Raw genomic sequence first — 56,568 nt, 5'->3', positions numbered from 1 at the left:
GAACTGACGCGTCAGCTGGCACAGCAGCATCGTAAAACACTGTCGGAACCTCTGGGCAAAGAGGTGATGGCGTTATGGAAAAATAAAGCAGAGATGTCACTGCAGCAGCAGGCGGATCTGGAAGCCAATGATGATGTGTCATTCGCAGAATATCTGAACGGCTATCTGCAACGCTGAGTATAAAAAAGGGCAGGGATATTTCCTTGCCCTTTGTCGTTTAAGTGCTTAGTTCTGCACGACATTCAATTCTGTACAAGCTCAGTTCTGAACTACAAAGTTACTGAAATACAAATCATCTACGGATGGCATCCCCTCCAGCTGTGTCATAACAGCACGCACCTCATCCAGGCAAACCTTGCGCAGTGATTCCCGCCCTTTGGAGCTATTCATGGTTTCAGGCTCCTGCGCCGACATTAACAACACCAGATTATTGCGAATGTATGGCTTATGTTGAGTGACCATGGCGGCAGCTTCACCGCTGCTGACTTTCAACGAGACTTCCGTTCGCAGGTATTTCATACGGCCACTACTGCCATAGTTCACCACAAACGCGGGCTCCAGATGAATGTATCGCGCAGACGACACAGGAGCTGCGGCTTCTTCACCTTCGGCATAACTGGCCGTCGCAATCAGCATCAATAATACGCTGCAAACAATGCGTAGCATGGATATCTCCTATTAAACAGTTCGGTTAAATTGGCCACTCAATCATGTGCAAAACTTTACGTCTGTATTGATCTTAGACCAGATAACGGAGTTCGCTGCCTGTGTTAGACTCGAATCGTCTTAATAACAATGATCATTCATGGAGCATGCTGTGTCTCTTACACCCAATGGTAATTGGTTTACGAATCCACAATGGTTGCACTGGGGTTACCTGGCGGGCTTTTTAACCTGTGTTGGTTTGATGGCTGCCGCGTTTTATTTTGAATATGTGCTGTACCTTGATCCTTGCCCGCTGTGTATGACTCAGCGCTTAGGCACCGTGATGATTGGTGTTGGATTTTTGCTGGCGTTCTTAAGCCGCAATACACGTTGGCCGCTGTTGTTCGCGCTGTTATTCACATTAGCAGCCGCTGTTTTTTCTACCTGGGTTGCTGATCACCAGATCTGGATGCAGGGCTTGCCCAAAGAGGAAGTCCCCGCCTGTGGACCGAGTATGAACTATCTGATCGAGACGTTACCGTTAACCGATCTGTTGAGTGTGATGCTGAATGGCGATGGTAACTGCGCAGAAATCGTCTGGAGTTTATGGGGCATGAGCATGCCGGAATGGACCCGCATTTGTTTTATTGGGTTTGTATTGGCTGCCGTGTATGCCATTTTTCACACCATCAAACAGCGTTTTATGGTACGCAACTAACGCGTGTATCCCGCCTTTTCTGGTGGACAGCAGGCAGTGCTTGTCCACCACTTTTCTTAAATTCTCCTGACAAGCACACCCGGCTGTTAATGCAAGTCAAAAAAGTGAAAAAAGCTGCTTGCTTCAGGCTTTTTATCGCGCATATAGTTTTCATCAAGCTATAAAAAACAGCCTGCCCGGCTGTGACAGGATCAGGAGAGAATCCGATGTTAGAGAACTGCAAAACAGCCCACGAACGTTGGGGCGGTGTTCATAAAATGATTGATAACTGGCTGAGTGAACGCCAGCAACTCATTGTGTTGTACTGCAACCTGTCGGCCAGTAAGCCGTTATCAGCCGACGACCCATTAGGCCCAAATATCAGTCGCTTTTGCCAGGTTATGATTGATTATTGTTCGGCGGGTCATTTTGAGATTTACGAGCAACTGATCAACGAAGCCAAAGAGTATGATGACGGTGGTGTTGAGCTGGCCAAAGAGTTGGTTCCACAGCTGGATAAGTTAACCGGACAGTGCGTCGACTTTAACGATACCTACGATCAGGATTGTGCGTTTGAGCAGCTGGCCAAATTACCAGCGGATTTATCGTCCATTGGTGAAGTCCTGGAAGAACGCTTTGAGCTGGAAGATCAGCTGATTGAGCGTTTGCATAATGTGCATAAAGATCTGGTTGCTGAAGAAGTCTGATCTCAGCTTTACCAATCCCTCCGCGAAGCCCTGATAAACGGTCTACACTAAGAGTAACTTTTGCTACCGCCATTTATCAGGGACGACATCTATGTCTTTGCTGACCCGCAGTTTGATTCTTGCCTCCGCCTTCCTTCTCAGCGCCTGCGATGATGCTAAAGCGCCTGAAAAAATCGAAGAGGTGGCCGTACAGGGATCCTATTCCATTCGTTTATCTCCCGACGGTAATCAGGCCATGGTAGGCAGCCTGCATCATGGTGGCAGCCTGTGGACACTGGCACCACTGGAACGCCGTTATGACTGGAACCATCAGGCCGAAGGCTACAGCAATATCCTCACCAGTGCGTTCTCTCCGGATGGCAACTTTATCGCCACGGCTGATAACCGCACTATTGTACTGTGGGATAACAACAGTGGTGAGGCGGTATGGTTCTGGAATGCACCGGGAGATATTGAAGATATTGCGCTGACTGCCGATGGCAACCTGGCTCTGCTGGCGATGCAGGATTACACTGCCACGTTATTTGATATCAAGAATGGTGGCATCCGTCAGCGCCTGGCACACGATGGCATTGTCTACGATGTCAGCATTGCTGAAGACGGTGTGTTAGCGGCTTCGGGCAGTGACGACTCCAGCGCCCGGATCTGGAATCTGGATACAGGTAAGTCGATACATACACTGGCACATAATAACCAGGTAAGAACGGTTCAGTTATCCGATGATGGACGTTTGTTGTTTACTTCGGCATTTGGTGAAAGCGGCAAAATCTGGGATGCCCGTTCGGGTCAGTTGCTGAAAGAAATTGCTCAGGTGCGCGGTCACTATAGTGCAGCACGTTTTGTAAACGGTGGTGGACAACTGATTACCGGCGGCAGCTCGGGAAAAATCGAGCTATGGAATGTGAACAACGGTGAGCGCCAACAGGTATGGCGAGCAGAACCCCGGGACAAATGGGTAAGCAATAATGTTCAGGTTGAGGATGTTGCCCGTTCAAACGGCAGCTGGGTCGCCGCCGGTTCAAACGGATTGGTGTATTACCTGAAATAAGGGATGTGACTGTTGGTCAGCGTATGCTGTCCAGTTGCTTGGTGCGATCATTCATCAGCTGCTGAACATTAGCGGCATCGTCCATCATCTGACTGAGTTGTTCTGGCTGAACGGTCATTGGCAGCGGAATGCCTGGGGTACTTTCTTTATCCGCCTTTGCTTTTTCTTCAGGTTCTTTTTTCGGCAACTTCACACTGCGGATAACATTCGCTGCGGTATCCACACTCACCACCTGAGCAACGACACCTTCGGGTACTTCATCACCAAAATGCCACAGACCATTTTCGTCTTGCCACTTCATGTATTGTTGTCGGGTTTTTTCAGAAGACAAAATATCAACCGGTTGTTCCGGCCCAAACGCCATCAGTGGCTTGCCATCGCGGCCTTTAATAAAATAGGGAGCCGCCATGGCAACGACCAAAATTACCAGCATCATGCCAATTTTTAACTTCATTTTTCAATCCTTGAGGCCTGTTTCTCAGCACTTGAGTATACCTTATGCTTTACTTAGAGAAAGTTGTTATCTCCACTGAATAACGAACATAAATGTTGGTATTCAGTTATCGACTTACGGACACAGAAAAAACGGAAGACCAGTGAGTAACGAAACATCAAACAACAACTCTGTCAGCCATAACCCTTTCCGGCCTCATGCTCGCGTGGTGGGTATGACGGCGCCTGTGCGGGTGATGATTGCTAATGCGAAAGGTGGCTGTGGTAAAACCACACTGGCAACCAATGTCGCCAGCCATTTTGCGCATGGTGGTGAGTTAACTGCCATGATTGATTATGACCCTCAAGGCTCATCAATGGATTGGCTGGCAGCGCGCGATGTTCACCTGCCAACCATCACTGGAGTGGCGGCCTACCAAAAACATGCGCCGCAAACCTCAACCAAAAGTTGGGCGCTGCGTGTACCAGCGAACACTTCCCGTGTGGTAATCGACACGCCAGCCGGGCTTGCGGGCAATGTCTTATCGGACCTGATTCAGCAGTCGGATATGTTGTTAATTCCGGTTATTCCTTCGGCGATTGATATCCGTGCGGCAACCGGGTTTATTCGTGATGTGTTGTTGTCACGCTCTTATCGTATGAACCCGAAGCCGATTGCTGTGATTGCTAATCGGGTTCGCAAAAATACACTGATATACGGCAAGCTGGAAAAGTTTTTAAACAGCTTACAGATCCCTTTTATTACTGCACTCCGTGATACTCAGTTTTATGTGCGTGCCAGCGAACACGGCTTAGGGATTGTGGATTTTGATCAGAAAGACAAAAAAGATATTGCTGAATGGCAACCTTTGATTGAGTGGATAGATCAAACCATTCATGAGTTGCGACAATCTCAACAAGCCAGCCAATAAATTCATCGAAAAGACATAGATGAATTTTTTCGAACTCGTATAATGCCGCTACCTGATTCTGTTTCTTCCTGAGGATATTCCTATGCCAGCACGTAAGACTGCCGCAAAAAAGCCTGTTGCTAAAAAAGCACCTGTCCGTAAAACAGCTGCTAAAACTGTCGCTAAGAAAACGGTCGCTAAAAAAGCGCCGGTAAAAAAAGTGGCTGCGAAGAAGCCAGCTGTTAAGCGTGTTGCACTGACTACTGTACAGCAGTTACAAAAAGACATTGCTGCGCTGCAGGTAAAACTGGAGAAGGCCCAAGCGAAAGAACTGACGGATGCAGAAAAAGCGGTTGCTAAAGCAACGACTGCTCAGGAACGTGCGAATACTAAAGTGGCTAAAGCAACAGAAGCCAAAGCAAAAGTAGCCGCGAAGGTTAAAGTGAAGAAAACTCCGGCAGCAGTTCGTCAGCTGGATAATGCCAAGGCCAAGCTTGAAGTTGCTAAAGAAGAAAAAGCAGCAGCTCGCGAAGTACTGGTCTCTGCAAAAGAAACGCTGAAAGTTCAGAAAGCAGCTGACAAGCAACGTACCGCTCTGGCGAAAATCGTAGCCAAGTTCGAAGCTGAGCAGGAAAAAGCACAAGCAAAAGCAGAAAAAGCTGCGGCGAAGAAAGCACCGGCTAAAAAGGTAGCCGCGAAGCCAACTACTGAAAAAGCTAAACCAGCAACTAAGAAAGCAGCAACCAAAACTGCAGCAAAAAAAGCTCCGGCTAAAGCAGCTGAAAAGAAAGCACCAGCTAAGAAAGCCGCAGCTAAGCCAGCGGCAAAAAAAGCTGTAACCAAAACTGCGGCTAAAAAAGCCCCAGCAAAAGCGGCCGAGAAAAAAGTAGCGGAAAAGAAAGCGCCGGCTAAAAAGCCAGCAGCCAAGAAAGCCGCAGAGAAACCAGCCGCTAAAAAAGCGGTTGCTAAGAAGCCTGCTGCTAAAAAGGTAGCACCCAAGAAGCCAGTAGCGAAAAAAGAAGCGGCACCAAAAACCGTTGAAGCGCCAGCAGCTGTGGAAGAAACCAAAGTAGTTGACGCGCCAGTAGCAGCAACTCCGGTTGAAGCACCTAAAGCCGAAGCTCCGGCAGTTGAAGCAGCACCTGCTGTTGAAGAGGTAAAAGCAGCCGTGGTTGAACCAGCGGTGGAAGCGGCTCCTCAAACTGAAGAAAAATCAGCTGAAGAGAAGCCAGCAGAAGAAAACGCTGAAGGTTCCAGCCTGTTTGGTGCTAACTAAGCAAAGCGGAAACGATCTACTGGCTGATTAATAAGTCGGCCAGTTGTTGAAAAAGAGGCCCCAAGGCCTCTTTTTTTATGTCTGCTGTTTGATCAGGCCCAGTTTGACGGCATGCGGTTTGACCCAGCCTGACCTGGCTAAACAGGTTCTCTAACACTTGTTGAGAACTAAAAGCCTGGCAGGTTAGCCCGGTGTGCAACAAGTACAGCTGATGCAGAGCAATCTGCTCGGCTCGTATTTCATCTTTCTGAATCTGTTGACGCAACGCCAGTTGCTCCGCAGAAGCATTATCTTTGCTGATGGCTTTTCGTGTTGCACGTAACGCCCAGACCACCTGCTGACGCCATGTAAAATAACCATCTAGCTGTGAATGGCTCAGTTGCCAGGGTTGTCCTTGCTGACCCAGCCACAACGCCGTCAGCACCAACAAGGTGTCCTGTTGATAATCATTTTGTAGCTTCAACAATAATTCCTGCACGTCTTTGCTGGCATAAAACGCCAGAGCAAAGCTCCACAGTGGGTTATCATCGACTTCTGTGGCACACTGCGCCGCCATTGTTGTGGTCCTTTCTTTAATTTGTAGCGTTATGATCGAATTTAATCAGGTTTCTCTCCAGCGCGGTACTCAGCCGCTGTTAAAACAAGCGGATCTGCGTGTCCACGACGGTCAGAAGTTGGCGTTGATTGGCCCCAATGGCGCGGGTAAATCCAGCCTGTTTGCATTGTTAAATGGCGAGCTGCAAATTGATGGCGGTGAGTTATACATTCCATCGAAGTGGCGTATCTCACACATGCGCCAGGAAGTGGAAGCCAGTGAACGTTCAGCGCTGGATTACGCGATGGATGGTGACAGTGAATACCGTCGTATCGAAGCCGGTATCAGCAACGCCAAAGACGATAACGACCTGGCGCATTGGCTCGATCAGATGGATCAGAACAAAGGTTATGAAGTGCCGGTTAAGGCGGAGCAGCTGTTACATGGCTTAGGCTTTTCCCAGGATGATTTAACACGCCCGGTGCAGGATTTCTCCGGTGGCTGGCGTATTCGTTTGAACCTAGCTCAGGCGCTGATGATGCCGTCTGACCTGATGTTACTCGACGAACCGACTAACCACTTAGATTTAGAAGCAACCTTGTGGTTGGAGCAGTGGCTGAAGAATTATCCCGGCACGCTGTTATTTATTTCCCACGATCGTGATTTTATCGACGGCGTTGCCGACCATATCGTTCACTTACACCAACAGCAGCTCACCGTGTATCCGGGTAACTATTCAGCGTATGAACGTATTCGTGCGGAAAAGCTGGCGCAACAACAAACCGTGTATGAAAAGCAGCAAACCCGGGTAAAAGAAATTGAAGCCTTTGTCACGCGCTTTAAGGCCAAGGCCAGTAAAGCCAAACAAGCACAAAGCCGCTTAAAAGAATTACAACGTATGGAGCTGATTGCTCCGGCGCATGTGGATTCGCCGTTCCGTTTTGAATTTCCCTGTTATGAAAAAATGTCGTCGCCGTTGTTGGCGATTGATCATGCTGACTTGGGTTATGTATCTGGTAATGAGAAGACCACCATTCTGCCACAGGTAAAAATATCTCTGGTACCGGGTCACCGTATTGGTTTGTTAGGCCCTAATGGCGCAGGTAAATCGACGCTGTTAAAAAACCTGTGTCGAGATATTGAGATGCTGAATGGCGAACGCAGCGAAGGTGAACACCTGCGTTTGGGTTACTTCGCTCAGCATCAGCTGGAATCACTCGATGTAAAAGCCTCCGGTGCACTGATCCTGCAACGTCTGAAACCACAAGCGTCTGAACAGGAGATCCGTAACTTTCTCGGTGGTTTTGGTTTCCACGGTGATAAAGCACTGGAAGTGATTGAACCGTTTTCCGGTGGGGAAAAAGCACGCCTGGCATTGGCCTGTGTTGCCTGGGAAAAACCCAACTTATTAATTCTCGATGAGCCAACCAACCACTTGGATATCGAGATGCGTGAAGCGTTAACCGTGGCGCTGCAAAACTTCGAAGGCGCAATTTTAATCGTCAGCCACGATCGTCACTTATTAAAAGCCACCGTGGATGAATACTGGCTGGTGGACCACGGTAAGGTACAAGAGTTTGATGGCGATTTGGATGACTATCACACGTACTTGCAGCAACGTGATGAGAAGATTGCTGCAAGTGACTCTGCCAGCTCTGAAGAAGAAAAGCCTGCTGAAGTAAAAGTTGATCGCAAAGAACAAAAACGTCTGGAAGCTGAGCGTCGTCAGCGTTTAGCGCCATTGCGTAAAAAACAACAAGCCGCCGAGAAGCAGATGGAAAAGCTGCAAACTCAGTTGGATACCATCGAAGAAAAAATGTCGGACACCGATTTATATTCCGACAGTCGCAAAGACGAACTGCAACAGCTGTTAACTCAGCAAGGCGATTTAAAATCTCAGCTGGAAGAGATTGAGATAGAGTGGATGGAGCTGACTGAACAGCTGGAGGAGGCGGAGTAAAGGTCGGAGTCCGAGGTTAAGATCATTTAACAAGCCTTAAATCTGAATTGGCATTTAATGATAGATTGATTGATAATGTTTTTTTGTTAGGAGTTGTACAGTAAAAACGTAAAGGAGCTATGTTTGCGATTTATATTTGTCGATGCAGAAAATATCGGCCTCAGGGCAGTTGAATCCATCACTGCATCTGTCTCTGACAAGGTCTTTGTTTTCTCAAAAAATGACGCTGTGAAGGCCGTTTGTGAGAGAAATTTATTTCTTTATATTTCCAGCTATCCATCAGGCTCTAACCAAGCCGATTTTTATATTATTGGCAATTTAGTTGGGATGATCGCATCGCTTACGGAGCAACAACGAGAGGCCAGCCAGTTCATTCTCTATTCGCAAGATAATTCACTGGTGACGGCTTTCGAGTTTCAATGCAAGCTCCGTAGCATTAAGCATGATATTGCACTAAAGCCAAAAACCCAGATTCAAGTGCAGCCTAAGTCGCAAAAAACAGATTCTTCAACGACTCCGAAAATATTAGAGCAAAGAGTTTATGAATGTTTCAAAACAGAGCAAACAACAGAGTCTGTTCGCAAAAAACTGAAACAACCAAAACCCGACTTTACCAGAGCGCTCAACTCTTTAATCAAAGCTAATAAAATTCAGCGTGGATCAAAAAGTAAGAAAACATGGGTTCATGCCAACGCCGTGTGAACACGCCTCCTGATGTTTGGAAACGGCCTCTTAACGAATAAAAAACTCAACCGGAACAGCCATGGTTAACGGATCTCCCGGGACTGCTTCAGGCGGTGGTGGCAGTGGTTCGGCACGTTTCACCAGCGCCACAACTTCCCGGTCGAGGGCGTTATAGCCGCTGGCACGATACAACTTAGCCTCCAGCACTTTTCCTTGTCGATCCATCGTGAACTGAACCCAGGGTACGCCTTGTTGTTGGCGCATTCGGGCCGCTCGAGGGTAACGTTTACGACGTTCGAGGTGAGCTTGCAGGCGATTCTGCCAACTCATTTCGGCTTGCACCTGCTGCTCGTTCAGGGCTCCTTGTTGCGGTGCAGATGCCACTTCAGCTTCGCGTGTTTCCATGGTCAGTGGCGCGCTGCTTTGTTCTACAAACTGTTCTCCACTGGCATCACCACTGTTGTTTTGTTGTTGTGCTGGTTGCTGATTTTCTTCCGGAGTTTCTTCCGCCTTTTCCGGTGTTTCCAGTTCTTCCTGATCCTGCGGTAATACAATTTCGGATTGGGTTGCTTCGACTTTTACCTGCTTTTCCTGGGTTTTCTGCACCTTGGCCTGGCTGCGCACTTGTGGCGGCGGCGATGACTGTTGCTGTTGTTGGTCTATCGGTAGTTCGGTAGCTGGAGCAACGGGGGCTGCCACCATACTGATTTCAAACACCTGTGGTGCAGCCGCAGGTGCCAATGTCCGTGACGATTCCGGTTGCCACCAGAAATAAAAGGCCAGCGCAGCATGGAGAAATACGGCTCCCGCTAAGGCGCTGATCCAGCCCAGGTGTCGTTTGTATGAAGCCTCATGCTGAAGCCCGGCCAATGGTGTCATGGTGTGGTGTTGTCCGTTTGTAGCTGCTCCAGACCGACCAGCGCCACCTTGTGGTATCCGGCTTTCCCAAGCAGATTCATCACTTCCATCAGCTCACCGTATTCCAGTTTACGATCAGCCCGCAGAAAAATGGTCTGATCCGGGCCACTAGTTTGCGCCTGCAATGCGGTAGCTAATTGCTCGTGGCTGACTTGCTGTTTTTCACCCAGCGTCAGGGTCAGATCTTTTTGTACCGTGAGATACAAAGGTTTATTTTCCGCAGGCTGTTTGGGGGCTTCGCTAGTGGGTAAATTGACCGGCACACTCACCGTCGCCAGTGGCGCCGCCACCATAAAGATGATCAGCAATACCAGCATCACATCAATAAAGGGGGTGACGTTGATATCGTGCTGTTCGAGTAATTCATCGCCAGCATTGTCGCTCAGATTAAATGCCATCAGCCAGCTTCCTGAAGGCTGTTTAATTCAGCATTAAGTGTTCTGGCCTGAGGGTGATCACGATCCAGGTCACGGCTGATCAGAATCAACACGGCTGTGACGATATCAGCTTGTTGAGCGCGGTAGACCGCAATCGCACGGGAAAAATGGTTATAAATAACAACCGCAGGAATGGCGGCAACCAGACCAATTGCGGTTGCCAACAGAGCTTCAGCAATACCCGGAGCAACCACCGCAAGATTGGTGGTCTGGGTTTGGGCAATACCAATAAAGCTGTTCATAATTCCCCATACGGTACCAAATAAACCCACAAACGGAGCCACCGAGCCAATGGTGGCAAGAATTCCGGTACCCTGATTCATAGCGCTGGTCAGCGACGCCTGTACCCGTTCCAGGCGAGCCGCTACGCGTTCTTTTAAACCGTCGTCAGAGGTTGGGCCTGCGGCGGACAGATTCAGCTCATGTTGTGTGGCCTGTACCAGCAGCAGGCTATTACCATACTGCTTGTCTGAACCGGTTGTTGTCAGCGCCTGGGCAAAACTGCCTGCCTGTGTCAGTTGTTGCAGTAGTCGCGTGCTTTTACGGCGTGCTGATTTCAGTTGCACGGTTTTGAATAACCACACCGCCCAGGTCAGCAGGGATGCCACTAACAAACCAATCATCACGGTTTTTACCACCACATCGGCAGCCTGATACATCCCCCAGGGTGATAAGTCGTGTCCGGCAAAGGCAGAGTCTTTGATGTTTGCCGTTGTTGATTCTGCGGCAGGGTCTGAGACCTCAGTATCAGGTTGCTCGGCTACAACAACTCCAGCTACAACAGCCCCTGAGGCTGGAGTTACCTCAGTCTCTGCTGCTGCGGACAAACACAGATTATTGAGAGTCAGCAGCCAGGTCAGCAACAGGGCGCGGGTTATCATGTATTTTCCTCAAATCAAATGGTTAGATCGCGGCTGCGGTGTCAGTAACCGGAGCCAATAATTGTTCAACGTTAGCGCGGGCAAAAGAGAATGCTTGTTTGGCGCCCTCTAACGCCTCAAGGCGTTGTGATTCGGACAGCTCAAGTGCGTCCAGCGCTTCTTTAAATTGCTTCCAGTACAAGCCGCGACCGCTGCTGTGTCCGGCTAAATGCCGGGCGCCAAATTCTTCAGATAAACCCAGGTCCTTTTTGGCCAGTCGCAGCAGAATAGCGGCACCCAGGTTTGAGCCTTCGACTGTGTATAGCCAGCCCAGCGCGATATACGGGTTGTCGATAACAATGGTGCTGGCTGCTGACTGGTCCTGACTCAGTTCATCGCTGGATATTTTAAAGTCCTGGCAGTCGCGGATAACATCATCAGAGCGGTCGCGTTGCTCAAGATCCGGCAACCAATCCTGAACATTTTCATCATGGAACCAGGGAGCAATAGCCTGGTGTAAACGCGACTGGGTGCGCAAAAAACGGGAATATCGACCGAGATCGGTAAAGGGATCCAGAGACATGATGCGTTTATCCAGGCTCTCATGGGTGCTGGTCGTGCCTTCCTTTAACCAGATTGATAAGGGTTGCTCAGCTAACCGCTGCTGTTCGTGTGACGGTTGCTGTTCGGCAGATTGTTTCTGGCTGGTCATTCGTTTTCTCTGATTCAGTGAGGTTAAAACTGATGCAGTTGAAAAAAGTATGCATCTGATACTAATGACGAATGAGATTCAGATTCACTCATCTGTTGTGATGAAAAAAATCCGCCGTTGACCTTTGACGGGTTAGTCAGGTAACTTGGCGCCCTATCTTACTATTAATGATAATGAATATCATTTAGAATCACTCGCCTTCTGAATTTATCTATGAGGTTCTGAACAGTGCCGAGTCCTTCATCCGGAGAGTCCGGATTTGACAAACTGTATCAGGAGCACCATGAATGGTTGGTGCGTTGGATAAGCCAACGTGCACCAAGCTCCGAACACGCTAGGGATTTGGCACAAGATACATTTCTGCGTTTGCTTAATCGTCCTGCTGTGCCGGATGTGCTGCACAGCCCGCGTGCCTGGCTGGCGAAAATTGCTGGTAATCTGGCGGTTGACCAGCTGCGCCGACAGCGGCTGGAAAAAAACTATCTCGAGTTGCTGGCCGCTCTTCCTGAGGCCGAGCATCCATCACCTGAATTTCAACTGGAGCTGCTGCAGATTCTGGATCAGATTGATCGTCTGTTGGATGGTTTGCGTCCGGTTGAGAAAACCGCATTTTTGATGGCACGTCTGGATGGTATGGCTTACAAGGCTATCGCTGCCGAACTGGATGTGAGTTTGTCATCCGTCGAAAAATACATCGCTAAAGCCATGTTGTGTTGTTATAACGCCACCTATGGTGAAGCTTAAGCTTGTTGGTGTGAAAGAAGTGGGCATTACATTGCTTCAGGCAAAACCGGAGAGTCGCCATGGTCAATGAAACACAGGCAACGGCTGTGCAAGCCGTACCGGAATCGGTTGTCCGTCAGGCCATTGCCTGGCGCATTCGTCTCGGGTCTGATGACGTGGATGAATCAGATGTACTGGCTTGTGATCATTGGCGCCGCTCCGATACAACGCACGAATTGGCCTGGCAACGGCTTGATCACATGGAAGCGCCATTGAAGCAAGTCAAAGCTCCTGGTCTGACAAAAACCCTGATGCAAACGGATGCTGATTGTCGTCGTTTGAGCCGTCGTCAGGCACTGCGCAATCTTGGCGGCGGTGTGCTCAGTGTGGTGGCTTTAGGGTTGATGGCACAGCATCAGGGGGTGTGGCAACGTTTGCGCGCAGATTTCAGCAGTGGCGCAGAGCGTAGTCAGTTTACGTTGAGTGATCGCAGTGAGTTGTGGTTAAACAATCATTCTGCTGTTGAGCTGGATTTCAACGATAAACATCGTCAGATCCGACTAACCCGAGGTGAGATGCATCTTGTCAGTGCCATTGACCCGCGTCCGCTGGAAATTGAGTTACCACAAGCGGTATTACAGGCCCAACATGGACAGTTTACGGTTCGGCGTGACGCAGAGCATAGTTTGCTGCAGGTGAACCAGGGGCAGGTTGCCATGCATCATAAATACACCGGGCAAAGTACACACATTCAGGCTGGTCAGGTGATGCGGCTGTTTGAACACAATGTGGAAGCGGTCGATGCCGGGCGGTTTGACTACGGTGCCTGGGTGAATGGTGTTCTTGCGGTTCGGGATATGCCGCTGTCGGAATTGCTCGGGGAATTGGCGCGTTACCGTAATGGTTATCTTCGTTGTGATCCGGCGTTAGCTGATTTCCTGGTGTCTGGCGTTTATCAGTTACGTGATACTGATCTGGTGCTGCAAACACTTGCTCGTTCGGCGGCGGCCGAAGTAACGTATCTGACTCCATGGTGGGTCAATATCACGCCACGACAAGTATCCTGATTTCGACGCTTTAAAATAAATAAAAAAAATTATCATTTCGTTTACGGGTTTTATTATTTCATTCGGCTAATAGGTTAAATCGATCAATCGAGGAAACCTGTTTCATGCCGACCCGAGTCGCCCCCCGCCTTCTGGCAGGATTATTGAGCTGTTGTTTAGCATGCTCAACCCTTGCCGTTGCTCACACAGCTGTCGCAGCGGATAACCGTGCTGCACCTGCTCTTAATCTTGAGTTGGCAGCAGGCAACCTGGCGGTGGCTCTGAATCAGCTGTCACGCCAGGCTGGTGTGACTTTGTCCTATCAGCAAAGGCAGGTGCAGGGGTTTTCCGTTGATTCCGTGTCAGGCTTGCTCAGCGTTGAGCAAGCGCTGACGACGCTGCTGAATGGCACGGGTTTGCATGCGGTACCTGTGGGTGAGATGGCCTGGTTAATCGAACCCCACGATCAGCAAGACCTTAAGGTTTTGGGTGCCATTCAGGTGCAGAGCCGTGACAGTGCGGTGACTGATCAGGTGTTCCGCGAAGCGGCATCGGTGAGCATCATCACCCGTGATCAGATCGAGCGTTTCCGTGGTACCAGCATTGGCGATATTTTCCAGGGAACTCCCGGAGTGCTGGTTAGCGAAAACCGCAATTCTGGTGGCCTGGATGTCAATATTCGCGGTATGCAGGGCCTGGGGCGAGTACCGGTGATCGTCGATGGCAGCCGCCAGGAGACCACCGTGTATCGTGGTTATTCCGGCGTTTCCAGCCGCAGTTATATCGACCCGGACCTGGTCGGCAAAATCCGAATCGATAAAGGCCCGGTGATGAGTGCTGATGGCACGGGCGCTACCGGTGGTGTGGTTAGTGTCAATACGCTGGCCGCTGAAGATGTGGTGCAACCGGGTGAGTTATCTGGACTGCGGCTGCGTATCAGCGGCATTGGTAATAATTCTGCTGCACCGGATCCTGGTACCTATGCTGGCTATTATGTTGCCCGCAGTACTTATCGTTCCGATTGCCGCTTCGCCGTTTATTGTGAAGACAAATACCTGATGCCAGAGCGCTTTGCGCCAGAGCATGGCATGGATCGACCCGGGCTGCTTGAGTTTGGTGGTTATGCTGCCAGCCTGGCCGGCGCTTACCGGTTTGATTGGGGTGATCTGGTGGCTGCGTATGCCCAACGTGACCAGGGAAACTATTACGCCGGTGCGCACGGTCCATCTCCGGAGGTTACCATCGGCGAAGCGACACAGCGAGCCTGGTACAAAGAAACCCCAGTCTCCTGGGATGGTGCTTCGCCTATTCGTGCGGGTGAGCGTGTACCCAATAGCAATCTCGCCAGTCAGTCACTGTTATTGAAAAGCCAGCTGGTATTGCCCAGTGATCAGAGCCTGGATCTGAGTTATCTGCGTTACGACAGTCAATATGGCGAAATGATGCCGTCACAAGCCACCGGCAAAGGGTTTGGCTGGACGCGTCAGTGGCTTGATAGTGAAGTACGCAACCATACTTATACTGCTCGTTATCGGTATCAGCCAGTGGATAACGACCTGATCGATGTTAAATGGAATACCTGGCACACCGACGGTGTCACCGAGCTCAACACCCCTGGTGTTTTCACGGTTGATCTGGCAAGCAATACGCATCGAATCGATGACTATCAACGTTGGGGGACCGACCTCAGTAACCGCATGCGGTTTTATCCTATGGGCGAGTTGCGGCTGGACTATGGCCTGGCTATTCAGCTGGAAGATATGGATACCGATACGCCACAACAGCAGGGAGGCTTTTATGGCGGTTCACGCAAAGGGTCGCGTGAAGAGTACAGCGCCTTTGTCGCTGCTGAATGGCAGCCACTACCGCAATGGACCTTGACCGCCGGAATACGCCATACCCGTTTCCACTCTAAAGATGATAATGCCCAACAACTGGACACCCTGGCTCCGGATTGCCGCCCGGATGGTAATGGCGGCTGTTTACCCATCAAGTTTGAAAATGATGATGCGGGTAACGCCCCTGTAATTGCACTCAGCTGGGAGCCATTGGCTGGCTTGCAGTTTTACCTGCGGCGTGCCGAAGCCCTACGTATGCCCAGTCTGTTTGAAGGTACCTCCGGGTGGTCGGTCAGCCCGGCGCTGGATGTTCCTCTTAAAGGTGAACATGCCACGAATAAAGAAGTGGGTTTCAATTACCTCAATCATAATGTCTTTGATTGGCAGCATCAGCTGCGTTTTAAGTTGGCCTATTTCCGTAATCATGTTGATGATTATCTGACCCGAACTCATATTAATGCCTTTGAAGAGAAGCGGCATGGTGATGATCGCTTCCGCTTGCGCAATATCGATAGCCTGGATCTGCATGGCTGGGAAATGAATATCGGCTACGATGCTCAATCGTGGTTGATTGAACTGAGTGGCACCCGCTATCGCCATATCGAGATCTGTAACCTTGCCAGTGACGTGCGTTATTACTGTACCGACTGGGGTCTGCGCGACAGTTATTTCAATAATATGATCCCGCCTAACTGGCACGCCTCGTTGCATCTGGGGAGTCGCTGGTTATCACAAAAGCTGGATTTGGGTGTGCGTGGCACCTTTATGGGTGAGCGTAATTCGCTACCAAAGCACAACGCTGACCCTGGTTTTCTGCGGCCCGTCCCCTGGCATGCCTACACCTTGTGGGATGTGTACGCCAACTACTCGTTTACTGACAACATCGCGATGGATTTCACCGTCGACAACATCACTGACCGTTATTACCTCGATGCCCTGGGTCTTGGCCTGGTACCGGCTCCCGGCCGCACAGCCAGGCTCAGCCTGACCTTACAGTTTTAAATAATAGAATTATCAACCATGGAGAAACACCGATGAATCAAACGCGCAGCCTGGTTGCTATGCTTGCTTTGTCATTAGTCGTGACCGCCTGTGGTGGCGGAGGCGGCGGAAGTAGCAGCCCTTCAGCACCCGAAACATCAGCACCAGATCCGGCTCCGAAGCCTGCTCCGGAACCACCCAAAGATTTGAAAGCCGCGATCAGCATTCTGAATCCGGCTCAAGACCGAATGATCGTTAAAGATCCTGTGGTGGTTAAGCTGGATGGCAGCAACAGCAAAGACGATGCTGGTTCGGCATTAACTTATAAATGGGAGTTGCTTGAAACACCCGACCAGAGTCTGGCGAAATTAAATACGTCTGACGCCCAGCAAGTTGAATTTACTGCCGACCAGGCTGGTAAATACGTCGCCAGCCTGATTGTGAATAACGGCACAGCTGACAGTGCTTCCACACGCGTTACCTTTACCGCGATCAGTCCGAAACCGATCGCCGGGGTTGAGCCAACCATCAACGTCGCACTGGGGACGACGTCGGTTGAACTGGATGGCAGCCAAAGTGCTTTACCGGAAACGGCATCTGGCGTACTGGAATATCAATGGACGTTAAAAACCAAGCCGGTAGACAGCCTGGCAACATTAGCCAATGCCAAAACCAGCAAGCCCAACCTGACGGTTGATCTGGCGGGCGATTACATCGCTGAGTTGGTTGTCACCTTTGATGGCGAAACCAGTGAAGCTAAAGAAGTTAAGGTGAATGTGGCCGAAGGAAACGTTCAGCCCGTTGCTTCAGCACAAGATGTTGAAGTGCTGATGGGACAAAAAGCGACCGTGGATGCTTCTGCCAGCACCGATTTTGAAGGCGCTGACTTGCAATACCGCTGGAGAATCTCCGATGCTCCGTTTGAACCGTACCCAGCACTGAACGGCGCTACCAATGCTCAGGCTGATTTTGTTCCGACGGCTGCTGGTGAATATGAGCTGAAGCTGTTTGTGTTTGATGGTCAGCGTGCCAGTGACGAACTGACCGTGACGGTAACAGCAAAAGCCGATCCGGCCGCCAGCGAAAACAAAGCCCCGGTGGGCGAACTGATAGCAACCGGTTATTTTCCAAATCGTAGCGTTGGTGAGCAGGAATTAGGGCGTCGCGCTGAGTTTAACTTTGTTGGTTATGACCCGGAAGGCGAAACCCTGCAAATTGTCAGTGCTGAGCTGATTGCTAAACCGGCGGGCAGCACTGTCGAGTTGGTGAATATCGGTTCTTGGAAGCCATTGGGTAAAAAGATCCAGAAACTGGATGTGGTTGGTACTTACCGAGTGCGTATGACGGTGAGTGATGGCGTGAATCGAGTCACCCAGGAAGCGACGATGGAAGCGAAAATTGGCAACGTCAACAATCGCCCATCAACCGGTTCTGTCGATGCGGATTCAAAAGCCGTATTGGTAGGGCAGCCGCTGATTTTTGAATCGGCCGATGCTAAGGACAAAGACGGCGATCCGATCACCTTTGAATGGTCATTAATTGATAAGCCTAATGGCAGCAACGCGACCATCACCCCAGTGACTCATCCGGATGAAGGTGACCTGCGTCGTGCCGAAGTGTTAACCGATGTGCCGGGTGTGTATCGTGTACGTTTGATCGCTAAAGATGACCGTGGTTTGTACTCGCACTACGCCAGTGAAGAATTTGGTTATGCCAAGACCGTCAACCATAAGCCAAAAATCCACTCTGTTGTATGGGCACGCAACTGGGGGCGTTTGGCTCCAGGTGAAAACTATTACCAGATTTTGCCATGCATGAGCTTGCTGCATCGCCCGATTGTGATTGATCCGGATGGTGATGAAGTGTTTACCCATAATGAGCTGGTGAGTGTTCCATCTAATGGTGGTCAGTTTACTTCTCGCCCGGATGATGCCGATTGTCCAAACGCTCGTGGCCAGGTATTCACCAAACCGGGTACTTATATTTTCCGTTATTACGCAACCGATATTATCAGCGATGCGGACAACTATGACTTTGTCGTGAAAGTCGACTCATTTGACGATGCGCGCGGCGTGCGTCTGAAGAGTGTCAGCAGTCGTGGTGATTTGTGGTATCCACTGCCATACGAAAATATCCCAGAGAATCGTTATGTATTTTCTCCATCGCTGGATCCGATTGAAGCTTCGGCCATTCAATGGGCATTGGTTGCCCAGGATGCGGACTACACCATCGAAAACGTGCAGGTCAAACACATCAATGGTGGTTTAGACAGTCTGACGCCAAGCTTTGATGGTTTGCAGAACGGTACGGTTATTAAGAAAGGCGAGACGCTGAACTTTAAAACCCAATTCCCTGCCATTCCATGTCAGCGTACGGACGAAGGTAAAGAAGGTTTCCACCTGTCGTTTAATATTAAAGAAATTCCTGAAATTTCGTTTGTGTATGAAAATTGGTATGGCTCTGATAACAAGTCGACCAGTCGTTGGGCACGTTGTGAGGCGGGTGAGTTAGAGTAAATTCGCGATTTACTTTACGCTGCTACCAGCGTTGTCGTTTGATAAACCCCGGGCTATCCGGGGTTTATTTTTTATGAAATAACAGGTTTCAGATGATGGTTTGGCTTTGTTATTCGTCATCAGTAGAAAGCCCCTGAAATTTAGGAACCTTTGCATGAAGTATGTGTATCTGGTGATTGCCTATCTGGCATTGGCCATCGCTTTTCTCGGCGTGGTATTACCCGGGTTACCAGCCACGGAATTTTTCCTGTTAGCGGCATGGGCGGCAGGCAAAGGATCACCACGGTTACACCGTTGGATGATCAATCACAAAAGGATTGGCCCGCCGTTAAAGAATTGGCAACAGCATGGAATTATCAGCGTAAAAACTAAATTACTGGCAAGCATCAGTATGCTGTTAGCCGCTGTTTTTTTATATCTGAAAGTGACTCATCTGCCGTCCCTGATCTTTTGTCTGGCGGGAATGTCATTAGGCATTTTCTGGCTTTGGAGCCGGCCATCGCAATCCGATAGTACAACGATTCATCTGTTGTTCGCTCACAAGGACTGATAACCTCAGCGGCTATTTGTATTCTGAGAAAAGTTCTATGGAATTTACCCGAACCTTTGTTGAGGTATTCTGGGCGGCAATCTGTTTGGTATCCCCCGTATTAATATTCTTGTCGCTGATTGTACTGGTGATGAGTCAGCTGGTGGGGGTAATGGAGCGCTGGAAGCCGTTTGAGGCTTTTTATTGGGGGATGGTGACAGCCACGACGGTTGGCTACGGAGATATCCGTCCAACCAAGGCGCTATCGCGCTTACTGGCCTTGTGCATTGCGATGATTGGCCTGACATTTACCGGGATATGGGTGGCACTGGCGATTGAAGCAACCACCAGCTCGTTTGAAAAGCACACCGACCCACAAGTTATTGAACAGTTAAAAGAGCATATTCATTAATGTTTTTGGTCAGCCAGCCTCCGCAGTCAGGAGGCTGATGTTTGCAAAGCGGCTATTTGGGGGCCGCAAGCGGACGGCCAATGGCGATAGACATGATCAGTGCGACTGCCAGCATCCAACAATAAATCACCGAGTCCATCAGTTGCAACGGTGATAATCCGGCAATGGAAGCCGCCAGTAACATTTGTGCGCCCCAGGGAATAATACCCTGTACCACACATGAGGTGATGTCCATCAGGCTGGCGCTACGGCGAGGGTCAACCTGATAACGGCCAGCGATATCTTTGGCTAAACCGCCGCTGATCAGAATCGCTACCGTGTTGTTGGCAGTACATAAGTTGGATACCGCAACGGCTAAGCTGAGGCTGGTTTCACCACTGCGTTGCTGGTCATCTTTAGCTTCTTTGCGACGGCTGAGTTTGTCGATTTGTTGCGCCAGCCATTCCAGCCCGCCAGCTTCTTTCATCATATATGCCAGACCACCAATCAGAAGCGACAGGATCATAATTTCCTGCATACCGGTGTAACCGGCGTAAATATCTTGGGCCCATTGCGCAATGTGATAGTCATCAACCAGTAACAGCCCGGTCAGGCCCGCCAGCACAATGCCCGCCAGCAACACCACCAGAACATTCAGGCCCGATACCGCCAATACCAACACCAACAAATAAGGCATCATTTTGACTGCGCTGTGCTCGGTGTTTTCGCTAACTTGTACTTCACTGCCTTGCAGGTACAACCACACCATGGTGATAAGCGCTGCCGGAATGGCAATCTTCAGGTTCATACGGAATTTATCCGCCATGGAGCAGCCCTGAGTCCGAGTGGCGGCAATGGTGGTATCAGAAATAATCGACAGGTTATCGCCAAACATAGCACCACCCACTACCGTGCCGACGGTGAGCGCCAGTGACAGGTCGGTGGCTTCGGTCAGGCCAACGGCAATCGGTGCAACGGCGGCGATGGTACCCATGGATGTTCCCATTGCGGTAGCCATAAAGGCGGTCATCAGGAATAAACCGGGCAACACCAATGACGGCGGAATAATGCTCAGGCCAAAATTAACCGTGGCATCAACACCACCAATAGCTTTGGCGACGCTGGCAAAGCCTCCGGCCAACAGGAAAATCAGTAGCATGGTGATCAGGGTTGGATCACTACAGCCCTTAATAAACTGCTCCACACGCTGATTCAGCGAACCACTGGCGAATAACACCGCCAGCACAATGGCAGGCAAAATCGCCACCGGCGCTGAAATTTCATAAAAGGCAAACTCGATGCCCTGAGCCTGATAAAACAGACCACTGCCAATAAATAAGGATAAGAACAGCACCATAGGTAACAGTGCCAGTGGGGAAGGTCTGGTCATAGCCGATTCCAAAAAAAGCGCGCTATTCTAATGAAACCTGACCAATTGGATAGTAATTTTTCGTTATGAGCTAATGCCAATGAACAGGGGGCGGTTCAGCCCCCTGAACAAGCTACTTATTCAGCGCCAGCGGCTTTCAGAATTTCCGCGTACTCAGAGCCCTGAGTATGGCTGGAGATGGTGGCGAACAGGCTGGTGCCGTCGAGGTTTTTGGCGTTCAGATTATGGCCTTCTGCCACAAACAGCTCGATGTACTGTTTGAAGGTCGCCGGTACCATATGACGATAGGCGCGAATCACGGCCAGGTAATCGGCTTCGGTGCCGTCGTGACTTTCAACATCAATAAACGCGCGTAACTGCTCTTCCGTCCAGTCACCACCAAATACCTTTTCTTTATCTTTTTTTAACATCTCTCAGCTCTGCTTTTTTGTTTATAAAACGTCTGATCGCTGCGCGATCAGCTGATTTTGCGGTACATAATATCCCAAACACCGTGGCCTTTGCGCTCACCGCGTTTTTCAAACTTGGTGTACGGGCGATGGTCCGGACGATCAACACATTGCCCTTGCCCTGCGATATTTTCATAGCCTTCGGCCACGTCCATCACTTCGAGCATGTGTTCGCTGTAGGGTTCCCAATCGGTTGCCATATGGAAGATACCACCCGGTTTCAGCACACGACGCAGTGTCTGGGCGAACTCACCATTTACGATACGGCGTTTGTGGTGCTTCTTCTTATGCCATGGATCGGGGAAGAACAGCTGCACGGTATCCAGGCTGTTATCCGGTATCAGCTTTAACACTTCAATCGCGTCATCTTTATAGGTACGCAGGTTGGTGACACCGGCTTCTTCGGCGTGATTCAGTAATGAACCAACGCCCGGCAGATGCACTTCCACACCAATAAAGTCTTTTTCCGGGGCGGCTTGTGCCATTTGTACTAACGACTGACCCATACCGTAACCAATCTCCAGTACCACATGACTGTCTCGACCGAACACCTGCTTCGGATCAATCGGGCCATCTTCCAGCTCCATGCCCATGATGGGCCACTGGCGCTCCAGTGCACCTTCCTGACCTTTGGTTAAACGGCCAGCACGAATAACAAAGCTTTTAATACCGCGGCGGTACTGTTTTTTCTCGGTGCTTGAGTGGGTATCAGCTTCCGAAGTGGCGGCAGCTTCACTATGCGCCGCTGAATCATGGTTCTGGTTTTCTTCAGTCACGGTGTTTCTCTGGTGATAAAAATATCAGGCCTAAGAATAGCTCTAAGCCTGTTTGGAATCGGGTAATTTTAGCGCAGCCACGGCCATCAGTCCCCAACCAATTAACCAGCTAACCCCACCAATCGGAGTAATCATGCCCAGAGGGCGAATATCGGTCAGGGCCATGGCATACAAACTGCCACTGAATAACAGCAGGCCAATCACCATCAGGGTGGCAGAACGCTGCAGCCAGGTTTTGCTCGCACCAGACGGCAACAGCAGCAAGACTACCGCCAGTGCCAGCAGCACAACGCTGTGTACTAAGTGATACTGCACCGCGGTTTGCCACACCGTTAGCATCTTCTCAGACAGCACCTGCTTTAAACCGTGGGCACCAAAAGCGCCAAGGGCAACTCCAGTGAATCCGGCGACGGCGGCAGACAGTAAGGTGGTTTTGGCTTGCATCTCAGGCATTTCCGCAATGGTTGGAGAAAATCGCGAATTATACAGCAGTTATACAGCTGAGCCAGCCGGAAGCTGTTAGAATGCTGCCCCACTTCTATACACCAAGCTGACAAACGAGGCAGGCGGTGAAATACAAAGATCTGCGTGACTTTATCAAAATGCTGGAAAAACGCGGTGAGCTGAAACGCATCAGTTACCCGGTTGATCCTCATCTGGAAATGACTGAAATCTCCGATCGGGTGCTGCGTGCCAAAGGCCCGGCCTTGTTGTTTGAGAATCCCAAAGGGTATGACATGCCGGTGCTGGCGAACCTGTTTGGTACACCGGAGCGGGTTGCCATGGGCATGGGGGAAGAAAGCATCGAAGCCCTGCGCGAAGTGGGTAAGTTGCTGGCGTTTCTGAAAGAGCCGGAACCACCGAAGGGCATGAAGGATGCCTGGTCGAAGCTACCTATCTTCAAGAAAGTCCTGAGCATGGGGCCAAAAGAAGTCAAAAAAGCCGACTGTCAGCAGGTAGTGTTGGAAGGTGATGAGGTCGATTTAAGCAAAATCCCGGTTCAGCATTGCTGGCCCGGCGACGGTGGGCCACTCATTACCTGGCCGTTGGTGATCACTAAAGGGCCGCATAAAGAGCGTCATAATCTGGGGATTTATCGCCAGCAGGTGATTGGTAAAAACCGGGTGATTATGCGCTGGTTAAGCCATCGTGGTGGCGCGTTAGATTTTCTGGAGTGGAAAAAAGCCCACCCGGGAGAACCTTTCCCGGTCACGGTGGCGTTGGGTGCTGACCCGGCCACCATTCTGGGGGCTGTTACTCCGGTGCCCGATACCTTAAGTGAATACGCGTTTGCTGGATTATTGCGCGACAGTCGTACCGAGCTGGTAAAAAGTATTGGCAATGATTTGTTGGTGCCCGCTTCGGCAGAGATTGTATTAGAGGGTGTGATTCACCCGGACGATATGGCACCGGAAGGCCCGTTTGGCGATCATACCGGTTATTACAACGAAGTGGATGACTTCCCGGTATTCACCGTGGAGCGCATTACCCATCGTAAGAAACCCATCTACCACAGCACCTACACCGGTCGTCCGCCGGATGAACCCGCGATTTTGGGGGTGGCATTAAACGAAGTGTTTGTGCCGATTTTGCAAAAGCAATTCCCGGAAATTGTCGATTTTTACCTGCCGCCGGAGGGCTGCTCTTACCGCATGGCGGTGGTGAGTATGAAGAAGCAATATCCTGGTCATGCTAAACGGGTGATGATGGGTGTGTGGTCGTTCCTGCGCCAGTTTATGTACACCAAGTTTGTGATTGTGGTGGACGACGATGTCGATACCCGTAATTGGGAAGATGTGATGTGGGCCATTACTACACGGATGGACCCAGCGCGCGATACCACGTTGATTGAGAACACACCGATTGATTACCTCGATTTTGCTTCGCCAGTCTCGGGCTTAGGTTCGAAGATGGGGATGGATGCCACCAATAAATGGCCGGGGGAAACCGACCGTGAATGGGGCACGCCGATTGTGATGGATCAGGATGTGAAAGATAAGATTGATGCTATTTGGGATGAGCTGGGACTCTGAGTTAACCCCGCTAAACAGTAAGTAATACTGATGTTTTTCAAAGCAGCAACAGGATGTTGCGGTAGGCTGGCAGGCACAAGGACGTGCCTTCCAGCCGGCGGCTGAAAAATATCAGTGTTGCTTACGGTGCTGTTTGAAGAGAGGCCTCTGCTCTGATGAAAACCCACAAAATAACCTTCCAGCCTAATGGCGTGACCATTCTCTGCCGAGAAGACGAAGCCATCGCCGAGGCGGCGTTGCGTCAGGGTGTGATTGTGCCTGTCAGTTGTGAAAACGGAATCTGCCAGATTTGCCAGGGGGATCGGATCAGCGGTGAGCTAAATTTTCGCAACTCGCTCGGAGAGTCCATACTTGAGCAGGATAATCAGGTATTATGCTGCGTCGCCCAACCCAAGACCGATATTGAGATTGTTATGAATGATGTGTATGCGCCAAACCATAAACCGGAAGTGACGCTGGCTTGCCAGATCCCCTCGGTCAGCTTGATGGCGGATAATATGTATCGGGTTGAACTGCTGGCTCCGGCCGGAAAAGCGTTCGATTACTGGCCGGGCCAGTATCTGATGCTGGATGTGGAAGATGAAAACGGCGAAGCCAAACAATTTCCGTATTCGATTGCCTCTGCGCCCGGTGATATGACCGGTGGCGATCGTCGTCGTCTTGAATTACATATCGCTGCTAACAGCCCAACGGCAGAAGCTGTGGTTAAGTTTTTGCAAAATGCCGTCGTGGTGCGTGCGACTTTACCGGGTGGCGACTGCCTGTTAAATCAGTCTTTCCTTAATGGCACTAATGGTCAGCCGCTATTGATGGTGGCGGCGGGCAGTGGCTTTTCGCAAATGAAAGCCCTGATTGAAGGTGCGCTGGCACTGAATCCAAATCAGGAAATTCACCTGTATTGGTCAAACCGCGCTGCCATTGGTTTTTATCTGAGTGAGCTGCCGCAGCAGTGGGCACACGATTACCCGAACTTCCATTATCATCCGATTATTGAGCAGCACGCCGATGACTGGAATGGTCGTGCAGGCTGGATTTATCAGGTAATTCACGAAGATTTCGACGATCTGAGCCAGGTTCAGATGTTTGCTTGTGGTTCTCCGAATATGGTGTACGGCACGCTCGATCAGTTGGAAAAACTGGGCCTGTCTCAAACCAATATGCACTCAGATGTGTTTGCTTACGCGCCACGCTCCTGATCAATAAATACCCGGCTAAAAGTCCGGGTATTTTCTGAAATCACTTCCCTGTCTTCCCCGCATTTTTTTCTACACTTATTTCTTGCGACTAATGGCTAGAAGTCAGACCTTCGGTTGTTAGGTCAACATACACTGGGCCTGCTAATACTATTTCGATCAAGCTGTTATGTGCTGAAAGTTTTTCAATCAAGGCGCGAAGAATGATGTTTAACGAGTTAAATGAATGATAAGCAACGCTGAGTGAAAGACTTTCAGCCATAACCCGAAGGGCTGAAGTCAATTTTTCCCTGAGCTGTGTTACTCGTTGCTGATTTAACTCGTTAAATGACGCTCCTCATGCCTTGCTCATGAAAAAGCTGACAGCCAGCAGCAAAGATCTAAATAGTCTTAACAGGCCCTAGTTCACTCAGATTATCCGGCAGTATCTGAGTCATTGGAAATGACCATTTCCAGAACCCAAAGAATTCGGAGAGAACGATGCGTGGATTAGTGAGCTGGCGTATTGTCAGTCGTTGGATAACCGCAAGCCTGATGATTGCAGCCCCATTCGTGCAGGCGGCAGAGACGATCAAACTGGGTCTCAATTACCCCTCTACCGGGCGTTACAAACAGCAGGGCATTATGCAGGCCCGTGGCGCATTACTGGCGATTGAAGAAATCAATGCCAACGGTGGTGTGCTCGGCAAACCGCTGGAACTGCTGACGGCCAATACCGCCTCAAAGCCGGATAAAGCCGTTGCCAATGTTAAGACCCTGGCCAAACAAGGAGCGGCCATGTTGTTTGGTGGTGTTTCCAGCTCCGTTGCCATCGCCGCCGGTAAAGAAGCCGCACAACAAAAGCGCATCTACTTTGGCACATTAACCTATGCCAATGGTACGACTGGTGTTGAAGGGCACCGGCATATGTTTCGTGAAAGCTACAACGCGTGGATGGCCTCTAAAGCGTTAGGTCGTTACCTCAGTGATGAGCTGCGAGGTAAAAAGCTGTTTTATATCACCGCAGATTATAGCTGGGGATGGAGTACCGAAGAGTCGCTACGTACGTTTACCGATACCATGGATGCAGCGCAGAACCCTGGAGTTAAGGTTCGCTTTCCTCGCCCGCGCGAATCGGATTTTGTGACAGCGTTGGAAGCTGCACAAGCGTCCGGGGCGGACGTGCTGATGTTGATTCAGTTTGGCGATGATATGGCGCATGCCTTACGTGTGGCTCAGCGGATGAACATCAAAGACAAGATGACGATTATTGTGCCAAACCTCACGCTGGGTATGGCCAAAGCCGCGGGTGCGGGCATCATGGAGGGTGTGATTGGTGCCGTGCCGTGGAGCTGGCAGGTGCCTTATCAGTATGATTACGCCAGTGGCAAAACCTTTGTTGAGGCATTCCTGAAAAAATTCGAAGCGCACCCTTCGAGTGCTGCCGCTTCAGCTTACAGCATCGTTTATCAGTTTAAAGACGCGGCGGAACGTGCCGGCTCAACCCAAACGAATAAACTGATTAAAGCACTGGAAGGCCATCGTTATATCGGCGTCAAAGACGAGCAGCAATGGCGGAAGCTGGATCACCAGAATATTCAGAGTGTGTACGTTGTCAAAAGTAAGCCGCGTCGTGAGATTCTGAAAAGTCATCTGCATGAAGACTTTTTTGAAGTGCTGATGAAGTTGCCAGCGGATGAAGCGGCAAGAACACAGGAAGAATGGTTGTTGGCACGAAAAACGGCGGGTAAACCCAGCAAGCTCCAGTAGCCCCGAGGCCTCAAGCCTATCTGCCGTAATCAAGCGTTAGCAGCCCATCACTTAACGCGAGGATGGGCTTGCTAAGCGGGATCAATTGCCCAGTGCCAGCTGGAAATGTTCACACGCGGCTACCTGGTCACCTTCAGCCATTAATAACTTACCCATTTCAGCATGCAGCTCCGGCATACCTTTAATGCGTAAGCCGGTTTGCAGGAATTCCCGGGCCTTAGCGAAATTCTCCTGGCGCAACGCCAGGCGGCCGAGGATCAGCAATAACATTGGATCGTTAGGACGTTCGGTTAATTGTTGCTCGGCAAATAACAGCTGTTTGTTGATATCGCCATTGAGCCGGCCATATAAACAAATCAGATCGTCATGCCAGACGCTGCTCAGAGCGTTGCGTAATTCCTGTTCGGCTAATCTTTCTTCGCCCTGTTCCAGCAGCAGTTCGGTGTAACGTTTCACCACGGGTTGAGACACACGGGCGGAACGAGGCATGTTGCTGTAGATGTCTTTTAACGACTGCACCTGGTTGCCGCCATAGCTGTGTGCCGCACGTTCCAATAACTGTAATTGAACGTTCTGCTCCAGTTTGGTGAGTTCTTCCGCCGGAATGCGCGCCAGCTTTTTCAGTGTTGGCAGTAACTCATTGAGTGCTACCCAGTCTTCCAGTTCCTGATAGGTTTTCACCAGTAATTTCAGTACATAGGCGTGTTTAGGGTGTTTGCCGCGCAGGCGTAACAGCACTGCCAGCGCTTGTTCAAACTGTTTGCGCGACTGTAATAACTGCACCTGAGTGATGCCAACGGCCAGTTCGGAGCCTTTGGTACTTTGACTAGCAGCTTTTAACAGCTCGTCGGTGGAATCGGTGTCGCCCTGTTCATAAGCGGCACGAGCGGCTGCCAGATAGTTAATCAGTGGCGTGTCGGAGTTTACGGCGGACGAGCGCAGCTGACGCTCAGCACGACGCCACTGACCTTGTGCCAGCGCCAGAAAGCCACGGGTGGTCATGCGACGTGCCCGGATACGGCCACGCTCTTTGCGCCATTCATTAAAGCGCCAGTCACTGCCCAGCAGCAGTAAGCTGGCACGAATAACGATGTACATCGAAAGGGTGGTTGCCGCCAGGATCAGCAGGAAAAACCATAAGCTGGTCTCCAGCGTATAAACATCCCAGCTCAACAGCACATAGCCTGCATCAATGCTGACCAGAGTGCCGAAGAACAAGCCTGCGATTAATGTAATGATTAAGCACAGCATCAGTATTTTCATGCTGCAGGCTCCTGTGTTGCGTCAGAAACCACGGTGCCGCGGCGTTGTTGCTCAACCAGTTTCTGCAGGGACAACAACGAGCTGCTGATGTCCGGTACCTGAGGATTCACATCCCAGCCTTGTAATTCGGTTAACGCTGCACGAGCAGCACGGGTGCGCTCGTCATCAATCATCAGATATTCATCCAGCCAGTCACTGATGCGTTTCAGGCTGTGCTGGTACAGGTCGGCTTGTTCGCGTAACAACGCGACTTGTGCCTGTTCCAGCATCAGGTGCATATTTTGTTGCAGATAATACTGCTGGTCGGGAGTCAGAGGGGCAGCAATTGGCTCGTTGCGGGTACGGATACGCACCATATTCGAAACACTGGTGCTGATGTGGTGCCACAACTGCCAGTACCAGGCTTGCTGCTCCAGCACTTCAACGGGTTGCTCGCCGGTCGGTTCCTCAATCAGTTTTTCCGGCATCCATGGCAAACTCGTCACTTGTTGTTGTAATGCCTGAAGGCGGGTGATTGCACCGACGTTGTCGATCGCGGGAACAGCACGTAAGGCTAACAATTCACGGGCAATGTCTGCGCGAACAACATTCATACGTGGGTTGCGTGTTTCCAGTAACACATTGTCTGCAGCGGTTAACATGCTCACTGCACCACTCCAGTCGCGCTCCAGCTGCAGACGCTGGTTGGCCAGGCGCAACAGGTATTCAGCTTCGGCCAGTAACCAGTCCTGGCGCTCGGCTCCCGGTAATTTACCCAGACGGTCGGTATTGTGAGCAACCTGCTGTTGCAAGCTGTCGGCGGATTCCGTTAACCGTTGAGCCTGAGCAATCATTTGCTGCTCGCGCTTGATCAGTTCTGCCGCGACCCCCTGAGCCTGTTCAAGGCGGTCACGTAATACCGCGATGTCTGCTTGGGCGGTTTGTTGTTGTGTCCAGCCGAGGTAGCCAGCGTAGGCAGCTACGGCAAACAGCCCCAGCATCAGCACCAGGTTGATCCAGGAAAGCGGGTGAGGGCCAGTGCGTTGAGGCTTCTCTGCAGGCGTTGATACTGATGCATCTGCAGGTTTTGATACATCTGTCGCTGTGTCTGAGGTATCGATATCAGTATCGATCGGCGTTTCGTTGCTCACACTGGTTTTCCTTTCGTGACTTTGCGAGTGACGTTAACGTTTTTATTGTTGCAGGCCAACCCAGTCTCGCAGCTGAGTCAGTACATCCTGATCACGGGCGCTGGCAGCAACCAGGACCTGTTGATAACCTTTTTTTCTGGCCTTTTCTGCTACCCGTTCACTGGGCACCAGAATGGCGCTCACCTGATCAGCAAGATTGTCCACCTGCTGTTCAATAATATCCAGACCCTGGCCACTGCTTAATAGCAATAATGACGGTGGTTGCAGCACCGCTTGCCATTGTTTTGTGCTGTATTCGATCTGACGACGTTCATACAATTCGGCGTAGTCGACCTGAGCACCACGTTGGCGCAGCACATTAGCCAGTGTTTCGCGGCCACCTTCGCCCCGCCATATCAGGATTTTTTCGTCCTGTACCTGTTGCAGTGATGCCAGCTCCAGCACCCCTTCGCTATCAAAACGTTGCTCTGGCATGTAAACCGGATGAAGCTCGCCGCTCAGTTCATCGGCCGTGGTTGGACCAACGGCGTACCAGCGAATCTCTTCCGGGGGCTGTGGCCAATACTTATCTAACCACTGCAAGCCGGTTTGAGCGGCATTTTTGCTGATCGCAATCACCGCCTGATAGTGATCAATATTGAGCATTCGCTGACGCAATAACACCGCATTGTTATCGTCCTCAATGGTGACAATCTCAATCAGCGGCTGGTGGAATAACTCCGCATCGGGAAAGTCAGCCGCGATGGCAGCCATTAATGACTGCTGCTGACCTTCTGGTCGGGTGACGATAATGCGCAAAGCGTCCGGCTTATGGGAGTCAGCCAAGGTTTATTTCACCTCGTGGCCGTAGACTTCCTCTAAAATCTTGCCTGCGCCTTGTTGCAGCAGGTCTTCGGCGGCACGGATGCCCATGGCTTCGGCATCACTCATGCTGGCGTTTTGTTCGGTGCGTAACAAGGTGGAGCCATCCACACTGCCCACCAGACCACGCAGGTGTAACTGATCACCTTCCAGTTCTGCATAAGCCGCAATCGGCACCTGACAGCCACCTTGCAGGCGACGATTCAAAGCACGCTCGGCCAGAACACAAGCCGCGGTTGCTTCATGGGCTAAGGGTTTGATCAGTGCATGAACGGCTTCATCATTGGTGCGCCATTCAATACCCAAGGCACCCTGGCCACCGGCTGGCAGAGATTGCTCAGATGGAATAAAGCTGGCAATACGGTCATCCATTTCCATACGTAGCAGGCCTGCTGCCGCAAGAATGATGGCATCGAATTCACCGGCATCGAGCTTACCCAGCCGAGTCTGAACGTTGCCGCGCAGGCTTTTGATTTTCAGGTCTGGGCGTTGTTGCTGAATCTGGCACTGACGACGCAGGCTGGAGGTTCCCACAACCGCACCTTGCGGCAGTTCATCGATTGATTTGTAGGTGTTGGAAACAAACGCATCCAGTGGATTCTCGCGCTCACAAATCACACCCAGTTCCAGGCCTTCCGGGAACTCCATCGGTACATCTTTCATGGAATGCACGGCAATATCCGCATCACCGGCCAGCATTGCCACTTCCAGCTCTTTCACGAACAGGCCTTTGCCACCAATTTTCGCCAGTGGCGTATCCAGAATTTTGTCGCCCTTGGTGGTGAAGGTCACCAGTTCAATGGTCAGGCCTGCGTGCAGGGCTTCAAGACGAGCTTTGATATGCTCCGCCTGCCACATAGCCAGCGGGCTTTTACGGGTCGCAATACGTAAGGTTTTACCGGGTGAGGTGGTCGAGGCAGACATACACATTCTTCGCTAATAAAAAATTATTCGCATGATACCAGCGTCAAGCCGGTATCAGAAATGATGTGGGTCGGCTTATGCGTTTTCAGAGTTCGCCTTGCAGAAAAGGTGTTGTGTCCAGTTCGTTAGCATAGGTGGCTCCTGCTTCTTTGCGATCCGGGTCGTCGAGAAACAACGCTGGCTGCAAGGTTGATTGCAGAGTCTCTTTTCTGACCAAACGGAATTGTTGGCGTTCGGACTCCGGAAATAGCGGGAAACATTGCTCGTAGTTGGAAACATTAACACGCTGTCCAATGGCCCAGTCTTTACGATCACAAATGCCGCCGCCAGTATCCGAGCCATTGCGGGCATCAACCAAGGATTGGCTGAGAGGCGTTGACCAGGCTTGTGTAAAAATCATTTCGACCTGAACCACGCTGTTGCCGTTGTTCAGCACCTGTGTGCCTTTGATTTCAAACTGACCTTCGTATTCGGCTAACTCAATCGGTTGAGCACAGTTGCGGCTCTGGTACGCCCGAATAGCCAGGCTGACTTTGTTGCCGTCATAAAAACGAAGTTGCTGGCGGCGAGCCAGATTATCGGTATTGGATGAGCAAGTCTGTTGACTAAACGTTGGCTCACTGACGGAAGTGTTATAACTGACCAGGCTGATATCGTTATTGGCACCAAAACCGGCTGGTGGCATTGGTAAACTGAAATCACTGCCGCCGCCTGAATCACCGCCGCAGGCAGTTAATAAGAATGTCGAAGCTAATGCGAGAACGATTTTATTATTCTGAATCATGATGATATCCGTACAAACTCTGTTTGAGATTGTACGGATAAACATGCGTTTTGTTGAGGCAATAAAGTGTCAGGGTTATTCAACTGTGACTGATTTGGCCAGATTGCGTGGCTGATCAACGTCGGTACCTTTGATTACCGCCACGTGGTAGCTCAACAACTGCAACGGTAAGGTGTAGAGAATCGGAGCAATGATGTCATCGCAGTGTGGCACGGCCATCACCTGCATATTGCTCTCAGGGCGAATATCCGCGGCTTCATCGGCGAACACAAACAGTTCACCGCCACGAGCGCGCACTTCTTCGATATTCGACTTCAGTTTTTCCACTAAGTCGTTATGAGGTGCAACCACAACAATGGGCATTTCTGCGTCGATCAATGCCAGTGGGCCGTGTTTGAGTTCGCCAGCGGCGTAAGCTTCCGCATGAATATAAGAAATTTCTTTCAGTTTCAGCGCCCCTTCCATGGCAATTGGGTATTGGTCGCCGCGGCCAAGGAATAAGGCGTGGTGTTTCTCAGCAAATTGTTCAGCCAGCTTTTCAATGTCGCTGTTCATTTGCAGCGATTTATCAATCAGGCCCGGTAAATGCGTTAAGGCGTCGGCAATGCGTTTTTCACCGGCAGCATCGAGTGCTCGACCTCGGCCAAGCGCAACGGTTAACAACAATAATCCAACCAGCTGAGTAGTGAAGGCTTTGGTCGAAGCGACGCCAATTTCCGCGCCAGCACGAGTCATCAGTGCCATATCGGATTCACGTACCAGCGACGACCCTGGCACATTACAAATGGTCAGGGACTTAGCGAAGCCCAGTTCTTTGGCTAAGCGTAAAGCGGCTAAGGTATCGGCGGTTTCACCACTTTGAGAAATGGTGACCAACAGAGAGTTTGGACGTACCACCGATTTGCGGTAGCGGAACTCAGAGGCAATTTCGATATTACAAGCCACGCCAGCCAGTTCTTCGATCCAGTAACGAGCAGTCATACCTGCATGGTAAGAGGTGCCACAAGCGATGATCTGTACCTGTTCTATATCACTCAGATCACCCAGTGCATCCAGATTTAACTGGTCACCTACTAAGCGGCCTTCCAGAGTGTTGGCAATGGCCTGCGGCTGTTCGTAAATTTCCTTCATCATGTAATGACGGAATTCACCTTTATCGCCAGCATCGTGCTCAACGGTACTTTCTTTGGCTTCACGTTCTACCGGCTGGTTGTTGAGGTCGTAAACATCAACGGTTTCACGGGTGATCTCCGCCACGTCACCTTCTTCTAAAAAGGCGAACTTGCGTGTCACAGGTAACAGCGCCAGTTGGTCAGAAGCGACAAAATGTTCGCCAATACCAAAACCAATCACCAAGGGTGAACCGGAGCGAGCGACGACCATCCGATTCGGGTCCTGGCGATTTACCACCACCATGCCATAGGCACCTTCCAACTGAGTTCGGGTGGCCATAACAGCTTCGCGAAGTGAGCGGGCGGTTTTTAATTCGCGCTCCACCAGATGGGCGATCACTTCTGTGTCGGTTTGAGAGGAGAACACATAACCCTGAGCTTTAAGCTCATCACGCAGGGTCTCGTGGTTTTCAATAATGCCGTTATGAACCACGGCAATATCGCCGGATACGTGTGGGTGGGCATTGGCTTCTGACGGTTCACCGTGGGTAGCCCAGCGAGTATGCGCAATACCGGTTCCGCCTGGTAATGGCTGCTCGGCTACTGCGTTAGCAAGTTCTTGTACCTTGCCCAAACGGCGCAAGCGACCCAATTGTTGATCGCTGTTAATAACGGCCACGCCCGCAGAGTCGTAACCACGGTATTCCAGACGCTTCAGGCCTTCTAATAAAATCTGTACTACGTCTCGCTGCGCAACTGCGCCCACAATGCCACACATTGCCCTGTTCCTTTCTAATTTTGTTCTGGCGTGACACAAATCACCTGCACGCCTTGCTGTTCTAAAAGTTGTTGATGCTCGTCAGACAGACGTTCATCAGTAATCAGTTTATCCACCTGCTGCCAGGGCAATTCCAGATTAGGAATTCGGCGGTTTACCTTGTCGGCTTCGGCCAACACAATCACTTCCCTGGCGGATGCAGCCATCACACGGCTGAGGCCTAATAATTCATTAAAAGTGGTGGTGCCGCGCTCCAAGTCGATGCCGTCACAGCCAATAAATAGCTGATCAAAGTCGTAAGACTGCAATACTTGCTCGGCAATTTGCCCCTGAAACGATTCGGAGTGGGCATCCCAGGTACCGCCTGTCATCAATAAGGTGGGTTCGTTTTCCAGCCCACGAATAGCATTGGCGACAATTAACGAGTTAGTCATCACAACTAACCCCTGCTTGCGATTCAGCTCCGGGATCAATGCCGCGGTTGTGCTACCAAAATCAATGATGATGCGGTTATGGTCACGGACACAGGTCGCTGCAGCAGCGGCAATTGCTTGTTTGCGTTGTGACAATTCTGGCTGTTGCGATGGTTTATCTTCGGGTAACAGCTCCTGAGGCAGTGGTATGGCCCCCCCATAACGGCGCAATAACATGCCGCTTTTTTCCAGCGTTGCCAGATCCTTACGAATCGTAACTTCAGACGTTTCAAAATCACGCGCTAACGATTCAACCTGAACTTCACCTTGCTCGGACAGGCGTTGAAGAATGCTTTGTCGGCGCTGAACGGTATTTCGTTTGGGCATGGGATCAGGTGAGTTTAAAAGTTTCGGTTCGGAAGTTTGTGGGCGAAACTTTAACAAACCGAAAGTATTCTGCAAATACTTTAATCACTCTGAATGGATTTACTTTTGCCGCCGCCCCGAAGGGCCATCCATGGCCCTGCCGGGCTACCGCAGCATCCTGCTGCTGCTCTCAAAGTAATTCCATTCAGAGCGTAGTGTCAGAGGGGACTATCCAATAATACAGCGATTACGGCCTTCAGCTTTGGCCTGATACAGCGCTTTATCGGCGCGTTCAAATACGGTTTCGCCATCCTCCAGCGGATGAAATTCACTGACCCCAAACGACATGGTGATGGGGACACGCTCTTTGCGGAAGTTAAACGGGCTGTTCTCTACTTTTGAACGCAGTTTCTCCATGGCGGCCAAAGCTTCTTCAGCATTGGTTTCTGGCATCAGCATGACAAACTCTTCACCGCCATAACGGCCAATAAAGTCGACGTCGCGAATTGATTTGCGCATGGCTTTGGCAAGCAGTTGCAAAACTTTATCGCCTGCCAGGTGGCCGTAATTGTCATTGATGCGTTTGAAGTGATCGACGTCAGCAACAACTAACGTGAGCGATCCACCATACCGGGATTTACGGGTCAGCTCTTCCTCAAGGCGTTGCTGATAGGCATCACGATTGGGCAACCCAGTTAAGCCATCGTGTGTTGCACGACGCTTGTGCTCCTCAATAATTTGTCGTGCCTGACTGGCTTCCTGTTCCATTTCATTCAGACGTGCCTGGAGCATTTCCAGCTTCTCGGCCAGGCGCTGCTCTCGTTTGGTTTCGTCTTCCTGATATTTTTCCATCGCTCGGACAATTAATGTCAGATGCTCACGAACGCTGGAGCCCAAGTCGCCCAGATCTTCCGAGCCGGTGACTACGGAGCGAATATCGGCGATTTGTTCACGCACCAGTGAATCAAGATCCTGACGGGCTTTTTCGCGTTCGGCCTGCCCGTTGGTAGCATCCGTAACCAGTACCTGAATGGCTTGCAGGCGCTGATCCAGGTTGTGTAAAAAGCGCTCAAACTCCTGTTGGCCACTGCCAAGGCAATCGATCAGGAATTCGGCTGTATCTTCCAACAGCGGGACTAGTTCATACCAATTAAGCCCTTTGCCCAAACGGGTTTGTAAGCTGGTAGCACTGCCCGCGAGGCGGTCGGGAATCACCAGTTGAGACAACAGATTGATCAGGGTGTCAGAGACTTCCTGAGCGATATGAGAAAACCCGGGCTCCTGTTCATCGCTTTGTTCGTCATCCTGTAAAGTGACTTCGTTGTCGTCCTGAAATTCTTCATTGTTGGGTTTAAACCAGCGGTGCCACCATTTGGATTTAGGCTCGTCGTAGCCTTCCAGCGTCGCCACTTCGCCAACAATCTGAATCCAGTTTTGCAGTTGTGTGGTATAGCCGGACCAGCTTTCCAGCTCTGAACTGGCTTGTTTACGGACTTGCTTAATGCGTTTTAACAGGGGGCGAGGCAGTGGGCAGAGCAGTAACTTACTGGCCACATCGTTCAATTGCCCAAGCAAAACCTCAGCCTGGGCGGAGTTTTGTGATTCGAATCGCTGAACGGCGCGTTCCAGTTCATCCATGGTTTTATTCATGCCACTGGCGCCGGGTTTTAGTGCTTCCCGCAGTGCTTTCAGTGGGGTATCTACGGTGGATGACTGACCTTCCGCCAACAAGGAAACCATCACCAGGCCGCGACGGTAGTTGTCCAGATCTTCCTCACTGGAGCGTTTCAGTTTTTCGTGATCTTCGATCAGGCCTAAATATTTCTCGCGCCAGCGTCGTGCCGAGTCAGAACCGGCTCCCTTAGCCATGTATGTTCACCATCAGGTTAATATCATTTGCCTCAAAGTATAGAAGAGCCGGGCTATTTTTCCTGTTGATGAGTGAAGTATTAAAGCTTGTTAGGCAGGAATATTTCTGCAGCTACCGGAAGGTGATCTGAGTGTGGGTGATCAATAACAGCAAGGCGGTTAACACTGAGATTGTCACTGATGAGAATATGATCGAGGCCCCGTTGAGGCCGCCAACTGGGAAAGGTGTGCATATTACTGTCGACGGGATGCAGGTTCAGGCGCTTGAGTGGGCTTTGTTTCAGCAGTACCTCGGCTTCCTGATTAAGGTCACCCATGATTACCAGGTGTTTGGCATCGGCGACTGCTTCGACCAGGTAGTCCAGTTGGCTGAACTGAGTGTTTTTGCCTAACGCCAGGTGGGTGACGGCAACCACCAGAGACTCACGACCAAACTGATATTTAACCACCATCAGTCCACGGCCGGGCAATAGTCCGGGTAAGTTATGGCGTTCGATTTGTTGCGCGGGCAGTCGTGATAAAACGCCGTTGCTGTGTTGCGCCAGTTTACCCAGGTTGCGGTTGACCTGCTGATACCAGTGTGGAAACGCGGCTTTTTCGGCCAGATGCTGGACTTGATTCAGGTGTTGACTACGCCAGCTCCCCCCATCGGCTTCCTGTAGGGCCACAACGTCGAATGGGTTCACCAGCTCGGCAATATGATTGAGAGAGAATTGCCGCTGCTTGCTGGGTAACAGGTGCTGCCAGCTTTTCAGCAGATAATGGTGGTAGGCGCCGGTTCGGATACCGACTTGCATATTAAACGAGAGAAGGCGCAGGCTGTTGGCGGCCTTTGGGGCCGCCACAAAATCCTGCAAAGAGGAATAAAGGCTCATGCCTGGAGTGATTACTGGTGCTGTTTATTTTGCTTTCAGTGCCTGACGTTCTTTTTCAATCAGGTAATCAACAACATTCAGCATTTCATTCTGACCACCGGCTGTGCTGGCAGTCACAACGTATTTGCCCTGAACAATCAGTGCTGGTACGCCAGTGATTTTGAAGGCACGGATACGTTGATCACCTTGCTTCATACGGCTTTTAACGGTGAAAGATTCATACGCTTTGTCGAAATCTTTTTCAGAAACACCGGCTTTCTCCACCAGAAAATCACGTTGGTCATCACGATCCAACAAACGTTGTTTTTCGATGTGCAACGCACGGAAGATGGATTCATGTACCTGAGGTAAAACACCCAGAACATCCGCAACATAATACAGTTGGGCATGAACAACCCAGGCACGACCGAACATCGCAGGAACACCGGTAAAGCTGACATCAGCAGCCAACTGCTTTTTCCAGGGTTTCAGGACACTTTCCAAGTGGAAGCAGTGTGGGCAACCATACCAGAAGGCTTCTTCTACATGGATTTTGCCATCGGCCAAGACCGGAACCGGCGTATCCAGCACCGTGTATTGTTTGCCTGCTTCATAAGGTGCAGCCTGAGACAAAGAAGCGGTGACTAACAGAACTGTCGCCAGCATCCATTTCTTAACCTGAGAATACATATATTGCTCCCGTTATTCCGGTCATTGTTATAAGTAAAAGAGTCCGCATTCTGGCACAAAAGAGGGAGTTGCGCCCACTAGCGGCTGTGAAAAGCTTGGTAAAGCCAGAGGTAAATCAAGCGTGCCTGATCAACAGGCACAAAAAAAGCGGCCGAAGCCGCTTTTTTCAGGTGACTGAGAATTAACGCAGACCCTGAATGTAAGATGCAACTGCTTCGATCTCAGTAGCATGCATACGGTTGGCAATGTTGCGCATGATGCGAGTGTCACCGTCGTTCTGACGCTGATCCATGCTGAACTTGTTCAGCTGAGCCTTGGTGTAGTCAGCGTGCTGACCAGCCAGGCGTGGGAAGCCAGCACTTTCGATGCCTGCACCAGCAGGACCGTGACATGCCAGACAAGCCGGGATGCCTTTTTCTTCAACGCCGGCACGGTAAATACGCTGACCCAGTTCAACCAGGTTTTCATCAGCACCGCCAGCGGTTGGAGCCTGAGAAGCATAATATGCAGACAAGTCGGCAATATCTTCATCGCTCAGACCGGTAACAAACGCAGTCATTTCCGGAACCTGACGAGCACCGTCGCGAATGTCTTTGATCTGTTTGATCAGGTAGCGTTCGCCCTGACCGGCCAGTTTCGGGAAGGTTGGAGCAAGGCTGTTACCGTCAGCACCGTGGCAGGCACCGCAAGTGGCAGCTTTGGCTTTACCAGCATCTGCGTCACCAGCGTGAGCAACAGACATCAATCCGGCAGAAACGATTAGGCTAATCAACAGGTTTTTCATCATCAGGTCCAGGTTATAAGTAAATTCGTTGTCTTACTTCGGCGCAGCCATATGGTTAATCAGTTGCTTATACTGATCAGCAGTACAATCCATGCACAGGCCACGTGGAGGCATAGCACCTTTACCATTGGTAACACTGGCTACCATGGCGTCCATACCGGTTGCCAGGCGTGGTTCCCATGCAGCCGCATCAAAGGCTTTAGGGGCACCGGCAACACCCGCAGCGTGACATGCTGCACAAGCTTGCTTGTACTTAGCGTCTACGTCGAAAGCGTTTACGTTTGCACTCATCGCTACAACTGCAGCGGCCATCACAGCTAATTTTTTCATCTTGTGAGTCTCTCTCTATTGCTCATTTTTAGAAGCTTAGCCTCGAACTCATCGCCCTGTGATAGAATGAGAGCGTCATCCAAAGGCGATGTATTATATAACATTAAATTCAGGGCGGTCATTACGTTTACCTTATGTTAGATCAAGAATCATTGACCTACACCAATACACACTTCGTTAAAAGTGCGGCAAAACTGAATCAATGCCCCATGGATGTGTTGCGGGAAGTCGCATTTGCCGGGCGTTCTAACGCTGGTAAGTCCAGTGCATTGAACACGTTGACCGGCAACAAAAAGCTGGCGCGAACCAGTAAAACACCAGGCCGAACTCAGCTGATTAACTACTTCCAGATCGCAGAAACACCGTTATGCCTGGTGGATTTGCCCGGATATGGCTTCGCCAAGGTGCCGGTTGCCAAGAAAAACGAGTGGCAAAAAGAGCTGGGCAACTACCTCGATAAGCGCGACGTGCTGGTCGGTTTGGTACTGCTGATGGATATCCGTCACCCGCTGAAAGAGTTTGATAACTCCATGCTGGACTGGGCACGGGAAAAGCAGATGCCTGTGCATATCCTGCTCACCAAGGCAGACAAACTGAAGCGTGGTCCGGCGCAGAATACCTTGCTACAGGTAAAAAAAGCGGTAAAAGACCTCGGTGATCTGGTCACGGTGCAAACGTTTTCTTCTCATAATGGTGATGGCCTGAAGATTCTGAAGAATCGTTTAAACAGCTGGTTATTGCCACCCGAAACAGATGCAGAAGAAGAGTTAGCCGTGGGTGTACCCGATCCGGAATAAACCGTTCACTGTTTATTGTCTGATCAGAAAGAGCCAATCATTCGATTGGCTCTTTTTTTATGTCTATCGCTATTGTTGCTGGGTACTTGATTGTAAAAAACAATCAACTTTTTTATCTGCGGAACCCAAAACCCAGATCAGCGTCTATAGTGAAAGTATTCCCGCTGGGAACAGAATGGTGAGAGGCCATTACTTCTCCATAGGTAGTTCTTTTTCTTCGGTACTTCCCCAATGATCCGAAGTTGACCCGGTAGTTTGCCCCCAATGACTACCGGGTCTTTTTTATCTCGAATGTCTCTTTTGGCCCCTAGTAAGTCATTAATGCCAATATTTGTTCACCGCTTTGCGTCCGATACTAAATAAAAAATAGTCATGTCGGAGTAATCAAATGTCTAAGCTGGTAAACCCAAAAGATCTCGAGTTTCTGTTGTATCAGGTGTTTAACGCCGAACAACTAACGGAACTGGAGCGCTTTCAAGATCACGATCGCACCACCTTTGACGGCATCCTGAAGACTTCCGAACAAATCGCGGAAAACTATTTTCTGCCACATAACGCCAAAGCCGATGAACACGAACCTCAGTTTGATGGCGAAAAAGTCACGACCATCCCGGAAGTAAAAGAGGCCTGGAAGCACTTTGCTGAATCCGGGCTTATGTCGGCGCGCCACCGCTTTGCCGATGGTGGTATGCAGTTGCCATCGCTGATTAGTGCCGCTTGTAACGCTTATTTTATGGCGGCGAACCCGTCGACCGCAGGTTATCCGTTTTTAACCAGCGCTGCCGCAAATGTGATTCATGCTTTTGGCAGTGAACAGCAAAAAGCAACGTTTTTACCACCGATGTTTGAAGGTCGCTTCTCCGGGACTATGGCGTTAACCGAGCCGGATGTCGGCTCATCGCTGGGTGATCTGACTACCAAAGCGATTCCTCAGGATGATGGCAGTTATCGTATTAAAGGTCAGAAGATGTATATCTCTGGTGGCGATCAGGACATCACGGAAAATATCGTGCATTTAGTGCTGGCACGAATTGAAGGAGCTCCAACCGGGGTAAAAGGTATTTCGCTGTTTATTGTGCCGAAGTTTTTAACCAATCCGGACGGCTCTCTGGCAGAACGTAACGACGTCAAGCTGGCTGGACTGTTACATAAGATGGGTTATCGCGGCACTACGTCGACTGTGCTGAACTTTGGCGAAGGAGATAGGGGTGAAGGCGATAACTGCCACGGCTATTTAATTGGCGAAGCCAATAAAGGCCTGTCGTATATGTTTAAGATGATGAACGAAGCGCGCATTGGTGTCGGCTTAGGTGGCGCCATGATTGGCTATCGTGGTTATCTTGAATCGCTGGATTACGCCCGTAATCGTCCACAGGGTCGTAGCGCAACGAATCGTGATCCAAACAGCAAGCCAATTAATATTGTTGAACATACCGATGTAAAACGTATGTTGCTGGCGCAAAAAAGTTATGTCGAAGGTGCTTTGGCGCTGTGTTTATTTGCTTCTCGTCTGGTAGACGAAATGGAAGGTGAAGCCGATGAAAACAAAGCACAAGACAGCGCCATTCTGCTCGATTTATTAACGCCAATCGTTAAATCGTTCCCATCGTATTACGGCCCGCGTGCTAACGACCTGGCCATTCAGGTATTGGCGGGTGCTGGTTATACCCGTGAATATCCGGTGGAGCAGTGCTACCGTGATAACCGCTTAAACCCAATTCATGAAGGTACCCATGGTATTCAGTCTCTGGATTTATTAGGTCGGAAATTGTGGCAACACAATGGCAAAGGCCAGCAGTTGTTAATGGCTCGGGTGCAGACAACACTGAAGTCAGCTCAACAAAAACAAGCGTTAAAACCGTTGGCAGACCTGTATCAGAAACATCTGAATACACTGATGCAAACCGTGATGACGTTAGGTCAGTCGTTACAAAAAGGTGAGGTGGAATTATCCCTGGCGAATTCGGCTGTTTTCCTCGATCTGATGAGCAAAATGGTGATTGGCTGGTTGTGGTTAGAAATGGCCGATAAAGCCATTGAGGCATTTGGTGATTCAGAAACGGACGAAGACAAGCAATTCCTCGCCGGTAAATTACAGGCGGCGCAATATTTTATTCGTTGGGAATTAGCGGAGATTGATCATCAGGCGAAGTTGTTAACTTCTTTTGATACTACCTGTCTGGATATGCAGGCAGATTGGTTCTGATTATTGATTAGTATTAAGGAAGCAGAGTGATGCCTGAAGACAATAAATTATTAATCGATATCAGCGAGCATATCGTTACCATTACCTTTAATCGCCCGGAAAAACTGAACGCACTAGATCCGGATTCTTATCATCTGTTGGCGCAGACTCTGTACAAGCTGCAACATGATAATGAATTACGGGTTGCCGTTATCCAGGCAAATGGCAAACACTTCACCGCCGGGCTAGAGCTGGATAAATGGGCGCCTATTTTTGCGGCGGGAAAAATGCCGGAGCTGGCAGAAAATGAAATCGACCCATATGGATTACAGGGCGAGCGTTTAACTAAGCCGGTAATTATGGCTACTCAGGGGATTTGTTATACCTCGGGACTGGAGCTGTTATTAAATGCCGATATTCGTATCGCCACAGCCGATGCGCGTTACGCTCAGTTAGAAGTGCAGCGTGGTATTTATCCCTGTGGTGGTGGCACCATTCGTTTACCGGAAGCCATTGGTTGGGGTAATGCCCAACGTTATCTGTTAACCGGTGATGAGTTCTCCGCAGAGCAGGCGTTGCAGTGGGGATTAATTCAGGAAATTGTTGATGTGGATAAGTTACATCAACGTGCCCGTGAATTGGCGACCAAGATTGTTAAAGCGGCACCGTTAGGCGTTCAGGCTGCGCTGAAATCATCCAAAGTATCGCGTTATCAGGACCAGCAAACGGCCATTGCTGATGTGTTTAAAGACATGCCTTCGGTGATGACCAGTGAAGATGCTAGAGAAGGTGTGACTTCGTTTCTGGAACGTCGTGAGGCGGTGTTTACCGGCAAGTAATTTCTGGGGAACAAGCTGACGCCCTGATTACCATTTCTTCAGTGCGTCTTTATCTTTCTGCAGTGCTTCTACCCAGCGGTCACCGGATTCAATGGTTTCTTTTTTCCAGAACGGAGCACGGTTTTTCAGGAAATCCATAATAAAATGGCAGGCTTCAAAAGCTGTTTCGCGATGGCTGCTACTAACGGCAACAAACACAATCTGATCGGAAATATGTAATTGGCCGACCCGATGAATCAGGCGAATACGGTTTAGCGCTGGCCAGCGCTCCCTGGCCTGCTCAACAATGCCCTGTAACGACTTTTCGGTCATCGCTGGGTAATGTTCCAGATATAACCCAGTGACTTCCGAGCCTTGATTCATTTCCCGCACTTGGCCGACAAAAAAGACGATGGCACCGTCTTCGCGATTGTCTTCGCGCATGGCCTGGTATTCGGCATTAATATCGAAGTCGGCTTCCTGTACGCGAATATGATCCATGATTTTATCCACCATCAACCGCCGGTAACCGGTGGAAAAAAAGCAACTTCATCAGCAGCGGTGATGGTCGCTTTTTCGTTGTTAATTAATTCCTGATTGATGGCAACCAGCGCTTTGCCATCTTTTAACAGATCAGCATGATCCGGGAACTGAGCGATTAACGCTTCGCGCACAGTGTTTATCAGAGTCGGTGATTCGATATCCAGTTCGGCACTGTCGCAGTTTAAACGTTCACGCAGTTGGGCAAAAAATAACACCTTCATAATTTTTAAACTCCCGTTAGTTACCAGCCTGCCAGTGACCCGTTTTTCCGCCCTGTTTTTCCAGCACTCTGACGCAAGAAATTTCCATACCCGGATCAACCGCTTTACACATATCGAACAGGGTTAATGCAGTAACGGAAACCGCTGTTAACGCTTCCATTTCGACACCGGTCTGGCCGGTTAATTTACATAGGGATTCGATACGCACACGGTTGTGTTCCGGCTCTGGCTGAAACTCTACCGCGACCTTGGATAACATCAGCGGGTGGCACAGCGGAATCAGGTTGCTGGTTTGTTTCGCTGCCTGAATGCCGGCGATACGGGCAACAGAAAAAACATCACCTTTGTGATGGTCTCCGGCGAGAATTTTCGCCAGAGTTTCTGCTCTCATATTCACATAACCTTCAGCACGGGCGACACGCACGCTGGCTTGTTTGTCGCTGACGTCGACCATATTGGCTTCGCCGTTGGAATTCACATGGGAAAATTCAGACATGGTATTTCACTGCTTTTGGTTCTGGTTTCAGTTAGTTGTCGAGCGCTTAACCGCGGGTTTTACAAGGTGCCAGTTCTGCTTGTTTCAGTTGCGGCACAAAGTTGCATGGGCGATGGGTGCTGTTCAGCTGACTTTCAATGATTTCATCCCAGGCTGTACGACATGCGTTGGTAGAGCCCGGCATACAGAAGATTACCGTGCCGTTCGATAGTCCGGCAATAGCCCGGCTTTGAACAGTAGAGGTACCTATTTGTTGGTAGGAGATCTGACGGAACAACTCTCCAAAGCCATCAATAGTCTTATCAAACAAGGGAGTGACGGCTTCTGGTGTGGAGTCGCGACCGGTGAAGCCGGTGCCGCCTGTTACCAGTATGGCTTGGGTGGTTTCGTCAGCGATCCAGTTGGCGATCTGAGCACGAATCTTATACACGTCGTCGATCACGATTTGTTTGTCGCTCAGGTGGTGACCTTGTTTGGTTAGCTCGGCAACCAGTAGCTGACCGCTGGTATCGGTTTCTTCCGTGCGGCTATCGGATACGGTTAGGACAGCAATGTTCAGTGCAATAAAGTTATCGGTAAATGTTTTGGCCATGGTTAGTCCTTGTTAAATTTCATTCTAAGAAGAGGATGATGAGGTTTGTTTCTAAGCAGCAACAGGATGTTGCGGTAGCGCGGCAGGCACATGGATGTGCCTTCGGCGCGGCGGAAGAAATAAACCTTGTTGTCGTCTTCTTTTTAAATCTGCTTGTGAATTGCCTGCCACTGTTCGGGGGTGTTGGCATTGGTCAGAAACTTCTCATCTTCGTTATACGGTATTGCCTGGCTGCCCAGCTCGGTTAATAAACCCCGGACACTCAGATTGCCATTCTCACAATTCAATTGCTGTTCAAGATATTGAGTCAACGAATCTGAAAGCGGTAAAAACAGCGGCAAAAAATGATTCTGATAAAAACAGGCTGACTGCTTTTTCAACCCCTGATCAATCAGGTTATTCAGATTTGATGACTGAATAAAAGGTAAATCCACCGGCAACAACAATAAATAATCACACTGATTTTTTAACGATTGAGCCAGAGAATAAATTGCTCCCAGCGGTCCTTTTTCCTCAACCAAATCAGGAATAAATTCACAGCCCAATAGTTGTTGCTCAGCAGGGTTTAATGCTCGGCTAACAACCATCTTCTGAATTACACCGTCAGCAACCAAAGGCTCAATAACAGCACAAGCTCGTTGCAGCTGACTGCGTTGCTGATTATCCAGCAACAAAGCTTTATCTGTGCCCATGCGACTGGATAAGCCGCCGGCGAGAACCGCAGCGACTATCCTGGGATTATCCAATTGCATGCCCATACCTCGTCTCTTTCAGCCGCCGATTTGAGCGAAATGCTGAATCGCACCGGTCTGACCGTCATGCAGGAAATGAGTCGCTTTTTTATCCTGCAATAATCCCTGAATAGCCGTTTCCAGTTCGGCTTGTTTTCCTTCAGTCATTAAATGGCGCAGGTCGTAACCTTGCTCGCCAAACAGACATAAATGCAGTTTGCCCAGTGCAGAAATGCGCAAACGATTACAGCTGGAACAGAAGTCTTTGCTGTACGGCATAATTAAACCGATGCTGCCCTGGTAATCCGGATGATCGAATTCCTGTGCCGGGCCTGCGTCTTTATTGCGTATCTTCTGCTGCCAGCCATTCTCCAATAATTGCTGTTTAATCTGCTCACCGCTAAGGTGATTTTTAGCGAAATAATCCGGGTTTTGACCGGTTTCCATCAGCTCGATAAAGCGCAAAGTGACTGGTGTAAATTTAATCCAGTTAAGGAAACTACTGAGCCCATTAGCATTGTGGCTCTTCAGCAGAACCGCATTCACTTTCACGTCTTTAAACCCCAGCTCAAACGCACGATCAATGCCGCGAAGAATTTCCTGTAGGCGATCATGGCCGGTAATGGTCTGAAAGACTTTAGGGTCTAAGCTGTCGATGCTGACATTCAGCTGATCCAGACCGGCGGCTTTCCAGCTGTCGATATGCTGGTTGATCTTATAGCCGTTGGTGGTTAGCGCAACGGTCTCAATACCGGGCGTTTGTTTCAGCGCGGCGATAATTTGCGGCAGATCTTTGCGTAATACCGGTTCACCGCCAGTAATGCGAACCTTACGAGTGCCATGGGCAGCAAAGGTTTTGGCGAGCTGACGGATCTCTTCCAGCGATAACGGCTCGGTTTTATCCGAACACTGGTAACCATCGGGCAGGCAATAGTTGCAACGGAAGTTGCAAACATCGGTGATCGACAAGCGCAGGTAGCTGAAACGCCGACCGTGCGTGTCTTTAAACTGTGAGTCTTTTAACTGGGAGCCTGCGCGTTGCTCAAAAGTACTCGGACTTAAGACCGACGCCACAGACCCATAGGGTTCCAGCTCGCACGAGTCTACCTCGGTGAGCGGAATCCGGGTATATGAATTCATCTCTCTACACCTTTCCAAATGCGGGAGGCCCGGTGGTTTCCCACAGAACCCTGGTGATGCAGCTGACAGACGGTATGCCTGGAGCCATCACGGCTGACGCGTCTTATTCAGGTTCACAACGTTGTGTGAAGGCCAAACTTAGACGGGAAAGCTTCGGCGTTAAGTCACCATTCTATGTGAGAGTGGCGCAGAAGGGAAAGGTTCACAATGGCCAGTGGTTTGACTCGAACGCTTTACAGCATCAGCCGAGTGGAACACTGCATTACCGGATATCACCTTGCCGATAATCCCCTGAGTCGTTAGCCTTCAGGCACTTATCCACACCATGATTCCTACAAGAAGACCCTTATGCTGCGCTGGCTCTGGCAATTTGTTCGCCCTTATAAACTCCGTTTAACCATTGCCATCGTGGCGCTGGTGATGACTGCAGGCCTGACGTTAGGTCTGGGCCAGGGCGTACGCCTGATGGTGGATAACGGTTTTGCTGCACAATCCACTGAAGGCCTGGCCGATGCGCTAAGCATGTTTGGCGTGTTGGTGGTGCTGGTTTCGATTGGTGCTTACTTCCGCTTCTTTATGATTTCCTGGTTGGGTGAACGGGTGGTGGCGGATATTCGCAAACAGCTGTATCAACATCTGGTCAGCCTGCCGCCCAGCTTCTTTGAGGAGAATCTCGCCGGAGAAATTCAGAGCCGGGTGACTACGGATACTACGCTGCTACAAACCGTGATTGGTTCTTCTTTCTCATTTGCACTGCGGAACGCGCTGACCTTTATGGGTGGCATCACGTTGATGTTTATCAGCAATTTAAAACTCAGTTTAATTGTTTTAATTGCCGTTCCCCTGATTGTTTTTCCGATGATTTATTTTGGCCGCAAGGTGAAAAAATTATCGCGCGACAGTCAGGATAAAATTGCCAGCGTGGGCGCCTGGGCGGGGGAAAGTCTGCAGCATATTAAAGTGGTTCAGGCTTTTACCCGTGAAGATATTGTGACCCAACAGTTCGGCGATGCCGCCGAAGGTGCATTCGATGTTGCTCTGCGTCGAATTCGCCAGCGTGCGTTTTTAATTATGTTGGTGATGATGCTGGTGATGGGTTCTGTCGCGGGCATGTTGTATATCGGCGGCAGTGATGTGATTGCCGGTAAACTGTCCGGCGGTGAATTAGCTGCCTTTGTGTTTTACGCCATTATGGTGGCAGGCTCATTAGCAGCTGTTACCGAAGTATATGGTGAAGTTCAACGGGCAGCCGGAGCCGCGGAACGCATTCGTGAGTTATTAGCCACCGAAGCTGAAATACAATCGCCCGAGCAGAATGAACCCGCGGCAGAACCTGCTCCAGCGGCTAACGCGTCCGATTCTTTATTAAGCTTTCAACAGGTGGGTTATCACTACCCATCACGTCCTGATCGTCAGGCCATTGCCGATTTAACATTAGATATTAAACCCGGTGAACGTATCGCTCTGGTTGGCCCTTCTGGTGCGGGTAAATCGACCTTGTTTGATTTATTACTGCGTTTTCGTGACCCGCAGCAAGGCGATATTTTATTACATGGCAAAAAAATCAAAGACTGGAATCTGCAGGAGCTGCGCAGCCAATTTGCGTTAGTGCCACAACAGCCAGTGTTATTCAGTGCTAACGTTGGGGATAACCTGAGATACGGTAAACCGGATGCCACTGAAGCAGAAATTCTGGCGGCAGCAAAAGCGGCTCATGCCGACGAGTTTATCGAGCAACTACCTGAACAATATCAGTCCTTCTTAGGTGAACAAGGCGTAAAATTATCCGGTGGTCAGAAGCAACGCCTGGCGATAGCCAGAGCGATATTACGAGATCCGGAAATCTTACTGCTAGACGAAGCCACCAGTGCATTGGATGCCCAAAGTGAACATCTGGTACAGCAGGCACTGGATGAGCTGATGAAAGATCGCACCACCTTTATTATTGCCCATCGCTTAGCCACCGTGGCACATGTCGATCGTATTGCCGTGTTTGATCATGGCAAGCTGGTGGCGATTGGGTCGCATCAGGAATTATTAAACAATTCACCGCTGTATAAGCGTTTAGCTGAGTTGCAGTTTAATTCCGAATCGCAGACAAAGGCCTGTTAACACTCCTCAAAATTAATGAGTGCCGGAATCATCAAACAACCCCGGCACCGGACTTTCTAAAATGGCTGCGATAGTGCGCACAATATCCAGCTCAATGCTGCGTAATTGATCATCGGCCTGCACACATGTTGCCAGTGATTTAATAATCCGGCCTTTTACATGAGGGTAAGCCTCGGTCAGTTTTGCCAGCGCCAGGTTTAACGGTTTTAATGAAGTATTATGTGGTTGCAAAGAAACCTTGGTGGAATCAAAGCCAGCCGCGTCAATTGCACTGTTAAATGCGGCTTCCGCAGCGGGCTGCGAGTCATGACCATAATGAGCCAGGTACGATAATACCGTGGCAATCTCTGAGCTGAGTTTTTCAGCTTTATTATATTTAGCCTTAATGGGTTTCACTTCACTGAATGTTGGTTCCAGGTAACGCAATACCAATCGGTATAAACACCATTCAAAAATATCAATTTCACCATCGGCTTTGGCAAGCTGAACAATGGTGGTACGGAACTCCTGGTATTGCACCGCAGACAACTGCTTTAATGCCGGGAAGGCTTTTTCAACCAGAGGTAAGCGTTCTTTGGTATTTAATTGTTCTGACAAAGGAATAAAGCGCAGTACGGTTTTAAATAAATCAGTACCGTGCGTCTGGCGGATCATATCCAGTTGTTGATCGTGTACCAATCGCTCTTTGGGCGCGAGTAATAAAACAAATAACAATGCACGCGCACTGTAAGTTTCATGGGCGGCATCGGTGAGTTTTTGCAATGCCTGATTTGATAGGGCTTGGGTTGAAATTTCTTCTGGGTCTGGTGCCTGTGTTTCTGGTGTTTGTGTTTCGGGTGCCTGATAGTCAATCGGGGCTTTTCCGGCTAATGACGCAGCAGCTGTAACCGTCGCAGCAACCGCAGCCAGTTTATCGGTGTCAGTATTAGTGTTGTCAGCTGAAACAAACTGTGGTGATTCCTGCTCTGCTTGCTGCCGGCTTTGGGGTGCCAGATATTGCCCGTTCCAGTGTTTGTCGACACGCTGAATACGCTCATCAATCGGTGGATGGGTCTGAAACCAGCCAAAGCGGAAGGGCAATGCCTGGCCAAAAAATAAATGGGACGTTTCGTCACGCTCTGGTGAGTCAATTTCGCTGCCAGCACCATAACCAATTACTTTTAATGCACCGCCAATGCTATCCGGGTTGCGGGTAAATTGCACGGCTGAAGCGTCGGCTAAAAACTCACGTTGACGTGATACCGCCGATTTAATGAGGTTGCCAAAAAACACCCCGCCGTAACCAATCACCATTAAACCACCACCAATCGCAAGCAGTGGCAGCGGGTTGTTTTTATCATTGCTGGAACGGTGTCGGCCACCATGCAGTGCCGCTTCAAATAAGAAACGGCCAATCATACCGATAAATAAAATACCGAACAAAATCGCCATCAAACGAATATTTAAGCGCATATCACCATTAAAAATATGGCTGAATTCATGGGCAATAACGCCCTGCAACTGGTCTCTGGTTAACTGTTCCATACAGCCTTTGGTCACGCCTACCACAGCGTCTGATGGCTGATATCCGGCCGCAAAGGCATTGATGCTGTTATCGGGTAATACATAGACTGGTGGTACTGGCATGCCGGAGGCAATGGCCATTTCTTCGACCACATTTAATAAACGTTTTTCGTAAAAGTTATTGCTATCTGGGTTGAGTAAGCGACCACCTAACGATTCCGCAACACTTTTTCCTCCGCCCTTTAACGCCAGCCATTTAAATAAACTGGCCGCTCCAATCACCACCAGAACGCCCAGAGTAATCAAAGACCACTGTTCGATAGTGACGTAATCCAAAATGGTCGGTGTTGTTGGCATGCCGGTAGTTGGGTCATCTGCCAGATTCACCACATCCTGATATTGGCCAATAAACTGTTCGTCGCCATACCAGAGTACAGTTGCCACCAACAGATTTAATAAGACAATCAGGGTTATGACGGCCAGGGAGAAGAGTGCAACCAGTTGGCCGGTACGTTTCCGGGCCTGGTCCTGATGGCTGAAGAAATCCATAGGTAAACCTTGAATTGATGGAGCGAAGAATCACTTCCCGGCAGGTGCCGGGAAGTGCAGAGGCTAGAAAGAAACTTTAGGTGCGGCCTGAATTTGGGCGCTGTCTTCAAACTCTAACAATTCTGCATCCGTAGAATGACCAAACGTATTGGCAAAAAAGACCGGTGGAAATGACTGGCGGTAGGTGTTGTAAGCGGTGACAGCGTCATTAAATGCCTGGCGAGCAAAGGCAATTTTATTTTCGGTGCTGCTCAGCTCTTCTGAAACCTGCATCATATTTTGATTGGCTTTCAGATCCGGGTAAGCTTCCATAGTTACGTTAAGGCGTCCCATGGCACCAGCTAATGCTCCTTCTGCCCCTGCCAGCTGTTTCATAGCATCGGCTGCCCCCGGATGTTGCGCCGCCGCTTTTAAACCCGCTGCTGCTTCATTTCGTGCAGCAACAACGGCTTCCAGTGTTTCACTCTCGTGTTTCAGGTACGCCTTGGCGGTTTCAACCAGATTGGGGATCAGGTCATAACGACGTTTTAACTGAACTTCAATTTGTGAAAAACCATTTTCGTAACGGTTTTTCAGCATCACCAATTTGTTATAGATGCCAATCACATAAATGATGATTAGCGCGATAATAACCAGTGTGACAATCGTGCTGATTTCCATGGCGTATTTCCTGATTGTATAAGTGAGTTATTTGACCCAGCTGCCGTTAGCGTCCTGATAAGCCTGACCTGCCGCTTTGGCTTTGGTGGTCAGTTTTTCTCCGGCAATTTTTTCTATGTTTGCCAGCTGGGTGTTTTGTTTGTTGGCTATCTGCTGGTATTTCGCTTTGCGCTTGTTATTGATTTCTGCAATGAGTGCCGCAGCATCGGTATTGCTGCTAACCAATAAACCCAGGTAACCATTATTTTTCTCGCCTACCAGCTTCTGGCTTTTAGCGGTGCCCAGATCCAGTGCCCAGGCCGACAGGGAAAACAGCATGGCGGTCAGTAATACAGTCAAATTTTTCATAGTGATATTCCTTATGCTGTGATCAGAACAAATCGTCTTCAGACTCAAACAAATTTTCCAGGTCTTTTTCGACCTTAACCCGTACCTCATGCTCGATTTTCACGTTGAGGTTGATGGTGATGGGTTTTTCCGGGGCCGCCACTTTCAGAGTGCAACCCGTGTGTAGCGATAACAAAGGCAGCATCAGTGCCAGGCCAATAACTTGAATGTAGGATTTCATAGATCTTTTCCTGTGATGAATACAATTACTCTAACGTGGTGCGGTCACTTCTAACAAGCCTCAGGGAAAATAGTTGGGCTTTTCCTCAATGTTTAATACCTCCCGCCGGATCAGATCCAGTGCGGCGTTGGCAACAAAATGCTGAAAGCGCTTTCTTTCAAACGGTAAAAACAGTTTCACCGTTTTAAGATTTTGGCTATGGCCCCAGGCCAGCCACACGGTGCCCACCGGCTTGTCGTCACTGCCGCCGCCTGGCCCGGCAATGCCACTCACCGCAACGGCCCAGTCACTGCCGCTTTTGGCCAGTGCGCCACGAGCCATTTCCGCAACAACGGCTTCAGATACTGCACCATGTTCAGCCAATGTAGACTCCTGCACTGCAATCATCTGTTGCTTCATTTCATTGGAGTAGGTGACAAAACCCGCACCAAATACTGCCGAAGAACCGGCGATGCCCGTGATACGCGAAGCAATTAAACCGCCAGTACAGGATTCGGCTGTAGTGAGGGTTTGACCTTGTGCTGCCAGTTGTTCAACCAATAGCTGAGCCAACTGAACCGAACCTTCACCGATCACATGAGCGCCTAATACCTGTTTGACCCGCTGTGCCAGATCATCGAGTTTGTTTTCGGCGGCTTGTGTGCGTGCGGTGAGTTTTACTTCAACCTGGGCACTGGCGGCACGAAAACCTAACTCCACATCCTCTGGCCAATCAGCAATGTGTTTGCGTAACTTCAATTGCAGCGAAGATTCTCCGATACCAAATACCTGCAGACGCTTGGTGGAGTGTGGCTCAATGGTTGTGAACTGTTGCTGAATGGCAGGCAAAATCGCCAGCTCGGTCATGGCTTTTAATTCGTGTGGCACGCCGGGAGTAAAAAACATCAGGCATTGATTGTGTTCACAATAAAAACCGGGGGCACTGCCACGGGTATTTTCAATGATGTTGACACCTTTGGGCAGCAGGGCTTGTTTCTGATTCGCCGGGTTCATTGGGTAATTACGTTGGGCACACCATTGTTCGATCTGTGCCAGAGCAATGGGATTTTCTTCCAGCTCAACACCCAATACTTCTGCCAATGCCTGTGCCGTTTTATCGTCTTCGGTTGGCCCAAGACCACCATTCATAATCAGAACATCGGCCGCTTCTGTCAGGGCGTTCATTTCAATGACTAAATCAGCCATGTCGTCACCGACAGTCACTTTTTTACCTGGCCGCAGCCCCAGTGTTGCCAACTGATCAGCCAGCATGGCGCTGTTGCTGTCGACAACATCACCGCTAAGCAGTTCGTCACCGGTGAGTAATAAAAAAACTTTGGGTTGCATGATTGTATCCCGATATGAAATCTATGCCTGATACGCGGGCATGGCCTGCGTCACTTTATAAATATAATTGCGCGCTTCTTCGTACTTTAAGTTTTGACGTAAATGCGCATACACCTGAGTGGGTGTCATGGCATTGATACGTTTGGCCGCAGCCGATACCGAGGTGTTGCCACTAAAGGCACGGGCGACATTGCCTGCCCCTGTGTTGTAGGCGGCAATGGTGCAGAACTGGCGGCTCCTGGGGTTAGTAATGGCTTTTAAATAACGGGTATCCAGCAGGTTCAGGTAGGCGCATCCCAGTTCAATATTGGTTTCTGGCTGAAACAGTTCGGAGCCGGATAATAAACGCTCACGGCCGTAGGCATGTTTGCTGGCATCACGACCGGCGCTGCCCGGGACAATCTGCATCAGGCCAAAGGCCGGAATATGGCTGCGTGCCATCGGGTTGAACGCCGATTCGGTTTGCATAATGGCGAGGACCAGCGGCACGGGGACATTCCATTTGCGGGCAGCGGCTTTTACCGCAGGCAGATAGCCTTGGGCGCGTTGTGGCACAGCATCGGCGTTCAGAGGAATGGTGACGGTAATCACATCCCCTTTACGGGTTGTTTCCTGCTGTTGTTTCGCCTGCTCTAATAAGCGATTGATATCGTCTGCCGCGATCTGGGTGACACTATCAGCCGATGTGGGTGCTTGCTTACCGGCGGCATCCCCTAATACCGGATCATGCTGATAGGACTTGCCAATGGTGGCGGCGATTACCTTTTCAAATTCAGCGCGGATGCGTTTTTCAGATAAGCGTGCACCATCAATATTGGTGAACGACAGCCGTACTTCATTGCGCTCAAAGTCGACCACACGTTTGGTTTTCAGGTCGTTGCCATATTCAACCCATTGGGTTTTTCCTGACAACTCAGGGGAGGCCCAAATCGCGCTGACTTTGCGCTGATAACTGCGATAGGCCTGGCGATAGTTGCTACGGTAGCGCTGCCAGTCACGTTTTAAGTTATCCACACCCGCTTGTTGCTGGCGTTTGTAGCGCTCAAACTCGGTTTCTGCGCGAGTGGCGTAGGCTGGCAATAACAAACCGCTGGGTACTAACAGGGCAGCGGGTAATAATGTGAGTAGATGGCGGCGTTTCATGGTGGTTTCCATAACAGGTGACGCTGATATCGTCGGCAATATGATGCCTGAAAGCTTAACCTTAGCTGACTGTAACATGAGTGACCATGCGTGAAAGCCAGTCATCAACAAGGCTCAGGGCAGGAAACCGCACGAAAAGTGACCAAGTTTTGAGTTTGATCAGTGCTTTATGGGCGATCAGAATTTAAACCCCCACAAAATGCCGTTATAATGCCCGCCGATTTTAACTTTTATTATTTTAATAAATGGATAAGCCATAGCGGCTTATGAGAGGACACTTCCGTGAAACAACTGAAAGCTTTGATTCTGGCTGCAGCTGCTCTGGTAGCGGCGCAAACCTTCGCTAACACAGACGCTCAGAACGACAAGATTCGTGAACGCATCAAGCCAGTTGGCGAAGTGTGTGTGGGTGCTGAATGTGGTGGTGCTGTTGTCGCAGCGTCTGGCCCTCGCTCGGGTGAAGAAGTTTACAACACCGCTTGTGCCGCTTGTCACGGTGCTGGCATCCTGGGTGCGCCAAAAAATGGCGACAAAGCTGCATGGGATGACCGCCTGAGCAAAGGTATGGATCAGACTCTGGCAAACGCCATCAACGGTATCAACGCTATGCCTCCAAAAGGTAACTGTGCGACCTGTTCAGATGACGAAATCCTGGGCGCGATCAACTACATGTCTGGCCGTTAATCGACAGCTGACATAATCGATACTAAAAAGCCGCTGCAAAGGATGAGTTTGCAGCGGCTTTTTTGTGTTTGCGAGTTTCAGAATTCTATGGCTAATCAGGCCCGATGTTTCTCCAGCTTGGCCTGATACTCGCCGGGATCTTTGATGGCTGTCATTTCCGCACCGGATTGCTGTTGCTTGCGACGGTTCGCCAGACGGCCTACCCACCAACGTAAGGCGCCAGCCCGCAGTGCTTGATTCCAGCCTGCCAGTTCTGCATCAGAGAGTGGCCGAACTGAGCAGTAGCCGTCGAGCAAAGATTGTTGTTTATTGCCCAGCCAGTTGCCTTGTTTATCGCAGCACCAGTCGTTGGCGACAATAGCAAGATCCATCAGTAATACACCGGAGCTGGCATGGTACAGATCAAGGATAGCACCCACCTGATCGGCGCTTTCGCTCCGAACAAACAGGGCGTTATCGTGAAACAAATCGCCATGAATCCAACCTGTTGGCAGTGATTGCCATTGAGCCTGATTGGCTTGCTGCCACTGTATTTCATCGGCCAGCAGGGATTTTTCTGCTGTGGATAAGTCATCGGCCAAATCACTTCGCATACTGCTGGCCCACTCCAGGCCGTGTTCATCCGGGCGGTTTTGTGACAGATCACGTGCAGCCTGATGCAGCTCAGCTAACGCGGCACCAATGGCGAAGCAGTGTGCTTCAGACGGCTGCTCAATATGGTTGCCAGGCAAGCGGTGGCATAAAATAGCAGGCTTATTTTCTAATGTGTGTAACCACTCACCTTGTTTATCATCCAGCGGGGCTGGAACCTGTAACCCAGCCTTGCCCAGATGATGTGCCAGCGTGACCAACTCTCGCACTTCGTCGTACTGATGCTGTTCAAACAACGTCAGGACAAACTCGCCC

Annotated in this window: 58 protein-coding genes and 1 riboswitch (2 of these 59 cut by a window edge); of the genes, 22 read left to right on the top strand and 36 right to left on the bottom strand. The window is 50.1% G+C overall.

Annotation, left to right across the window (positions count from 1 at the left end):
- Window positions 1–177, top strand: the 3' portion of a protein-coding gene (gshA, locus tag KFF03_RS17330; protein ID WP_255858176.1) for a glutamate--cysteine ligase. 1,416 nt of this gene lie to the left of the window's left edge; only the last 177 of its 1,593 coding nucleotides appear in the window; its start codon lies beyond the left edge, outside the window; its stop codon occupies window positions 175–177.
- Window positions 178–258: 81 nt separating this feature from the next.
- Here gshA and KFF03_RS17325 read toward each other — a convergent pair whose 3' ends face one another.
- Window positions 259–666: a flagellar basal body-associated FliL family protein gene (locus KFF03_RS17325; protein WP_255858175.1), complete on the bottom strand. Its 408-nt coding sequence runs from the start codon at window positions 664–666 to the stop codon at window positions 259–261.
- A 151-nt stretch (window positions 667–817) separates the two neighbouring features.
- Between KFF03_RS17325 and KFF03_RS17320 the strand changes: the two genes are divergently transcribed.
- The 3 genes from KFF03_RS17320 (at window position 818) to KFF03_RS17310 (ending at window position 3,097) form a co-directional block, all read left to right on the top strand.
- A complete protein-coding gene (locus KFF03_RS17320; RefSeq protein ID WP_255858174.1) occupies window positions 818–1,363 on the top strand; it encodes a disulfide bond formation protein B in 546 nt (181 codons plus the stop codon).
- A 206-nt stretch (window positions 1,364–1,569) separates the two neighbouring features.
- Window positions 1,570–2,049, top strand: coding sequence for a sigma D regulator (rsd, locus tag KFF03_RS17315; RefSeq protein ID WP_255858173.1), 480 nt, complete (start codon window positions 1,570–1,572; stop codon window positions 2,047–2,049).
- A 91-nt stretch (window positions 2,050–2,140) separates the two neighbouring features.
- Window positions 2,141–3,097, top strand: a complete 957-nt coding sequence (locus tag KFF03_RS17310; RefSeq protein ID WP_255858172.1) for a WD40 repeat domain-containing protein — start codon at window positions 2,141–2,143, stop codon at window positions 3,095–3,097.
- Between the two features lie 16 nt (window positions 3,098–3,113).
- Here KFF03_RS17310 and KFF03_RS17305 read toward each other — a convergent pair whose 3' ends face one another.
- Window positions 3,114–3,551 (bottom strand): hypothetical protein, encoded by a 438-nt coding sequence (locus KFF03_RS17305; RefSeq protein WP_255858171.1) that lies wholly within the window; start codon window positions 3,549–3,551, stop codon window positions 3,114–3,116.
- 142 nt (window positions 3,552–3,693) lie between these two features.
- Between KFF03_RS17305 and KFF03_RS17300 the strand changes: the two genes are divergently transcribed.
- Together KFF03_RS17300 and KFF03_RS17295 are read left to right on the top strand one after the other, a co-directional pair.
- Window positions 3,694–4,461 carry a ParA family protein gene (locus tag KFF03_RS17300; RefSeq protein WP_255858170.1) on the top strand — a complete coding sequence of 256 codons (768 nt, stop codon included), beginning with the start codon at window positions 3,694–3,696 and terminating at the stop codon, window positions 4,459–4,461.
- An 82-nt stretch (window positions 4,462–4,543) separates the two neighbouring features.
- Window positions 4,544–5,716 (top strand): hypothetical protein, encoded by a 1,173-nt coding sequence (locus KFF03_RS17295; protein ID WP_255858169.1) that lies wholly within the window; start codon window positions 4,544–4,546, stop codon window positions 5,714–5,716.
- 16 nt (window positions 5,717–5,732) lie between these two features.
- Here the strand turns inward: KFF03_RS17295 and KFF03_RS17290 are convergent, their stop codons facing one another.
- Window positions 5,733–6,272, bottom strand: a complete 540-nt coding sequence (locus KFF03_RS17290; protein WP_255858168.1) for a TIGR02444 family protein — start codon at window positions 6,270–6,272, stop codon at window positions 5,733–5,735.
- Window positions 6,273–6,303: 31 nt separating this feature from the next.
- On the opposite strand from KFF03_RS17290, the gene KFF03_RS17285 reads away from it, so the two are divergent.
- Window positions 6,304–8,211, top strand: a complete 1,908-nt coding sequence (locus KFF03_RS17285) for an ATP-binding cassette domain-containing protein (protein WP_255858167.1) — start codon at window positions 6,304–6,306, stop codon at window positions 8,209–8,211.
- 123 nt (window positions 8,212–8,334) lie between these two features.
- Window positions 8,335–8,913, top strand: coding sequence for a hypothetical protein (locus KFF03_RS17280; RefSeq protein ID WP_255858166.1), 579 nt, complete (start codon window positions 8,335–8,337; stop codon window positions 8,911–8,913).
- Window positions 8,914–8,943: 30 nt separating this feature from the next.
- On the opposite strand, the gene KFF03_RS17275 is transcribed toward KFF03_RS17280, so the two are convergent.
- From KFF03_RS17275 to KFF03_RS17260, 4 genes are read right to left on the bottom strand one after another with little or no spacing between them, the layout of a single operon-like run.
- A complete protein-coding gene (locus tag KFF03_RS17275) occupies window positions 8,944–9,774 on the bottom strand; it encodes an energy transducer TonB (protein ID WP_255858165.1) in 831 nt (276 codons plus the stop codon).
- Window positions 9,771–10,211, bottom strand: a complete 441-nt coding sequence (exbD, locus tag KFF03_RS17270; RefSeq protein ID WP_255858164.1) for a TonB system transport protein ExbD — start codon at window positions 10,209–10,211, stop codon at window positions 9,771–9,773. Before exbD ends, KFF03_RS17275 begins: the two co-directional genes overlap by 4 nt.
- A complete protein-coding gene (gene exbB, locus KFF03_RS17265) occupies window positions 10,211–11,131 on the bottom strand; it encodes a tonB-system energizer ExbB (RefSeq protein WP_255858163.1) in 921 nt (306 codons plus the stop codon). Before exbB ends, exbD begins: the two co-directional genes overlap by 1 nt.
- Before the next feature lie 22 nt (window positions 11,132–11,153).
- Entirely contained in the window at window positions 11,154–11,822 is a 669-nt protein-coding gene (locus tag KFF03_RS17260; RefSeq protein WP_255858162.1) for a biliverdin-producing heme oxygenase, read from the bottom strand.
- A 228-nt stretch (window positions 11,823–12,050) separates the two neighbouring features.
- Here KFF03_RS17260 and KFF03_RS17255 point away from each other — a divergent pair, with 228 nt between their 5' ends.
- The 6 genes from KFF03_RS17255 to KFF03_RS17230 all read left to right on the top strand — a co-directional run bounded on the left by KFF03_RS17255 (window position 12,051) and on the right by KFF03_RS17230 (window position 19,867).
- Window positions 12,051–12,566 carry a sigma-70 family RNA polymerase sigma factor gene (locus KFF03_RS17255; protein WP_255858161.1) on the top strand — a complete coding sequence of 172 codons (516 nt, stop codon included), beginning with the start codon at window positions 12,051–12,053 and terminating at the stop codon, window positions 12,564–12,566.
- 59 nt (window positions 12,567–12,625) lie between these two features.
- Window positions 12,626–13,612, top strand: a complete 987-nt coding sequence (locus KFF03_RS17250) for a FecR domain-containing protein (protein ID WP_255858160.1) — start codon at window positions 12,626–12,628, stop codon at window positions 13,610–13,612.
- A gap of 104 nt (window positions 13,613–13,716) precedes the next feature.
- A complete protein-coding gene (locus KFF03_RS17245) occupies window positions 13,717–16,431 on the top strand; it encodes a TonB-dependent receptor (RefSeq protein ID WP_255858159.1) in 2,715 nt (904 codons plus the stop codon).
- Between the two features lie 32 nt (window positions 16,432–16,463).
- Entirely contained in the window at window positions 16,464–18,926 is a 2,463-nt protein-coding gene (locus tag KFF03_RS17240; RefSeq protein WP_255858158.1) for a PKD domain-containing protein, read from the top strand.
- 154 nt (window positions 18,927–19,080) lie between these two features.
- The gene (locus tag KFF03_RS17235; protein ID WP_255858157.1) at window positions 19,081–19,476 is read left to right on the top strand and encodes a YbaN family protein; all 396 of its coding nucleotides are present in this window, start codon (window positions 19,081–19,083) and stop codon (window positions 19,474–19,476) included.
- Between the two features lie 37 nt (window positions 19,477–19,513).
- Window positions 19,514–19,867, top strand: a complete 354-nt coding sequence (locus KFF03_RS17230; protein ID WP_255858156.1) for a potassium channel family protein — start codon at window positions 19,514–19,516, stop codon at window positions 19,865–19,867.
- Between the two features lie 52 nt (window positions 19,868–19,919).
- On the opposite strand, the gene KFF03_RS17225 is transcribed toward KFF03_RS17230, so the two are convergent.
- The 4 genes from KFF03_RS17225 to KFF03_RS17210 form a co-directional block, all read right to left on the bottom strand.
- A complete protein-coding gene (locus tag KFF03_RS17225; protein ID WP_255858155.1) occupies window positions 19,920–21,236 on the bottom strand; it encodes a Na+/H+ antiporter NhaC family protein in 1,317 nt (438 codons plus the stop codon).
- A 116-nt stretch (window positions 21,237–21,352) separates the two neighbouring features.
- The gene (locus KFF03_RS17220) at window positions 21,353–21,646 is read right to left on the bottom strand and encodes a PA4642 family protein (RefSeq protein WP_255858154.1); all 294 of its coding nucleotides are present in this window, start codon (window positions 21,644–21,646) and stop codon (window positions 21,353–21,355) included.
- Window positions 21,647–21,693: 47 nt separating this feature from the next.
- The gene (gene trmB / locus KFF03_RS17215) at window positions 21,694–22,461 is read right to left on the bottom strand and encodes a tRNA (guanosine(46)-N7)-methyltransferase TrmB (protein ID WP_370647420.1); all 768 of its coding nucleotides are present in this window, start codon (window positions 22,459–22,461) and stop codon (window positions 21,694–21,696) included.
- 42 nt (window positions 22,462–22,503) lie between these two features.
- Window positions 22,504–22,914 carry a DUF423 domain-containing protein gene (locus tag KFF03_RS17210; protein WP_255858153.1) on the bottom strand — a complete coding sequence of 137 codons (411 nt, stop codon included), beginning with the start codon at window positions 22,912–22,914 and terminating at the stop codon, window positions 22,504–22,506.
- Window positions 22,915–23,030: 116 nt separating this feature from the next.
- On the opposite strand from KFF03_RS17210, the gene ubiD reads away from it, so the two are divergent.
- The 3 genes from ubiD (at window position 23,031) to KFF03_RS17195 (ending at window position 27,436) form a co-directional block, all read left to right on the top strand.
- Window positions 23,031–24,494, top strand: a complete 1,464-nt coding sequence (ubiD, locus tag KFF03_RS17205) for a 4-hydroxy-3-polyprenylbenzoate decarboxylase (RefSeq protein ID WP_255858152.1) — start codon at window positions 23,031–23,033, stop codon at window positions 24,492–24,494.
- Between the two features lie 155 nt (window positions 24,495–24,649).
- Window positions 24,650–25,690, top strand: a complete 1,041-nt coding sequence (locus KFF03_RS17200; RefSeq protein ID WP_255858151.1) for a 2Fe-2S iron-sulfur cluster-binding protein — start codon at window positions 24,650–24,652, stop codon at window positions 25,688–25,690.
- 477 nt (window positions 25,691–26,167) lie between these two features.
- Window positions 26,168–27,436, top strand: a complete 1,269-nt coding sequence (locus KFF03_RS17195) for an ABC transporter substrate-binding protein (RefSeq protein ID WP_255858150.1) — start codon at window positions 26,168–26,170, stop codon at window positions 27,434–27,436.
- Between the two features lie 81 nt (window positions 27,437–27,517).
- Here the strand turns inward: KFF03_RS17195 and KFF03_RS17190 are convergent, their stop codons facing one another.
- The 12 genes from KFF03_RS17190 to KFF03_RS17135 form a co-directional block, all read right to left on the bottom strand.
- Window positions 27,518–28,699 (bottom strand): heme biosynthesis HemY N-terminal domain-containing protein, encoded by a 1,182-nt coding sequence (locus KFF03_RS17190; protein WP_255858149.1) that lies wholly within the window; start codon window positions 28,697–28,699, stop codon window positions 27,518–27,520.
- Window positions 28,696–29,829, bottom strand: a complete 1,134-nt coding sequence (locus KFF03_RS17185; RefSeq protein ID WP_255858148.1) for a uroporphyrinogen-III C-methyltransferase — start codon at window positions 29,827–29,829, stop codon at window positions 28,696–28,698. Before KFF03_RS17185 ends, KFF03_RS17190 begins: the two co-directional genes overlap by 4 nt.
- Before the next feature lie 42 nt (window positions 29,830–29,871).
- On the bottom strand, window positions 29,872–30,654 hold the full coding sequence (locus KFF03_RS17180; protein ID WP_255858147.1) for a uroporphyrinogen-III synthase: 783 nt from the start codon (window positions 30,652–30,654) through the stop codon (window positions 29,872–29,874).
- 3 nt (window positions 30,655–30,657) lie between these two features.
- Window positions 30,658–31,614: a hydroxymethylbilane synthase gene (gene hemC / locus KFF03_RS17175; RefSeq protein ID WP_255858146.1), complete on the bottom strand. Its 957-nt coding sequence runs from the start codon at window positions 31,612–31,614 to the stop codon at window positions 30,658–30,660.
- 85 nt (window positions 31,615–31,699) lie between these two features.
- A complete protein-coding gene (locus KFF03_RS17170) occupies window positions 31,700–32,398 on the bottom strand; it encodes a hypothetical protein (protein ID WP_255858145.1) in 699 nt (232 codons plus the stop codon).
- 75 nt (window positions 32,399–32,473) lie between these two features.
- Window positions 32,474–34,288: a glutamine--fructose-6-phosphate transaminase (isomerizing) gene (gene glmS / locus KFF03_RS17165; RefSeq protein ID WP_255858144.1), complete on the bottom strand. Its 1,815-nt coding sequence runs from the start codon at window positions 34,286–34,288 to the stop codon at window positions 32,474–32,476.
- 14 nt (window positions 34,289–34,302) lie between these two features.
- Window positions 34,303–35,088 (bottom strand): DeoR/GlpR family DNA-binding transcription regulator, encoded by a 786-nt coding sequence (locus KFF03_RS17160; protein ID WP_255858143.1) that lies wholly within the window; start codon window positions 35,086–35,088, stop codon window positions 34,303–34,305.
- A 207-nt stretch (window positions 35,089–35,295) separates the two neighbouring features.
- A complete protein-coding gene (locus tag KFF03_RS17155; RefSeq protein ID WP_255858142.1) occupies window positions 35,296–36,936 on the bottom strand; it encodes a GGDEF domain-containing protein in 1,641 nt (546 codons plus the stop codon).
- A gap of 80 nt (window positions 36,937–37,016) precedes the next feature.
- A complete protein-coding gene (locus KFF03_RS17150) occupies window positions 37,017–37,781 on the bottom strand; it encodes an endonuclease/exonuclease/phosphatase family protein (protein WP_255858141.1) in 765 nt (254 codons plus the stop codon).
- 54 nt (window positions 37,782–37,835) lie between these two features.
- Window positions 37,836–38,480, bottom strand: a complete 645-nt coding sequence (locus KFF03_RS17145) for a thiol:disulfide interchange protein DsbA/DsbL (protein ID WP_255858140.1) — start codon at window positions 38,478–38,480, stop codon at window positions 37,836–37,838.
- Window positions 38,481–38,661: 181 nt separating this feature from the next.
- Window positions 38,662–39,264 carry a cytochrome c gene (locus KFF03_RS17140; protein WP_255860959.1) on the bottom strand — a complete coding sequence of 201 codons (603 nt, stop codon included), beginning with the start codon at window positions 39,262–39,264 and terminating at the stop codon, window positions 38,662–38,664.
- A gap of 33 nt (window positions 39,265–39,297) precedes the next feature.
- Window positions 39,298–39,594 (bottom strand): cytochrome c5 family protein, encoded by a 297-nt coding sequence (locus KFF03_RS17135; protein WP_255858139.1) that lies wholly within the window; start codon window positions 39,592–39,594, stop codon window positions 39,298–39,300.
- A 134-nt stretch (window positions 39,595–39,728) separates the two neighbouring features.
- Here KFF03_RS17135 and yihA point away from each other — a divergent pair, with 134 nt between their 5' ends.
- The 3 genes from yihA (at window position 39,729) to KFF03_RS17120 (ending at window position 43,415) form a co-directional block, all read left to right on the top strand.
- A complete protein-coding gene (gene yihA / locus KFF03_RS17130; RefSeq protein ID WP_255858138.1) occupies window positions 39,729–40,391 on the top strand; it encodes a ribosome biogenesis GTP-binding protein YihA/YsxC in 663 nt (220 codons plus the stop codon).
- A 388-nt stretch (window positions 40,392–40,779) separates the two neighbouring features.
- Complete coding sequence (locus KFF03_RS17125; RefSeq protein WP_255858137.1) at window positions 40,780–42,597, top strand: acyl-CoA dehydrogenase; 1,818 nt, start codon at window positions 40,780–40,782, stop codon at window positions 42,595–42,597.
- A 29-nt stretch (window positions 42,598–42,626) separates the two neighbouring features.
- Window positions 42,627–43,415, top strand: a complete 789-nt coding sequence (locus KFF03_RS17120) for a crotonase/enoyl-CoA hydratase family protein (protein WP_255858136.1) — start codon at window positions 42,627–42,629, stop codon at window positions 43,413–43,415.
- 27 nt (window positions 43,416–43,442) lie between these two features.
- Here the strand turns inward: KFF03_RS17120 and moaE are convergent, their stop codons facing one another.
- The 6 genes from moaE to moaA all read right to left on the bottom strand — a co-directional run bounded on the left by moaE (window position 43,443) and on the right by moaA (window position 47,117).
- Window positions 43,443–43,895, bottom strand: a complete 453-nt coding sequence (gene moaE / locus KFF03_RS17115; protein ID WP_255858135.1) for a molybdopterin synthase catalytic subunit MoaE — start codon at window positions 43,893–43,895, stop codon at window positions 43,443–43,445.
- A 14-nt stretch (window positions 43,896–43,909) separates the two neighbouring features.
- Window positions 43,910–44,158, bottom strand: a complete 249-nt coding sequence (gene moaD, locus KFF03_RS17110; RefSeq protein ID WP_255858134.1) for a molybdopterin converting factor subunit 1 — start codon at window positions 44,156–44,158, stop codon at window positions 43,910–43,912.
- Between the two features lie 16 nt (window positions 44,159–44,174).
- The gene (gene moaC, locus KFF03_RS17105; protein WP_255858133.1) at window positions 44,175–44,654 is read right to left on the bottom strand and encodes a cyclic pyranopterin monophosphate synthase MoaC; all 480 of its coding nucleotides are present in this window, start codon (window positions 44,652–44,654) and stop codon (window positions 44,175–44,177) included.
- A gap of 46 nt (window positions 44,655–44,700) precedes the next feature.
- Window positions 44,701–45,246: a molybdenum cofactor biosynthesis protein B gene (gene moaB, locus KFF03_RS17100; RefSeq protein WP_255858132.1), complete on the bottom strand. Its 546-nt coding sequence runs from the start codon at window positions 45,244–45,246 to the stop codon at window positions 44,701–44,703.
- A 143-nt stretch (window positions 45,247–45,389) separates the two neighbouring features.
- On the bottom strand, window positions 45,390–45,998 hold the full coding sequence (locus tag KFF03_RS17095) for a molybdenum cofactor guanylyltransferase (protein WP_255858131.1): 609 nt from the start codon (window positions 45,996–45,998) through the stop codon (window positions 45,390–45,392).
- 18 nt (window positions 45,999–46,016) lie between these two features.
- Window positions 46,017–47,117, bottom strand: coding sequence for a GTP 3',8-cyclase MoaA (moaA, locus tag KFF03_RS17090; RefSeq protein ID WP_255858130.1), 1,101 nt, complete (start codon window positions 47,115–47,117; stop codon window positions 46,017–46,019).
- Window positions 47,109–47,288: riboswitch (molybdenum cofactor riboswitch) on the bottom strand. (Overlaps the previous gene by 9 nt.)
- Window positions 47,289–47,465: 177 nt before the next feature.
- Here moaA and KFF03_RS17085 point away from each other — a divergent pair.
- On the top strand, window positions 47,466–49,229 hold the full coding sequence (locus KFF03_RS17085; RefSeq protein WP_255858129.1) for an ABC transporter transmembrane domain-containing protein: 1,764 nt from the start codon (window positions 47,466–47,468) through the stop codon (window positions 49,227–49,229).
- A gap of 12 nt (window positions 49,230–49,241) precedes the next feature.
- Here KFF03_RS17085 and KFF03_RS17080 read toward each other — a convergent pair whose 3' ends face one another.
- From KFF03_RS17080 to KFF03_RS17055, 6 genes are all read right to left on the bottom strand, one after another.
- Window positions 49,242–51,281, bottom strand: coding sequence for a M48 family metallopeptidase (locus KFF03_RS17080; protein WP_255858128.1), 2,040 nt, complete (start codon window positions 51,279–51,281; stop codon window positions 49,242–49,244).
- 63 nt (window positions 51,282–51,344) lie between these two features.
- Entirely contained in the window at window positions 51,345–51,941 is a 597-nt protein-coding gene (locus KFF03_RS17075; protein ID WP_255858127.1) for a LemA family protein, read from the bottom strand.
- A 27-nt stretch (window positions 51,942–51,968) separates the two neighbouring features.
- Window positions 51,969–52,289 carry a YdbL family protein gene (locus KFF03_RS17070; protein WP_255858126.1) on the bottom strand — a complete coding sequence of 107 codons (321 nt, stop codon included), beginning with the start codon at window positions 52,287–52,289 and terminating at the stop codon, window positions 51,969–51,971.
- Between the two features lie 22 nt (window positions 52,290–52,311).
- Window positions 52,312–52,509: a YnbE family lipoprotein gene (locus KFF03_RS17065; protein ID WP_370647419.1), complete on the bottom strand. Its 198-nt coding sequence runs from the start codon at window positions 52,507–52,509 to the stop codon at window positions 52,312–52,314.
- Between the two features lie 60 nt (window positions 52,510–52,569).
- Complete coding sequence (locus KFF03_RS17060) at window positions 52,570–53,835, bottom strand: CinA family nicotinamide mononucleotide deamidase-related protein (protein ID WP_255858125.1); 1,266 nt, start codon at window positions 53,833–53,835, stop codon at window positions 52,570–52,572.
- A 21-nt stretch (window positions 53,836–53,856) separates the two neighbouring features.
- A complete protein-coding gene (locus KFF03_RS17055) occupies window positions 53,857–54,978 on the bottom strand; it encodes a transglycosylase SLT domain-containing protein (RefSeq protein WP_255858124.1) in 1,122 nt (373 codons plus the stop codon).
- Between the two features lie 282 nt (window positions 54,979–55,260).
- Between KFF03_RS17055 and KFF03_RS17050 the strand changes: the two genes are divergently transcribed.
- Window positions 55,261–55,662: a cytochrome c5 family protein gene (locus KFF03_RS17050; protein ID WP_255858123.1), complete on the top strand. Its 402-nt coding sequence runs from the start codon at window positions 55,261–55,263 to the stop codon at window positions 55,660–55,662.
- A 95-nt stretch (window positions 55,663–55,757) separates the two neighbouring features.
- Here the strand turns inward: KFF03_RS17050 and KFF03_RS17045 are convergent, their stop codons facing one another.
- Window positions 55,758–56,568, bottom strand: the 3' portion of a protein-coding gene (locus KFF03_RS17045) for a homoserine kinase (RefSeq protein WP_255858122.1). 134 nt of this gene lie beyond the right edge of the window; the window shows 811 of its 945 coding nt (coding positions 135–945); the start codon falls outside the window, past its right edge; it ends in the stop codon at window positions 55,758–55,760.

The sequence above is a fragment of the Bacterioplanoides sp. SCSIO 12839 genome (genome assembly GCF_024397975.1).
Taxonomy (GTDB): Bacteria; Pseudomonadota; Gammaproteobacteria; order Pseudomonadales; family Oceanobacteraceae; genus Bacterioplanoides.
Note: the sequence above shows the minus strand (reverse complement) of the source record. Positions and strands in the feature narration are given on the sequence as shown.

Excerpts from the sequence above, each read along its gene's own strand:
- KFF03_RS17140 (WP_255860959.1), bottom strand. The coding sequence starts at position 39,264 with ATGAAAAACCTGTTGATTAGCCTAATCGTTTCTGCCGGATTGATGTCT.
- KFF03_RS17285 (WP_255858167.1), top strand. The coding sequence starts at position 6,304 with ATGATCGAATTTAATCAGGTTTCTCTCCAGCGCGGTACTCAGCCGCTG.
- KFF03_RS17240 (WP_255858158.1), top strand. The coding sequence starts at position 16,464 with ATGAATCAAACGCGCAGCCTGGTTGCTATGCTTGCTTTGTCATTAGTC.
- KFF03_RS17225 (WP_255858155.1), bottom strand. The coding sequence starts at position 21,236 with ATGACCAGACCTTCCCCACTGGCACTGTTACCTATGGTGCTGTTCTTA.
- moaB (WP_255858132.1), bottom strand. The coding sequence starts at position 45,246 with ATGGCCAAAACATTTACCGATAACTTTATTGCACTGAACATTGCTGTC.
- KFF03_RS17060 (WP_255858125.1), bottom strand. The coding sequence starts at position 53,835 with ATGCAACCCAAAGTTTTTTTATTACTCACCGGTGACGAACTGCTTAGC.
- rsd (WP_255858173.1), top strand. The coding sequence starts at position 1,570 with ATGTTAGAGAACTGCAAAACAGCCCACGAACGTTGGGGCGGTGTTCAT.
- KFF03_RS17200 (WP_255858151.1), top strand. The coding sequence starts at position 24,650 with ATGAAAACCCACAAAATAACCTTCCAGCCTAATGGCGTGACCATTCTC.
- KFF03_RS17260 (WP_255858162.1), bottom strand. The coding sequence starts at position 11,822 with ATGACCAGCCAGAAACAATCTGCCGAACAGCAACCGTCACACGAACAG.
- KFF03_RS17220 (WP_255858154.1), bottom strand. The coding sequence starts at position 21,646 with ATGTTAAAAAAAGATAAAGAAAAGGTATTTGGTGGTGACTGGACGGAA.
- KFF03_RS17135 (WP_255858139.1), bottom strand. The coding sequence starts at position 39,594 with ATGAAAAAATTAGCTGTGATGGCCGCTGCAGTTGTAGCGATGAGTGCA.
- moaA (WP_255858130.1), bottom strand. The coding sequence starts at position 47,117 with ATGAATTCATATACCCGGATTCCGCTCACCGAGGTAGACTCGTGCGAG.
- KFF03_RS17290 (WP_255858168.1), bottom strand. The coding sequence starts at position 6,272 with ATGGCGGCGCAGTGTGCCACAGAAGTCGATGATAACCCACTGTGGAGC.
- KFF03_RS17075 (WP_255858127.1), bottom strand. The coding sequence starts at position 51,941 with ATGGAAATCAGCACGATTGTCACACTGGTTATTATCGCGCTAATCATC.
- KFF03_RS17250 (WP_255858160.1), top strand. The coding sequence starts at position 12,626 with ATGGTCAATGAAACACAGGCAACGGCTGTGCAAGCCGTACCGGAATCG.
- KFF03_RS17190 (WP_255858149.1), bottom strand. The coding sequence starts at position 28,699 with ATGAAAATACTGATGCTGTGCTTAATCATTACATTAATCGCAGGCTTG.
- KFF03_RS17170 (WP_255858145.1), bottom strand. The coding sequence starts at position 32,398 with ATGATTCAGAATAATAAAATCGTTCTCGCATTAGCTTCGACATTCTTA.
- yihA (WP_255858138.1), top strand. The coding sequence starts at position 39,729 with ATGTTAGATCAAGAATCATTGACCTACACCAATACACACTTCGTTAAA.
- KFF03_RS17080 (WP_255858128.1), bottom strand. The coding sequence starts at position 51,281 with ATGGATTTCTTCAGCCATCAGGACCAGGCCCGGAAACGTACCGGCCAA.
- hemC (WP_255858146.1), bottom strand. The coding sequence starts at position 31,614 with ATGTCTGCCTCGACCACCTCACCCGGTAAAACCTTACGTATTGCGACC.
- exbD (WP_255858164.1), bottom strand. The coding sequence starts at position 10,211 with ATGGCATTTAATCTGAGCGACAATGCTGGCGATGAATTACTCGAACAG.
- KFF03_RS17275 (WP_255858165.1), bottom strand. The coding sequence starts at position 9,774 with ATGACACCATTGGCCGGGCTTCAGCATGAGGCTTCATACAAACGACAC.
- KFF03_RS17145 (WP_255858140.1), bottom strand. The coding sequence starts at position 38,480 with ATGTATTCTCAGGTTAAGAAATGGATGCTGGCGACAGTTCTGTTAGTC.
- glmS (WP_255858144.1), bottom strand. The coding sequence starts at position 34,288 with ATGTGTGGCATTGTGGGCGCAGTTGCGCAGCGAGACGTAGTACAGATT.
- KFF03_RS17055 (WP_255858124.1), bottom strand. The coding sequence starts at position 54,978 with ATGAAACGCCGCCATCTACTCACATTATTACCCGCTGCCCTGTTAGTA.
- KFF03_RS17245 (WP_255858159.1), top strand. The coding sequence starts at position 13,717 with ATGCCGACCCGAGTCGCCCCCCGCCTTCTGGCAGGATTATTGAGCTGT.
- KFF03_RS17070 (WP_255858126.1), bottom strand. The coding sequence starts at position 52,289 with ATGAAAAATTTGACTGTATTACTGACCGCCATGCTGTTTTCCCTGTCG.
- KFF03_RS17160 (WP_255858143.1), bottom strand. The coding sequence starts at position 35,088 with ATGCCCAAACGAAATACCGTTCAGCGCCGACAAAGCATTCTTCAACGC.
- KFF03_RS17310 (WP_255858172.1), top strand. The coding sequence starts at position 2,141 with ATGTCTTTGCTGACCCGCAGTTTGATTCTTGCCTCCGCCTTCCTTCTC.
- KFF03_RS17195 (WP_255858150.1), top strand. The coding sequence starts at position 26,168 with ATGCGTGGATTAGTGAGCTGGCGTATTGTCAGTCGTTGGATAACCGCA.
- KFF03_RS17235 (WP_255858157.1), top strand. The coding sequence starts at position 19,081 with ATGAAGTATGTGTATCTGGTGATTGCCTATCTGGCATTGGCCATCGCT.
- KFF03_RS17325 (WP_255858175.1), bottom strand. The coding sequence starts at position 666 with ATGCTACGCATTGTTTGCAGCGTATTATTGATGCTGATTGCGACGGCC.
- moaE (WP_255858135.1), bottom strand. The coding sequence starts at position 43,895 with ATGGATCATATTCGCGTACAGGAAGCCGACTTCGATATTAATGCCGAA.
- KFF03_RS17210 (WP_255858153.1), bottom strand. The coding sequence starts at position 22,914 with ATGCCTGAGATGCAAGCCAAAACCACCTTACTGTCTGCCGCCGTCGCC.
- exbB (WP_255858163.1), bottom strand. The coding sequence starts at position 11,131 with ATGATAACCCGCGCCCTGTTGCTGACCTGGCTGCTGACTCTCAATAAT.
- KFF03_RS17085 (WP_255858129.1), top strand. The coding sequence starts at position 47,466 with ATGCTGCGCTGGCTCTGGCAATTTGTTCGCCCTTATAAACTCCGTTTA.
- KFF03_RS17125 (WP_255858137.1), top strand. The coding sequence starts at position 40,780 with ATGTCTAAGCTGGTAAACCCAAAAGATCTCGAGTTTCTGTTGTATCAG.
- moaC (WP_255858133.1), bottom strand. The coding sequence starts at position 44,654 with ATGTCTGAATTTTCCCATGTGAATTCCAACGGCGAAGCCAATATGGTC.
- KFF03_RS17295 (WP_255858169.1), top strand. The coding sequence starts at position 4,544 with ATGCCAGCACGTAAGACTGCCGCAAAAAAGCCTGTTGCTAAAAAAGCA.
- KFF03_RS17120 (WP_255858136.1), top strand. The coding sequence starts at position 42,627 with ATGCCTGAAGACAATAAATTATTAATCGATATCAGCGAGCATATCGTT.
- KFF03_RS17095 (WP_255858131.1), bottom strand. The coding sequence starts at position 45,998 with ATGCAATTGGATAATCCCAGGATAGTCGCTGCGGTTCTCGCCGGCGGC.
- KFF03_RS17230 (WP_255858156.1), top strand. The coding sequence starts at position 19,514 with ATGGAATTTACCCGAACCTTTGTTGAGGTATTCTGGGCGGCAATCTGT.
- KFF03_RS17065 (WP_370647419.1), bottom strand. The coding sequence starts at position 52,509 with ATGAAATCCTACATTCAAGTTATTGGCCTGGCACTGATGCTGCCTTTG.
- KFF03_RS17155 (WP_255858142.1), bottom strand. The coding sequence starts at position 36,936 with ATGGCTAAGGGAGCCGGTTCTGACTCGGCACGACGCTGGCGCGAGAAA.
- moaD (WP_255858134.1), bottom strand. The coding sequence starts at position 44,158 with ATGAAGGTGTTATTTTTTGCCCAACTGCGTGAACGTTTAAACTGCGAC.
- KFF03_RS17305 (WP_255858171.1), bottom strand. The coding sequence starts at position 3,551 with ATGAAGTTAAAAATTGGCATGATGCTGGTAATTTTGGTCGTTGCCATG.